The sequence below is a fragment of the Priestia sp. JSM ZJ58 genome, assembly GCF_044383985.1.
In the GTDB taxonomy this organism is placed as follows: Bacteria; Bacillota; Bacilli; order Bacillales; family Bacillaceae_H; genus Priestia; species Priestia zanthoxyli.
This window is the reverse complement of sequence record NZ_JBISEM010000001.1, coordinates 1,662,104-1,717,342: the sequence shown is the minus strand read 5'-3', so window position 1 is coordinate 1,717,342 and position 55,239 is coordinate 1,662,104. Positions and strand designations below refer to the sequence as shown.

Below are 55,239 nucleotides of genomic sequence, written 5' to 3'. Positions count from 1 at the left end.
CTTCCTGTTGATGTTGAAGGTTTTGAGCTGCTTGAGCTGCTTGAGTTTAATTTATTTAGCGTATCCGGACCCGCTTCTCCGTCTACTAATAAACCATTTGCACGTTGAAATGATTTTACTGCACTTGTTGTAATTGAGCCAAAGTATCCTGTTACACCAGCTGAGAAGTAACCTTTATTTTTTAGTTTTTGCTGAAGGCTGCTTACTGCTGAACCTTTCATACCTTGACGTAAAATAGTTGAGCTGCTAGAGCTAGAACCGCCAGTTGAAGCGCTAGAACCCCCATTTTTTAATTTACTTAACGTAGCTGGACCCGCAATTCCATCCACAGACAGTCCATTTGCACGTTGAAATGCCATTACTGCATTCTTTGTAATTGAACCGAAGTATTGAGTTGTAGTTCCTTTAAAATAGCCTTTATTCTTTAGCTGTTGCTGTAAAGATTGTACGTTTGGTCCTGTTGAACCAACGCGCAGCAATGAGCTTGAGCTAACTGATGAACTTGATGAGCTTCCGCTTCCTAGCAGTTTATTAAATGTAGCTTGACCTGCAATACCATCTGCTGATAAACCATTTGCGCGCTGAAACGATTTTACTGCGCTAGTCGTGATTGAACCGTAATAGTTTGTTGTTGTACCATATGTAAAATAACCTTTGTTTTTTAATTTTTGCTGTAATTCTTTCACATCTGAATTACTTGTTCCTGGGTGCAGCGTAGCATCTCCTAAAGCAGCTTCACTAATTGTAGGTACTACTGTTAAAGATCCACATAACGCTAACGAATATATCAACTTTTTCATAAAAAAAGGTTCCTCCAATGCCATAATCTACTAATCTATAAGACGTTTACATTGTAACAACACATTATTACAAAATAACATCACTAATATTACATTTATGTTACAGGAAACGACAGTAGCGCAGCCGTATGGTGTATATTGTCGTAGTTTATTGTCGTTTAACACTTAATAAGTTCGACAAAAAAGCTAATATATTCCAATATTATTCCTTTTCCTACACTAATAATAGGTAAAAAATCACCCGTAACATTATCTTTATATTTCAAAAAAAACAATTTATTTTTTTTTGAAATGTGAAACTTTTTTTAAAATTATTCGTTTAGTGGATTTGTTCCCCTCTTCAGCAAAACAGCTTTTCTTCTAAAAATTTATATTATTTCCATATTAATGAATAAAAAAGCGCGTGCTGAAAAAAATAGTCTTGGTTATGTTTTAAATAAGGAGGATTATTTTATGAGCCATAAAGGCATTCATGGTACAAATGTTAGCGGATCAGGTGACTCGGAAGACAAACGCTATGCAAACGGAGAGAACGAGCAGACGCTTACGACGCGTCAAGGTCACCCCATTCGTGATAACCAAAATTCTCGAACGGTAGGCAACAGAGGACCTGCTACTCTTGAAAATTACCAGCTGATTGAAAAACTTTCGCATTTTGATCGTGAACGTATACCGGAACGTGTTGTTCATGCCCGAGGAACGGGAGCTCATGGATATTTTGAAACGTACGGAAAACTTGGGGACGAGCCCGTTGAAAAATACACCCGCGCAAAAATTTTTTCAGGAGCAGGCAAACAGACGCCCGTTTTTGTCAGATTTTCTACCGTAACTCATGGAAAGGACTCTCCAGAAACGATGCGAGACCCAAGGGGATTTGCTGTAAAGTTCTATACAGAAGACGGGAACTGGGACTTAGTAGGAAATAACCTTAAAATATTTTTTATTCGCGATGCTATTAAATTCCCTGATTTGATTCATGCTTTTAAGCCCGATCCTGTGACAAACCGTCAAGATACCGAGCGTATTTTTGATTTTATTTCTCATACACCTGAGGCTATGCATATGATTACTTTTTTATTTTCACCTTGGGGAATACCTGCTAACTATCGGCAAATGCAAGGTTCCGGTGTTAATACATATAAGTGGGTAAACAAAGATGGCGATGCCTTTCTTGTTAAATACCATTGGGAACCAAAACAAGGAATTAAAAATTTGACCCAAAAACAAGCAGAAGAAATTCAAGCTAAAAATATCAGTCACGCCACTCAAGACTTGTATGAAGCGATTGAGAGCGGTAACTACCCCGAGTGGGAACTTTGTATACAAATCATGGAAGATGGAGAGCATCCTGAACTGGATTTTGATCCGCTTGATGACACGAAAATTTGGCCGGAAGACCAATTTCCATTTCTTCCAGTAGGTAAAATGGTCCTAGATAAAAATCCAAGCAACGTATTTGCTGAAACGGAGCAAGTCGCATTTGGTACGGGTGTGCTTGTGGATGGGCTAGATTTTTCTGATGATAAAATGCTGCAAGGAAGAACGTTTTCTTATTCCGACACGCAGCGTCACCGCGTGGGAACAAACTACTTGCAACTGCCTATTAACGCGCCGAAAAAACATGTAGCAACAAATCAACGAGATGGTCAAATGGCCTATCATGTAGATGCAGCTCCTGGTCAGAACCCGCATGTGAATTATGAGCCATCTTCTCTTGGAGGTCTTCAAGAAGCGCATGATCATCCAAAACCTCATCAGCCTTATGTTGAAGGGAATGTAAAAAAAGAAAAAATTGACCGTACAAATGACTTTAAGCAAGCTGGTGAACGCTATCGTTTATTAGAAGACTGGGAACGTGATGAGCTTATTCAAAACTTAGTAGACGGTTTAAAGTGCTGTCACCATACCGTTCAAACAAAGATGATTGAGCTTTTAACTCAATGTGATTTTGACTACGGCAATCGAGTAGCTAATGGTATCGGTCTTCTCATGCATGATGATGGTTCTTTAGAAATTGAAATGGGAGCAGAAATGACTCCTACATATGGGAAATTGCCAAAAGAAGGCGGTTCACCGTTAGGAAGCAACAAAGCTGCTGATGCGGTAGAAGAAGCTAATGAAAAAGGAAAAGACGCCCATCCTTATTAACAAAAAACATCCTGCAGCGACAGCAGGATGTTTTTTGGGTTAAACGCTTATGACCAAGTAACGGCAAACACGTGGTAGTCATTTTTTAACTGTGGCGCATCAATGGGTGTCCCGTGCTGATATCCTTGTGTAACTCTTTTAGGATGTAAGGGTTGAACCCATTCTTTCACTTGCTGGTTTGTACCATTTGCTAAAATATATACACAATCAGAAAATGCCCCGTCATTGTTTGGACTATCAACTTTTAGTACTTCCACTAACACATCTTGGACACACGTTTTTCTCTGAATACATGTAAGCGTATGGTAGATGATATCAGCGGACACATCGTTATTTAAACGAAAGCCCACCTTTTTTTGTTCAAAAAAAGACGAGAATGAGACGATTGGTAATGTCTTTTTTTGTTCATACGCTTGAGATAAAATCTTGACAAGAACTTCTCCACTCAAGATGATCCCTCTTTCTAAAAAACGCTTCATCACAACATATGTGAGCATTGGTTATGCTCATAGGATAATATATTATCATAGTTTAATTCTGTGGTGTTAGTCTTTTTTGGGGTTTTTACACTGGGAATTATACCCGCCTATTTCTTGCGTTTCCCCGACGTTCTCGCTACTAGCAAAAGAACGAATAATAAAATAAATACCCCTGCTCCTACAAACATATCGTACAAGAAATCCAGCATCATACTCCTCCTTTTCCTCCAAAAAAAACGCTGTTAAAACCAAGCGTTTTAACAGCGTTTTTTCGTTAGATAAAGCCTAGCATATTAATAAATACAATGATAATTAAAACAGGTGCGATGTATCGAATAGCAAGAAGCCATAAAGAGAACCAGCGCTTCACATTCGTCGAACCATGCTTAAACTCTTCAATTAACACATCTTTTTTCATCTTCCAAGGAACAAAGATGGCAATTAAAAGAGCACCGAGAGGCATAAGGATATTACTTACAAGAAAATCAAAAGCGTCAAAGATGCTTTTTCCAAAGATCGATACGTCACTTAATAAACCATACGATAGTGCTGAAGGTATTCCTACCACAAAGATTAGTAAGCCCGAAATCCAAGATAGCTTTATGCGCTTATGCTGCTCTCCTTTGGCTAATGAAGCAACAATAATTTCTAACATCGAAAACGCAGATGTTAAAGTAGCAAATAAAAACAGCGCCAAAAAGAAAGTTTGAAACACAATTCCGAACGGAAGCTGTTCAAAAATAGAAGGCAATACAATAAATAAAAGACCTGGTCCTTCCGTCGGCTTTACGCCCATTGAAAAGACTGCAGGGAAAATTGCCAAACCTGCTAGTAAAGAAATCAAAATATTTAACGCTGAAATTGAAATAGCCGATTTTGGCAAGTTTTGCTGTTTGGACAGATACGAACTGTACGTAACCATAACCGAAACGCCTACGCTAAGCGAAAAGAATGCTTGTCCCATTGCAAACAAAATGGTTTGGGAGGTAAGCTTTGAAAAATCTGGATACAAAAAGAAAGATACGCCTTCCATCGCTCCGTCTAATGTTAAAGAACGAATAATAATAATAATAAATAAAATAAAGAGAGCAGGCATTAAAATTTTGTTTGCTTTTTCAATACCATTTTGAATACCTCTTGCTACTACAACAATTGTTAAAAGAAGAAAAACAAATTGAGAGATAACAGCATTTGTTGGATTAGCAATGGTGGAGTTAAATAAACTCCCGTAGTCACTTACTCCATTGAGCTGACCCGTGACGCTTGCAAAAATATATTGTAAGATCCATCCTCCTACTACACTATAGAAAGATAATAAAATGAAGCATGTAATCACGCCTAAATACCCGATTCCTTTCCAAAGAGAACCGGGAGCAACTGCATCATAAGCACGAATTGCTTCTTTTTGTGTATGTCTACCTAGTACAAATTCAGCAAGCAAAAGCGGCAAACCAATAATTGCTGTAAACAAGATAAACAGTAAAAAAAAGGCCCCTCCTCCGCTTGTTCCGGCTACATAAGGAAGTTTCCAAATGGCTCCGATTCCAATTGCTGAACCGGCGGATGCCAAGATAAAGCCGAGTTTTGATGTCCATTGTTCGTTTTGACTCATGTTTTCTCACCATTTTTCTTTATTTATTCTGATTTGTCATACTATATCACACAACCCTGCTGTCGAAAAGGGTTTTTGTTGTTTTAACCCCCATCATGTGTTATGAATAGTATGTAGGTTTCATGATTTATTTTCGTAACTAAAAAAAGTTTGACAGTTAGAGGTACAAAAAATGACAAATCAACAAGTAATACAGCAGCAATTTTTAGATAAGTTCCTTGACTTTATCTTAGTAAAATGTCCAAACTGCGAACTATGTGCGCGAGTTGTAAAACTGGATAAAAAATTGAGCGGGTCAACGCACTCATGCACGTGTCCTCACTGTGGTTATCTAGACGTCATCAGCGCTGAGGGCCAAGGACCGTTAGAACTTTCTGAAGCAGTAGATCCTTTTTTTCAGCTTCCGCTTTACTTGGAAACAATCTGCCCTGAACGTCGACTTTGGGCTTATAACTTAGATCACCTTCAATATATTGAATCTTATATTGAAGTTAAAACATGCGGGGCTTGTTTCGACGAGCTGTCGGTTGAACACTCATTGCCAGATTGGGTAATTCATAAGCAGGAAGAAGCACTAAACGAAATTCAACGTTTAAAAGACACCGTCTTTTGCACATTCAAATGAAGATAGAAAAGAAACGTTGCCAAAGAGGCAGCGTTTCTTTTTTACGAAGAACTTTCTTCGGTAAGTTTTCTTCGATAGTCCCCGGCCTTGTCGAACTCTTTTGCGGTGCCGACGAAAAAGTAGGTTACCGTATGATTTTTGTTACCTTGAGTCGTGCCATGAATCATCTTCCCTTGCTTCAATTGCTTTCGCTCTCCATTTTTATTTACATAGAAATATTTATTTCTTGCCCAGCCGCCGCCGCTTAAAAGCGTTTTGGTTTTCCCGACTCCCTGCTCGTTTACTTTAAATACAGTGTAGTCTCCTTCTGTCTTGCTAGGATTTCCGTTATCTTTATCATATTCGACCATAACCCATCCTTTGTACCCTTCTGGTATAAGGAAAATGCTCGGTTGAGACGTTTCATCTGGACGTCCACATCCAGATGCGATTACGATCAATAAAAACAAAATGAGCCACCTTTTCACTTTTCCCAACTCCTTTCTTAATAAAAGACGTGTCTCTATACTGCTTTTAGTTTTTGTTGAAGGTAAGATTATATTCTTTTTGCACCCCTCAATTTTTCCCAGTTTATCCAGTCAAATATGCTATATTTACGTATTGTTTGTCACACACTATTAGCAGGCGTTTACAATTTATATGGGAGGATAACAAAAATGAGCTATGTTTTTTTATTTATTTTGCTCTTTGTCATTCCGCTTTACACACAGCAAAAAATTGTTCGTGCCGACCGTGAAAATACACGTATATTATTACTAAGTGAACACGAGCAATCTGGACATAAAAAAAGCGATTCCCCGTAAAACAGGAATCGCCTCCTTTTAATATGTTAAGCTTCCAGCGACAATAAGGCCAACGGCTATCGATGCTGCAAAAAGAGTTACTCCAACCGCTACATTTCCTTCTTCTACTTTTTTGGCTAGGCTCGTTTTAGGCGTCATAATAAATTCAATAATCCAATATGTCACTACTTGAGTAATGATACCTACTACTCCCCAAAGAGTTGCATCTACCAAATTTAAGCTGTTGCTCCACACAGTGAAAATGACAATAGCAAGCCCAATTCCTTTTCCCCATAACTTCAAAGCGACTGCGACATTTCCTTTTTTTATGAGTTCACGATCATTAAATTTTGTTGTTAATTCAAATACGATTACTCCGATAAATAATAGCACTAATCCTACCGCTACGTGAGATAAAAAACTCCCTATACTAGCCCAATCAATCCATTGTGTCATTTTTAGTTCCCCTTTTCATTTTAATCCAATCGGCAAATAATACGATTCGTTATCTGTAATTTGATTTCCAGCTCGAATTCCTACTGCACTTGCTTTTCCATTTAATAAAAAGCACCCGTACATGATATGAGCCTCTACTGTTTTCGTTTGCGTCTTCATTTTTGCAGTTGGCAAAGGAATAAACTGTTGATATACAGCCGTGTATTCTTGATATGTCTTATGCTGATCTTCGTCTATTTTGATTCCGTCTTCATTATAAATTTCAACGGTATCTCCCTCACGACCAAACGATGGTTTCTTCACAAATGCTTGTTTTCTTTCAATAAATGGATCTTCTTCTAAATACGTTGGTAAAAAGTATGTTTCAATAATGTGATGCTCTTCTTTAGTGAAGAAAGGATGATGTTGTTCATACAAAGCCCAAATGAGTGCTTGCACGGCTTTAGACTGCAGTAAAAATGCAGAAGGCGGATTGATTATGGCTACTTGTTTTTGCTGTGCCAATGTTAAAAGCATGTGTCCGACTTTTTCATGCGTACTCGGATCTTCATCTTCAATTAAATGTTCAAACGGATAAGTTTGGCGATAGAGTACGTCTATTTTTTGTCCATGTTGATCATACACGCCCGCTTCTATATGTTCACCTTCTTCAACTGTAGAGGCAGGGACAATTCGAAGCTGCGATAACGGAACGTATGTAGCATCTACACGGGCTAGCTTCATTAAATAAAGAGTGGTTAGCTTATCTTCTTCATGTGTATCATGAGAAGAAAAAACGACGTTTGGATAGTTCGTTCTATCGAGCTCGTTATAAGCTTCAAAAATGGCGTGTTTTAATGCTAAAGCAAGCTTTTTTTCTTCAAGCTTATTAGGGTTTTGAACCTGAAAATGCCGACAGACTAACTCATTTACATGAAATAATTCTTTGATGAATGTAGGCGTATCCGCATTTAGTTCTAAAAGCTTGATTTGATCAGCCGTAACAGCAAAATCAAGGCGTGAAATAACACTTTCTGTTTCCATCGTTTTCAGTCGCAGGTACGGTAAACTGGCTTTTGGAAATCCTAAAGAAAGAAGCGTCTGATCATCTAATGAACGAAGTAAAGGTGCCGTTTTAAAAAATAGTTCCCCGATTTGATTTGCTGCTTCTTTAATAGAATGAATGATGTGAGAAGACTCCATATGTACGTCATAAAGAGCATACTCTGTTCCATATAAGTCGTACCAAAAATCTTGAATTTCTTTATAAAACATTTCTCGCTTTTCTTTATGCATTACCCGCCAAAACCGCCTTTAGAGCCGCTCCCAATTCCAGATTTATACGAGCTGCTTGATTTAAATGACTTATAGGACGACGATGAGGTCAGCTGTTTTTTAGACCCGTAGTAGCGCCCTCCGTGATAATATGAACCGCTGTGCGAAGAAGAAGAATCTGAACAGTAGTACGTTTTCGTATCTTCATCCCATTTCCACTTGTCGCACGATTTATCTTTCGGTTTAGCCGGTCTTGCCTGATCAGTTGAACCACAGGCAACGAGCGATGTCATTAAAGCAGTGGTCAAAACCCCCGCCATCATTTTTTTTGTTTTGGACATTACGCCTTTCCCCTTTCATACGTTACGCCTGTTTTTGTTACATATAAACTGTATACGCTGCGATCTTCATCAATTTCCGCAGAGTCTCTTTCCCATTCCCATCCATTATAGTATGTATAAACTGTTCCGATATAGCTTAATACGTCCAAATGCGTATAAAATGAAGAGACGAATAAAACTGGATGTCCTCGAAGAGAATTTAATTCGCGGACTTCTAACGTAATCTCTCTGTGATCATCTTCTGCTTGCTCTTTCGGTCCATTTTCATGTTCTTTTACATAAACAATATGGATATCATCTTCGACTGCAGATGAAGTTTGTTTATACGTTACTCCTTCTTTAACAAAAAATTCGCATTCTCTTCTTGCTAAAATTTGTTCAAGTTCAATAGACTGATAGTGATAAATAGATACAAACGTATCGTCAGGCTTTAGCAGTCGGTATTCTAACTTTGCCATTGTGCAACTCCTTTTGTGACTTTTTTGTGAACGTTCTTTAATAAATACGCACAGATTTTCAAAAAGTTTCAATTTTTCTCATATTAAAAGGCTTAGCTTTAAATAAGCTAAACCTTTATTTTTTTATCACATCTGTCACAACTTCATAACCGCCTGTGTATGGGTCGAATACATATTCAAGCATGCCGTTTCCACGATTAACTTTGAATAGATACCTGTATTTTTTAGGGCTGTCTTTTGCTGGATATACGTATTTTCCTTTTTGGAACTGACTTAGCAAGAGCTGTTCTCTTTGCGCAAGCATTTTTTTTGCTTCATTATAACCATACAGCGGGAGATTTTTGGCATAGAGAACCGGTACGAATACAAGTACAACGACTGAAATCGTAATAAGCCCTTGTTTAAACCACCGCATAAACCTCTTTGGATTTCGCGAAAGTAACATCGTTATGACAATTACTATTAACAAAGGAACAATATATACTTGCACATACGGAATGTTTGCAAATACAGGTCGATTAATCAACAAGACAATTACTTCGATAGCTGCTACTAATACTAAAATAAAATAGACCACTTACTCTTCACACCTCGACGATTCAATGAATTTTATATGTGTTAGAAAGTATTCCCACTCATGAATGAACTCGTCTATTGTATCATAAGACGCAAAAAAAATATCTACGCTCGTCTATTTTACGGTATTCAGATACTAAAAGAGATTGAGACATAACAAAATCATCCCAATCTAAAGACGAGCATGAGATAAATACGCTAGTATGCTCCCTTGTTACACCGTTGTTGACTTCCGTGCAAGGCTTCGTTTTCCGAGGGCGACCACTTTTGCCGTGTCTCACATGTTCCGCTTTTTACGCGTAAGTCCTCGCCTTGCCCTCCGGCCAACAGCTAGAGGCCACTACATACATGAAACTGCCTTCACTCTAACCATAAAAAAATCTGAACACATTTGATTCTCTATACAGAATCAAACACGTTCAGATCTTTCTTTAACTAAGCTATTTTTATTCCATCCTTTTATTACGAAACTTCTACGTTTCGATTTTGATTATATTTTTTCCCTTGTAAAAATGAGTAAACGATTGCTGCTGCCCATACAATAAGGATAAATGCGTATACAGCTATCTGCGTTGAGCTGCTTGATACCCATGTATTTAAGAGTGTTCGAGCATTTGTTAAAATGATAAACCCACCAACAAGCGAACCAAGCAAGTGAGCCGGGATAATACGAACAAACCATGCAGCAATCGGAGCCGCGATAATTCCGCCAATCATAAGAGCGCCTACCCAGAACCAGTTTACCTGCTCCCAGCCAAGAGAAATTAAAAAGCCAAGTGTAGCCGAGACGGCAATAGCAAATTCACTTGTATCAACGGTTCCAACGACTTTCCGTGCTGTTGTGCCTTTTTTAGCTAGCAATACAGGCGTTGCAATCGGCCCCCAGCCGCCTCCTCCTGTAGCATCAGCAAATCCAGCAATTAATCCTAACGGAATGGACTGCTTCGTCGATAAAGGTTTGGTGCTCTTTTCTTCGTTTGTTTTCAACGTAAATAAAAAGCGAAATAACACATAAACTCCTAGGAGCAATAAGAATGTTGAAACGTAAGGTCTTACTGCATCTCCAGGTAAATTACTTAGAAAGCAGGCTCCTACAAAAGCCCCGATGGAACCAGGAATAATCAGTTTTAAAACCATCGATTTATCTACGTTGCCAAATTTAATATGTGAAACACCAGACGCTGCTGTTGTTACAACTTCTGCCAAGTGAACAGATGCCGAAGCCACAGCTGGTGCAATTCCAAACGTTAAAAGTAGGGTAGTTGATGTCACCCCGTACGCCATTCCAAGTGATCCGTCAATTAACTGAGCTAAAAAGCCAATAAGTGCAAACGTAATTAACTTTTTCATGTTGTCCCTCCACTTTAATCTTCTGTTAGAGAGCACAAAAAGGCCTCCAACAGTTGTTTGCTAGAAGCCTTCGGTATGTCCGATCAGCTGTCCGTTTTATAAATAAGTTGTTTATATTGTAATCCTAACTATTCCTAGAAGTCAACTGTGTTTTTAGTTTTTCTTTTAGTCTATGTATGCTGCTTGGTTATAGTATCAGTAAAATAAAATTCTTCTTGTTAAGTCAACAACATAAAAACGACCGCTCACTTAATAAGGGCGGTCATTTTTATGCATGTCTTGCCAGTGAGCTAGCACTTCAGGTGGTAAACTCACATCTTTATCTAATGACGTCACATCCATAGAAGTAGGCTCATCGCTATTTATCACTTTTTCTACCCAATCTGGCTGTACAACTAACGCTTGTTCAATCGTAATTAAAGCCAGACCTTGCTCAAAAGCTTCTGCGACTTCCGTTGCCGTAAGTCCTCCTGTACCCACAAGAGGGACCCGGTAATTGACGTGCTTAATGATCGAAGAAAGCAGTGAATGATTTTCTTCCCTTTTTGAGGTAGGTTCATGCAAAGCACTGATATGTAAATAATCAATTTCTGTATGAACAAGACGATCAATCCACTCAAATGTATCTTCCACTTTATTTCCTAAATAGCCTTTTTCTTTGGGCGCTAATGTATATCCCACAATAAATGGTTTGCCCGCATGTGCTGCTCGACGCGTCACTTCACGAATAACTTCAAGTGCAAAAGTGAAGCGGTTTTCTGCGCTTCCTCCATAAGAATCACTTCGTTCATTGGCTTGCCTTGACGTAAACTGCTGCAGTAAACATTCATTTCCTCCGTCAATTTCCACTCCATCAAACCCTGCTTCCATAGCTCTTGTGGTAGCTTCGCCAAACGCTTGAACAATATAAGTTATATCGCGCTCGGTCATTTGAACAGGCTTTTTTCCTTTACGTTTGTGAGGCTTTTCACTAGGGCTAATTGCTTGCCACTTACTTTCCATTTCTACGCACTTTCTTCCCCCGTGCGATAGTTGAAGAATCGCTTTAGCTCCTCTTCTATGAATCATTTGGGTTAGTTGATGAAGCTTTCGTATGACCTGATCACGATGAATTCCGATTTGACCATGTGCTACTTGGCCATTTTCTGTGATAAACGCGGGGCCGATAATTACCGTACTGACGCCCCCTACTCGTTTTTCGTAAAAAGTCAGATCGATATCGGATATTTCCCCGTTTTCTCGTGAAGCGTATGTGAGTATAGGTCCCATTGCTAATCGGTTTTTCATCTCAAGAGCATCAACAAATTTAAAATGTTTAAATAACTTTTCATAGGCCGTCTTCAATTGATTCACACCTTTTTTCCCTTAGCTTGCCCATCTATAAGCGGAGTAGACATAGGCATAAAAAAAGAAATACCTTTATCGGCATTTCTTTTTACGTTGTTTTTCTTATTTTTTTGACCGGATAAAATACAAATTCGCTTTTTCCGACAATTCGTTTTTCATCAATAAGACCTAGACCGTTGCGGCTATCCATACTGTACAGACGGTTGTCACCCATTACAAATACTTCGTTTTTAGGTATTTGTACGGGTTCAAAATCTCCCGTAAGCTCCATATCCATGTTGTTGGCAATTTGACGATTCGTTTTTAAATAAGGTTCACTTACTTTTTTATCATCAATATAAAGCTGATCTTTTTTCATTTCGATTTTTTCACCTGGCAGACCGATTACTCTTTTTACATAATGCTTATTCTTAGCCTCATCTTTAATAATCACAATATCTCCGCGGCGAATATCATGGAGCGAATACGACAGTTTATTCACGAACAACCGCTCTCCGTTATGCAGCGTTGGGTTCATTGAAGCGCCTTCTACAATATACGGAGAAAATAAAAATGCGCGAATCATAAATACTAGAGCGATAGCGAAGATAATAGTTTTGAATATGCTGCGTAATTGATCGCTTTTTGTTTTTTCCGTAGTCAATATGCTTTGTCTCCTTTGTACAGCTCACTTTTCTTATGTAAAAAAGCAAGAAACCTCTTACTTTAACACTTATTCTAACTTAACCATAGAAAGAACTGAAATCAAATGTTTTATGTTATGTAAAAAAAGAACCTCTAACAAATGTTAGAGGCTTACATTACGCAAGTTTCGTCTTTACATCTCTTATTATAACATTAATTATATAAAAAAAGACTACCTTTTATGTAAAAATTATGTTTTTTACGCAAACTTAACTAAATCTTCACATTTAAAGGCGTTTCTCCATGTATAAAAATTTGGGAGATACAATACTCTATAATCTCTCTTCGCCGCACGAGTCCAATAAAAATGTTTTGATCATCTACAACTGGCACAAAATTTTGTTCAGACGCGCGTGACAAAATACTTTCCATTTCGTCGTTAATGGTGATAGCTTCGTAATCGCGATGTCTTGGAACCTCCTCAATTCGTAGGTGTTCTAACTCATGGAGTTCTATATGTTCTAAGCTTTTTAGCTTCCATAACAAGTCTCCTTCTGTCAAAGTCCCTACATATTCTCCTTTTTGATTAATAAGCGGCACAGAAGAGTAGCGATGATACTCCATTTTCTCCAATGCTTGACGGATTGTTGACCGTGTCGATAGGGTAACCACTTCTTTTTTAGGAAGTAAAAAGAACGCAATATTCACTCATATTCTCCTTTTGTTATATATGCATTTTATTTTTGTTGTTTTGCTGAATCTGAAACAATATGAATATCGATGTTATGAGTCTGTCGCATAATTGTATTCACAATAGAGCCTTTTCGAATCTCTTCCCATCTTGTCCTCGCTGATTGCCCTAGTAAGATTTGAGTAACGCGATACTGCTTGGCTACGTTCACAATCACTGCAGCTGGTTTTTGCTTTTTAGCTTCTTCAACAATTAGCGATGCGTGGAAACGGTCAGCGAATGCCTGCCACTGTTTGATTTGTGTTTTCTCCCTCTCAGTCTGATCGCCTTTAAAAACATGGAGCAGCAGCAAATCTGCTTTCAATCGGTTCGCCATTCTCCAGCCTCTTCGAATCAATTTTTCAGCTGTTTCACTGTATTGAATGCACACTAAAATGCGTTCGCAAATACCTGTTACACCAATTTCATGGGAATGAATGAGCTTACCGTCCACTTCATCCGCTATTTCTCTGAGCGTTAATTCACGAAGGGCATGGAGATTTGCGAGCTTAAAAAAAGACTGCAGGCTTTGTTCAATTTTATGGACTTCGTATATTTTGCCTTCACGAAGACGCTTTTGCAGCTGTTCCGGTGTAACGTCGACAAGTTGAATTTCATCTGCTTGCTGAATAAATAAATCTGGCACCGTTTCACGAACTTTTACTTGGGTAACAGCATATACGAGGTCATGTACGCTTTCCATATGCTGAATGTTCATTGCTGACATAACTGAAATACCTTGGTTGAGCAGGTAAGAAACATCTTCAAAACGTTTTTTATGGCGGCTTGTCGGTACATTTGTATGAGCGAGTTCATCGATAAGGACAACTTTTGGCCGCCTTCTTACAATCGCCAGTAAATCAAGTTCTTGTAATTCTTTTCCTTTATAAAAAACGGTTTCTCTTTGGATTACTTCTAGATTTCCAATCATCGCCTTAGTCTCATTCCTGCCGTGTGTTTCTACATATCCAACTACGACATCTACGCCTTCTTTGACTAAGTCATGCGCATCTTGAAGCATTTTATAAGTCTTCCCTACTCCCGGTGCGGCACCGATGTAGAGTTTAAGCTTTCCGCGCTTCTGATCATGAAGTTCACGCAATAGTTCTTCCGGAGTTTTTCTTCGAAAGTATGGATGAGCTTCTTTTTCTTTCATTGTTCGTGCTCCTTTATCACACTCGCTTCAGTGCATGAAGCGAGTGCGTGTAATTAGCGTTCTCGTTGAACAGCTAAATTTAGCTCTACTACATTTACTCGTTTTTCACCAAAAGCCCCTTGCTGAGTATGTTCTTTGATTAACTCTTTTAGCGTCTGGGTTTTAATATGGGCTGCTTTTGCCACGCGCTCTACTTGTGCATATGCAGCTTGTGGCGTAATATCCGGATCGAGTCCAGAAGCCGAATTCGTGACGGCATCAATCGGAATCCCTTCTTTTGGTACCTCGTTTTCTTTTTTCCACGCCGCTACGGATTTCTCGATACGATTCGTAAGGTCTTTATTTGAAGGTGCTAAATTCAACGAGCCAGACCCTGCCCCGTTATAATCAATACTAGAAACTCTGCCGTGAAAAAATGCATTGCTTGTAAACTGCTGCCCAATCAGCTTAGAACCGATAACTTGATGATTGTTTGAATAGATTAGGCTGCCGTTTGCTTTACTTGGAACAGCTGTTTGAGCAATACCTGTCATCACAACAGGATAAATAAGACCACAAAGTATCATCATCATAATCGTTAAGCGAACAATAATGCTTCCCGTTCGTTCTGTTTGTATCATCGTTTCTTCTCCTCTACATCACAAATGAAAGTAATAAGTCAATCGCTTTAATCCCAATGAATGGAACTAATACCCCACCTAATCCGTAAATGAACAAATTTTTTCGCAGCAGTGCGTTAGAACTCATCGGCTTATAGGCAATTCCCTTCATGGCTAAGGGAATTAACAGCGGGATAATGACCGCATTAAAAATAAGCGCTGACAATACAGCAGATAGAGGTGAATTCAGCTTCATTACGTTAAGAGCCTCCATTTGCGGAATCGCCAAGGTAAACATCGCTGGAATAATCGCGAAATACTTAGCAATATCGTTTGCGATGCTGAATGTAGTTAAGGCACCCCTTGTCATTAATAGCTGTTTTCCGATTGAAACGACTTCAATGATTTTAGTGGGATCCGAATCCAAGTCCACCATATTTGCTGCTTCTTTAGCAGCTGAGGTTCCGCTGTTCATTGCTAAACCAACGTCAGCTTGAGCAAGTGCAGGGGCATCGTTTGTTCCGTCACCTGTCATCGCAACTAGCTTGCCTTGCTGCTGTTCGTATTTAATCACTTGAATCTTGTCTTCTGGCTTGCATTCCGCAATAAATTCATCTACTCCAGCTTCTTTTGCAATAGTTGCTGCGGTTAGCGGATTATCTCCTGTGCACATGACTGTTTTAATGCCCATTTTACGAAGTTCATCAAAGCGTTCTTTCATTCCTGGTTTTACCGTGTCTTTTAAATAAATCAAGCCATAAATTTTATCATCGGCGGCGACGGCAAGCGGCGTGCCACCAGCTCCTGCAATTTCGTTCGCTTTTTGCTGTAAATCAGAGGGAACCTTCCCGCCATTTGACTCTACCCATGCCGTGACGGCGTCCACTGCTCCTTTTCGTACAGATACATTCTGTAAGTCAATGCCGCTCATTCGCGTTTCAGCTTTGAATTCTACAAACGTTCCCTGCGTTTTTCTAAGGTCTTCTACTCCCATGCGAGTTTGGATAAAATCAACCACCGAGCGTCCTTCTGGTGTTTCGTCGTAAAGAGAAGAAACAAACGCCCATTTGTACAGTTCACGTTCGTCTACGCCTTCTACAGTCGTTAACTGATGAGCCATTCGGTTTCCAAACGTAATGGTGCCGGTTTTATCTAAAATAATTGTATTGATGTCACCAGCTGCTTCTACTGCTTTTCCTGACATAGCAATCACGTTAAACTGCGTGACTCGATCCATTCCAGCAATTCCAATGGCCGATAATAATCCTCCAATCGTCGTAGGAATAAGGCAGACGAGCAGTGAAATTAAAATAGCCGTGTCGAGTTGAAAATGTAAATAGTTTGTAAAGACAGGAAGCGTCACAACAACTAGTAAAAAAATAATCGTCAAACTTGTCAAAACCGTGTTTAGCGCAATTTCATTTGGCGTTTTTTGACGCTCTGCTCCTTCAACAAGCGAAATCATTTTATCTAAAAACGATTCACCTTGCTCACACGTAATTTTAATTGTAATTTCATCGCTGACAACTCTTGTACCTCCAGTTACAGAGTTAAAATCCCCGCCTGCTTCTTTCATAACAGGTGCCGATTCACCCGTAATAGCCGATTCATCAACAGACGCCAGTCCTTTAATAATTTCTCCATCTCCAGGAATCATTTCGCCTTGTGAAACGACGACGATATCTCCTTTTTTTAGTTGCGATGCCGAAACTTGTATCATTTGCCCGTTTTGAAGCTGATTAGCTGTAATATCGCCTTTAGATTTCTTTAATGAGTTTGCCTGTGCTTTTCCTCGACCTTCTGCTAATGCTTCTGCAAAATTAGCAAAAACAATGGTAAAAAATAACACGAGAGATACGGCAACATTAAATCCTGTGCTTACTGTACTTTCTCCGAAAAGGTCCGGAACAACGGCTAAAAAAAGCGTAATTATAAACCCGATTTCTACTACGAACATGATAGGGTTTTTTATCATCGTTCTTGGGCTGAGCTTGATAAAAGCCTGCTTTACTGATTGAATAAAAATCGATGAAGCTTGTGTATCCACAGAACCTTGAATATGACTGTTGCGATCCAATTCAATATTATTTGCAAAATTCCGTTTATTCATTATGATCCTCCGCTTTCTTGATTACAGTGTTAAATACTCAGCAACCGGCCCAAGCACAAGCACTGGGAAAAACGTAAGTGCTCCTACAATAACGGTAGTTCCAATTAAAATGCCGCTAAATAAAGACGTATCTGTTTTAAATGTCCCAGGTGTTTCGGGAACAAGCTGTTTGGATGCTAGTGAGCTCGATACCGCCAGCATCGTAATTAGTCCGAAGTAGCGTCCAATATACATAACGATTCCCGTTGAAATGTTCCAAAACGGCGTTGCATCACCGAGTCCTTCAAAGCCGGATCCATTGTTTGCTGCTGACGACGTAAATTCATACAGTGCCTGACTTAACCCGTGAAAGCCTGGATTTGATATACCTTCTATTCCTAAATGAGTGGTAAGTGCTACAGCTGTTCCTCCTAAAATTAGCAGCGGTTGCAAAATAAGCGTCACGGCGATTAGCTTCATTTCTTTTCCTTCAATTTTTTTACCTACGTATTCTGGTGTTCTTCCAACCATTAAACCTGATAAAAATACGGCGATAATGACGTACATCATGACATTCATAAATCCTGCTCCGACACCGCCGAATACGGTATTTAACATCATATTTCCAAGCGTTAACAACCCGGTAAGAGGCGTAAGAGTATCGTGCATGGTGTTGACTGCACCTGTTTCACTTGCTGTCGTCACGATGGCGTAAAGCGTCGACATGCCGACACCAAAACGGACTTCTTTCCCTTCCATATAACCGTTCGCTTCGTTCAAATGAAAAGCATCAAGTCTTGGATTGCCACCCCACTCTGTTACGAACGCTGTGCTTAAAATAACGATAAACAGCATACTCATCGCTACAAACAAAATGCGGCCTTGCTTACGCTTTCCGATCATTTTTCCGTATGTGAAAGGAAGTGCTGTTGGCAATAAAAGCATAAGGACGATTTGTAATACATTGCTCAACGCGTTAGGATTTTCAAATGGATGAGCTGAATTGACACCAAAAAATCCCCCTCCGTTGTTTCCTAGCTCTTTAATTGAAAGAAAAGAAGCAACTGGTCCCCTTGCTATTTGCTGTGTTGCCCCTTCTATTGTATGGGCAGTAACCGTTCCGCTTAACGTTTGAGGGACACCTAAAAACATAAATAAAATGCCTGTTATAAAAGCGATAGGAAGTAAAATACGCGTAATTGACTTTACAAAATCAACAAAAAAGTTTCCCATTTCTTTCCCTGCCAGCCCACGAATAAAAGCGATTGCTACTGCAAGTGCCGTTGCTGGTGCAGCAAACATCATAAATACAATGGCGGCCATCTGCGAGAAATAGGACAATCCTGATTCGCCGCTGTAGTGCTGCAAGTTCGTATTTGTCATAAAACTAATGGCCGTGTTAAAAGCAAGTGCCGGATCCATTCCTTTGATGTGGCTTGGGTTAAACGGCAGTACCCCTTGAAACCGGAAGATAAGGTACACCACAAAAATCATAAACGTATTCGCCAAAACAAGAGCAAATGCATATTGCTTCCACGTCTGATTAAGCCCTTTAATTCCTGCTGCTTTAAACATCACCGTTTCTATCTTTCCTATCAAGCTAGTGTTTTTATCGTTTGAAAACACATTCGCTATATAAATACCTACGGGCTTTGCAATAAGCGCTACAAAAACAAGCAGCAGCGCAACTGATAGTAGAAAAATCCCCACTTTTTATTCCTCCGCTTATTAAAATTGTTCTGGATTTAACAGTACATATACTAAATAAATTAAAACGAGAACTGAAATACCTGACAAAATGAACGACATGTTCACTTCTCCTCTCTGTCGTCTACTACATGAGACGACCAGCGAATAATTCCGTACATAGCAGTTGCTAATAAGGCAAGCGTTCCAAGCATCATCATATCCAAGTTGCTTCCTCCTAACTGTTTCCTGACAAAAATGATAGCTTCTAAGTTTAGTGACGGTTTCTTTTCATAAAGCATCACGTCCAAAAAAGCTAACCGCGAGACGTGATGCTATTTTTTTCCACTAAAAAACCGCAGAAGAGAGTTCTCTTCCGCGGTTTAATGCACGACAAATAAGCCGTGATTGACACGAATTTTTTACTCCCAAAACGCTTACGGAGTTAGCTGTCGGATTCGGGTTATGGAAGTAACCCTACTCAGTTAAGAGATTCACCCCTAGTACATACGTACAAAATATTGGGTCCCCCGCTCATAATTGATTAAGCGTATATTTGTTATTTAATTTTTAGACTTAATGATGACTTTTACTGCTGCGTTTAAAACTTTGATTAGCTAACGTAGACAAATAGCGGTTTGCTAGATCAAAAGATTGCTGGTCGCACATTGCCCGATATTCAATCATTTGAATCATTTGCTTAGATAAATGCATCCTGACGCTCCTTTCACCTATATTTTGAAAGGAGCGTACTATCCGCTGTTATAGAAAACGACCACGATTACACCATCCTCTCTCTTAACGCTTACGAAGTTAGCTGACGGGTTCGGGTCAAGAAAGTAACCCTACTCAATTAAGAGATTCACCCCTGATAATTGGGTCCTCCGCTCTTTCCTTCTCTTTCAGAAAAGACTCAGCGTTTCACAGTGGAACGTTTCATGAGAGTAATCTTACTCCTGTTAAAATTTACTGTCAACAACATTTTTTGAAATTTTAAAAGCTTTATTTTTCTATATTTATTCATTATTTTAAAATAATAATTCCAGAAGAAAAAAAGCGTTCTTATCGAGGAGATAAGAACGCTTTTTTTAGCTCATTTTCTCAATTTCATTTACAAGAATTGAAATAGCATCCGTTTTTGTTGCTTCACGCATTGTACGCTTCATTGTACTTGCCTGCTGCTGAAGCTCACTTACTTCACGTAAAAACAATTCTTTTGTTAACTGTTCTTCTTCTACAACCATACAGTAGCCTTTTTTCTTAAAAGATTGTGCATTTAAAATTTGATCTCCGCGACTCTGTGCTTTTGATAAAGGAATAATCATCATCGGTTTATGAAGAGCTAAAAACTCAAAAATGGCATTGGATCCACCGCGTGTAATCACATAATCAGTTGCCGCTAGAACATCAGGAAGCTGTTCGTTTACGTATTCTAACTGACGGTATCCTGACTCTTTTTCAAGGCTTGTATCAATATTGCCTTTTCCGCAAAGGTGTACAATTTGGAATTTCTTTTGCAGTTCAGGCAAAGACTCTCGAACGATTTCATTAATACGGCGTGCTCCTAAACTTCCGCCCATAATCGTTAAAATGGGGCGCTTATCATAAAAGCGTAGCCAGCTTTCCCCGTTCGCTGCGCTTCCGCTAAATAGCTCTTTTCGAATAGGTGAACCAACAACCTGCACTTTTTCTTTTGGAAAGTAGTTTGCGGCTTCATCAAAAGAAGTAAAAATTTTAGTGGCAAATTTCTGCGCAATTTTATTTGCCAGTCCCGGTGTTAAATCACTTTCATGAATGAACACGGGAATGTTTAAAGATTTAGCAGCCATTACCACAGGAACTGTGACGAAACCGCCTTTTGAAAAAACAAGAGAAGGCTTTAGTTTTTTCAGCACGCGACGTGCATCGCCAACCCCTTTTGCTACTCGAAATACATCTTTTACATTTTCCATATCTACATATCGACGCAGCTTCCCGCTTGAAATCGCATGATATGGAACGTTTAATTTTGTAATTAATTCTTTCTCAATACCATTGTGAGAACCGACATAATGGATATCCCATTTTTCACTGTCTAATTCTTTCATGATGGCAATGTTTGGCGTTACGTGCCCCGCTGTTCCGCCTCCGGTAAAAACGATAACTTGCTTACTCATTTTTTCTTCCTCTCTTTGCATCACTTAATCGATCTGTTTTGACATCAATTTTTATCTAATCTTTTTAGCATGCAATCTGACATGTAAAACGATGGTTTTATTATAGCATTTTTCTTTTTACATATGTATGATAAGGCGTATAAAAGCATGCTATACTTTTCATAAGGAGTGATGATAATGAACAAATCTGTACCTGCAGTAAAAGGTGACACAGTGGATTCCGAAACGCGCTGTACGCACTATCATACGGATAAAGATATTATCGCAATAAAATTTTATTGCTGTCATACATATTATCCATGCTATCAATGTCATAACGCACATGCGGATCACGACATTAAAAGATGGCCAACATCTATGTTTAATGAAAAAGCTATTCTTTGCGGAGTATGTAAACATGAGCTCTCAATTAATGAATATTTAACCTGTAACTCGACTTGCCCTCACTGTCGTTCTTCTTTTAATCCCGGATGCAGCCTGCATGGACACATTTATTTTGAACAAAAAAGCTGAACAAAACATCGTTCAGCTTTTAAAATAATTGCTCATCTATATTGATAATGGAAGGAAGCAGACCTGGGAACAGTTCCTCAAGTTCTTCTAAACGCAAGGAATAATAGTGCTGCGTACCTTCTATACGTAGTTTGATAATTCCAGCTTCGCGAAGTACTTTAATATGATGTGATAGCGTTGATTTTGATACATTTAATTTTTGATAATACGAACAGGTCTGCTCCTTTCTTGTCGCTAAACACTGTACAATTCGCAGCCGGTTAGGATCACTCAACGCATGTAAAATAGGCGTTAATTTAATTTCAGATTTCGGTGGTTGATAAGGTTTTCTCATGCTTAAAATATAACACAGCTTCTTTTGTGTATCAATGTTCGATAACTTTCGAACTAAATTCCTTGCACTGTTATTTAATCGGTGTTATAGTTTCATTGTTCGATGATATTCGAACTTATCTTCATTTTAATCGTAAATTGAATGAAAGATTAAAAACAAAACAAATAATATAAAGCACCATCATTATTAAAGGAGGAATCATCCATGATTCATTTACAAGCTTCAATGAAAGTTAACCCAGCAAAAAGAGAAGAATTTTTAGAAAACGTACAAGAACTAATTAAGCATTCTTTACAAGAAGAAGGAAACAGCAACTATCAACTATTTGAAGATGCTTTTACACCTAACACATTTATGATGATTGAAGAGTGGAAAAGCGAAGAAGCAATTCAAGCACACAATAAATCAGCTCATTTCCAAAGTTTTGTAGCATTTGCTCAAACTGGCGTACTTGTAGCACCTTTAGATGTAAAAACATTACAAGGCTAAAAATAACTTCTTTGAAAGGATGACGCATCATGAATGAAGCAATTCGTACAATTCAAGATCATCGTTCTATCCGTCAATATACAGACGAAGCAGTAAGCGACGAGCATTTAGATACAATTATTCAATCTGCTCAGTCAGCCGCTTCTTCTATTAACGGACAGCAAGTAACTATTATTAGCGTCCAAGATAAAGAAAAGAAGAAAAAGCTTTCAGAGCTTGCGGGCAACCAAGCGTGGATTGACCAAGCTCCTCTATTTTTAATCTTTTGTGCAGATTTTAATCGTGCTAAGATTGCAGCTGAGCTTAACGATGCGCCTCTTGGCGTAACCGATGGGCTTGAGTCAATTTTAGTGGGGGCAACCGATGCTGGAATTTCTTTAGAAGCAGCAACAGTTGCAGCAGAGTCACTCGGTTTAGGTACAGTACCAATCGGCGGAATTCGCAGAAAGCCACTAGAAGTCATTGAACTCCTAGATTTACCGGCATACGTATTCCCAGTAAGCGGTCTTGTCATTGGACATCCGGCAGATCATTCTGCGAAAAAGCCTCGATTACCACAAGCTGCTGTGCACCATCGTGAAAGCTATAATCATGACTTAAAGTCATTGATTCAAGACTATGATGCTGAAATGGCAGAGTATATGAAAAAGAGAACAAACGGTGCAGATGACCGCAACTGGTCACAAACTGTATCCGCTATTTACAAAACCATTTATTATCCAGAAGTTCGAGCGATGCTTGAAAAACAAGGATTTAAATTCGAATGATCAAAAGCTGCGATGTTCATCGCAGCTTTTTTTATCTACTTTAACAGCGTCTTGAATAGACTAAAAGTAATACTCGATAAATGAGGTGTTTGGATGGAGTTTATTTTAATTTGTAATTTTCTTTTAGGTGCAACGGCAGCGTTTTTATTGGTGCCGGCTTTTACAAAAAAGAACACCCTTCACGTGACTTTGCTGTCTCTCCTTTTCCTCCTTTCAATTGTTCCAACCTTTCTTCTCGCTAATCCACATATCGGCGTTTTACCTTGGGCTATTCGAGACGGTCTTCTATTGTTTTCCGCTTTCCTTTTCTTTTATCTAACCTTCACTTTAAGCAGATGGAAAACACTTTTGTTTTTTCTTCTCCTTTTACTGTCAATTGCTCCTCTTGCCTACGTCGTATATGATGACTTCACGCATACGTATATAGATGCCAATATCGGACTTGGCCTAGGCTTTTTATTGACGTGGCTCTTAACAACCTTGTACAATATTTTGGCTATTCTTCGATTTTTCCGTCAGAAATCTCAGTAAACACGTTAAAAGTTAACAAACAAACGAATAGTTGATTTTATTTAGTATACGCTAACAACTGCACAGTCCTTCTCTTTACATAAAGCTGTGTATACTAAAAAAGGAGTGATACTTGATGAAACGACTATTCGTAATGGTAGCAGTGATTGCCTTCTTGGCACTTAGCCGCATGTTAGTATTTGCCGCTGAAACACCTCCTGCTGCAGATGAGCGACCAGCTCAAAATGCAGAAGTTCGTATCGTTCATGCTTCACCAGATGCTCCAGCTGTAGACATTTTTGTGGATGACAAAGCTTTAGTAGAAGGAGCAAAGTTTAAAGATGTCTCCAACTCCCTGCCTTTGTCAGCTGGTTCTCATAAAGTAGAAGTATACGAAGCGAAGACAAAAGGAACAAAAGATTCCATCATCGAAGCTACCCTTGTTGTAGACGGTGGAAAATCGTATACAGTAGCCGCTGTAAATAAAGCCGAAAATCTTGAACTGCAGGCTTTTACGAATAATAAGCAAGGGATGGATGGAAAAGCAAGCTTACGTGTTGCTCATTTATCTCCTGATGCTCCTGCGGTAAACGTAGGTCCTAAAGGGGCTGCTCCTTTATTTAAAGATCTGTCTTTTAAAAGCATTTCAGGTTATCAAGTAGTAAATCCGGGTTCGTATGATTTATCTGTTTCCACAGCAGACGGAAAAGAAATACTAAGTCTTCCTGGAACAAATCTTCAAAGCGGTAAAAACTATACGGTTCTCGCAGTAAATACTGCTGATAAGCTTGAGACCATTGTTTTACAAGATAATTAATTAAAAAAACGTCATTTCAATTGAAATGACGTTTTTTTATAGACTGCGCTGAATGAATTCTTCTTTTTTGTACTCATAGGTAGAAATATCGTTCCACAATCGTTTTGAAAGCTCGTATTTCATACCTTCATATTTTTTTCTAGCACGTTCGCTCGAGCGTAACTGCTCCCTGAAATTAATTCGTTCATTCCAATAAGGTGATTCACTGACCGTTACGTACACATGACTTCTTCTAGCATCATGTGGAATGAGCTTACGGGCATTTTTAGCTGTCATAATTGGAGGGTAGTGTGCAGCTGGAACGCCTTCTTTTAATAAGACGAACATCTCCTTTTCCGCTACGTATACGTGAGATTTATTTTTTAATATAGCGCGCACTTCATTTATGTCTTCTTCGCGTTTGACGCCGATTAAAATATCAACGATTGGTGAACCTGCCAATCCTGGAACGGACGTGCTTCCAATATGTTCGATGTCTACTGAAAAATCTTTTAGTGTATTAAGTAACGCTTCTTTTTCCATTTGATACAAAAGCGACCACTTTGTTTCATACTGAACAATCTTTCGCATATCAGTTTCCACCCTTTCACTTTTTTATACTGTACCATGTTTTAAAATAAAAAGAAAGAATTTTCTAACTATTTACTTTTTGTTTATGCTATGAGCTTTTCCATCGATATAGACAGGCTTTATATTATTTTATATATTTTTGTTATTTTTATTCTGAATGTTTCATAATTGTGGATGTTTCCTCCTCCAAAAGATAGATACTCTTTTATTTGCTATCTCTCCTCTATCATATTCACATTCAGCTGCTTTATACTATTTTACATTTTTTCTAGTATAAAACATGTCCTCAAAACATCGGTGAACAAAGGGCTAAAGACCTTTATATGCCCTTGACATCCCTACATTTCACCTTTGATATAATTATATTTTACATTAATGTAAAATTTTATCGTTAAGGATGGCAGATAGTTCAAATTCATTATACAATTGAAATTCGACATATAGTATGATGGATAATATCGGCATTATGAGATAATAGTAGATTTAACTCAAAATTTTGGGCTATTTGCCGATATATGCTTTGTATACTAATTAACTTATGTTGAAATTTGTAATTTGCAAGGAGGAAAAAATGAATAAAAAACATGTCATGTACACAGCCGTTTCTTCTGTTCTTTTAAGCTCTTCATTGCTTTTGCATTCGATTGACGCAGATGCAGCTGAATCGGCCAAAGTAACTGCTACATCGTTAAATGTACGTGCAACGCCTAGTACAAGCGGCGCTATCGTTGGAAAAGTAACGAAGGGAAACACCGTTAATATAGTAGATGAAAGCAAGGGATGGGCTAAAATTACGTATAACGGTAAAGAAGCTTGGATTTCATCTCAATACATAAACAAAACACAAACAAACAGTACGTCTACGGCAAATTCGACATCCAAGTCAGCCGTTGTTAACGCCAGTTCATTAAATGTTCGCTCTTCTGCGAGCACAAGCGCGTCTATCGTGACGAACTTATCCCGAGGTTCCAAAGTAACGGTGGTAAAAGAAAGCGGATCCTGGTCACAGATTAAAACAGCATCAGGTCAAACGGGCTGGGTAGCGAGTCAGTACCTACAAGCAGGATCCGGTTCTTCTACACCGCCTAGTAACTCGGGTTCTACAACATCCAAGTCAGCTGTTGTTAACGCTAGCTCATTAAATGTTCGCTCTTCTGCGAGCACAAGCGCGTCTATCGTGACGAACTTATCCCGGGGTTCCAAAGTAACGGTGGTAAAAGAGAGCGGATCCTGGTCACAGATTAAAACAGCAAGTGGTCAAACGGGCTGGGTGGCAAGTCAGTACCTACAAGCAGGCTCTGCTTCTTCTGCGCCAGCTAAAGATTCTGGATCCACGTCATCTAAGTCAGCGGTCGTTAACGCCAGTTCATTAAACGTTCGTTCTTCTGCAAGCACAAGCGCATCGGTCGTAACAAACTTACCGCGCAATTCAAAAGTAATGGTTTTAAAAGAAAGCGGATCTTGGTCTCAGATTAAAACGGCAAGCGGCCAAACGGGCTGGGTAGCAAGTCAGTATTTACAAGCTAATTCTGGACAGTCTTCACAACCAGCCCAGTCGATTCAAATTACAAAAGCTTCAAATTTGCGCAGTCAGCCGAGCTTAAGTGCGGGAATTATTCGTGTAGCAAAAGCAGGCGAACGATTCAAAAAAGTAGGCGAAACGAATGACTGGGTGCAAATTCAGTACTCTGCAAGTCAAACAGCATGGGTGTCAAAAGGGTTAACAGCTGCGGCTGGTTCTACAACTTCAGCTAGTTTGCCTTCCCCATCTGCTGCTTTAAAAGATAAAATTATTGTGGTAGACGCTGGGCACGGCGGATATGACCCTGGCACTTCAGGCAAGTCATCGATTGAGAAAAACCTAGCGTTAACAACCGCAAAACTTGTGGCAAGCCGCTTAGCTAATGCCGGAGCAAATGTATTTATGACGCGTTCAAACGATACTTTTATTTCACTGAGCGGACGTGTGAACGTTAGTGAAGCAAAGCATGCAGATGCATTTATCAGCGTTCACTATAACGCTTCTACTTCATCTTCTGCAAACGGCATCGCATCATTTTATTACAGTGAAGCTAAAGATAAAGAATTAGCAAAATACATTCAAGAAAGCATGGCTGAAAATGCGCCTTCTATGAAGGATATGGGGGTTCGTTTTGGAGATTATTATGTTACTCGAGAAAACAACCAGCGTGCTGTACTTCTTGAATTAGGCTTTTTATCAAATGCTCACGATGAGCAAATTGTTTCTTCTAATGCGTATCAGCAGCAAATATCTACAGGTATTTATCAAGGAATTGCTCGATACTTTGCAGCTAATAAATAATAAAAGCCCTCATAATGAGGGCTTTTATACTACCAGCTTGCTTTTTTAACACCTGGGATTTGTCCTTTGTAGGCCAATTCCCTAAAAGCAATGCGTGACATTTCAAATTTTCTAAGATAGCCTCGAGGGCGACCGGTAACGCGGCAGCGATTATTTAAGCGCGTTGGTGAAGAATCTCTAGGCAATTTTTTTAACGCTTCGTAATCTCCTTTTTCCTTCAACTCTTGGCGCAATTGCGCATATTTCGCTACTATCTCTTGGCGCTTTTGTTCTTTTACAACTTTTGATTTTTTAGCCAAACTCTTTGTCATCCTTTCGCTTTATCAATTTTTATTTGAAATACGTAATCATTACGATTTAATCGTTTTGAGCAAGTTACTTTTTAAATTTAATCATATTTTCTTCATTTTTTCAACTTGTTTGCTTCCACGCTTACATGTATCCTCTCTCCTAAACTGCTGTATAAACATAAATAAAATTGTATGTCAAATGTAATTAATTCCTTCATCTCCTATATCATACAAAGAGCCCTACATATTCCATTTTGTAGGAGGATTTGTATTTACAGATAATATTTCAATAATATTACAGTTCATTTACATATTAATAACTTCGACAAATTTAGCGGTTATCTAGTATATAATCATCTTAGAAATTCCAAAAATAATATTTTGTGTACTCAATAAAATATAAAAGTAAAGGTGATTAAAAAATGAAATCGACTGGTATTGTAAGAAAAGTAGATGATTTAGGTCGTATCGTAATTCCTAAAGAGTTAAGACGTGTTCTTGAAATAGATGTAAAAGATCCTGTTGAAATTTTTGTCGAAACAGATCGAATTATTTTAAAGAAATATGAGCCGAACGGTGCTTGTGCGATTACTGGTGAAGTATCTTCTGACAACGTAACAATCGCAGATGGCAAATTAACTTTAAGCCGCGAAGGTATGGAGTTATTACTTGAAGAGTTAAAACAACGTAATTTCTAATAAAAAGAAAAACAGTTGCATGTAAGCAGCTGTTTTTCTTTTTATTAAAGTTTTTTCTTCGCTTTCTGATTTTCAGATGCTATACTCAGAAGCGAATACATAATAAAGGAGCCTTTTATCATGACAGTTGAACAAATGACTCATCACTTTTTAGCACATCGAAACGTAACTAATGAATTAATCAACAAAATTGAAGCAGGTCACTACGAATACAAGCCTGCCCCGACATCTATGTCAGCTTTTGACTTATCTACGCATATTTTAACATCCTTTTATGCATTTGCATCAGTGGTAAAATCCGGTGATTTATCTCCACTTGGTCAAAAAGCTGATTTTGGCGGTAAGTCATTATCGGACCTTGCAGCTGAATATACGAACAAAACAGTAGACGTATTACGCTCACTTAGCGAAGATGACTTAAACAAGACCATTGACGCAACTGCAGCGTTTGGAAGAAAGCTTCCTGGAAGACAGCTTTTACAAATGGCCATTGACCATGAAATTCATCATAAAGGAAATTTATACGTCTACGTACGTGAGATGGGTCATACAGATCTTCCTCTATTTGTTCAGTTCGGTTAATGGTTATAAAATAGTTCGACTTGTAAGCGCCCAAGCTAGAAGTTTGGTGCGCTTTTTCTTTGGAGTTTTCGGCATAATAAGTAAGATATATGGTATAATTCTATCAATAACTTCATATCTACTATTCAAAGCTTGTTTCTTCTTATAAAACGATCGTCATCATCTTTTACAAAGGAGGAATCACTTCATGAGTCAAACTGTTAATCAACAAAAAATTGCTCAAGTGTATCATCTTCCGTTTGTTTCTTCATTTGGAGGAAGTGCTATGAACCTTCTTTCTCCTCAAGCTGGCGAACATATTTTAGATATTGGCTGTGGCACTGGCGAATTTATTTCGCAGCTCAATAAGCTTCATGTCCGTGCAACGGGTATCGATTGCTCTGAAAATATGATTGAACAGGCTCGTCATCAGTACCCGACTCTATCCTTTGAACAGTTAAACGCCCTTAACCTTCCTTATTACGAACAATTTGACGCAGTTTTTTCCAATGCAACTTTACACGATATCCGTCCCCCTCACCTTGTCATTAAAAACATTTACAATGCTTTAAAACCAAATGGCCGATTTGTAGCAGAATTTTGGGGAAAAGGAAACATGGACGAAATTTTCACAGAAATCATTCGTCAATTTAAAACGTTTGATATCCCTTATAACGATGTAGATTTCCCATGGTACTTCCCTTCTGTAGCTGAATATTCTTCTCTTTTGGAATCACAGAATTTTCAAGTCACCACGGCCATACACTACAGCCGGCCCCTCTTGTTAAAAGGGGAAAACGGCTTGCGTAATTGGCTCGAAACAAATGCAGCCCCTCTTTTTGCTCACGTGACGACAGAAACTAAAAATGTCCTCATTACGCGCTTAGAAAATCGAATGCAAGACAAACTATTTCAAAACGGATCTTGGCTAGCAGAAGCTAAACATATACGTGTACATGCTGTAAAACGAGATTAAAAAATGGACGTGATTCTATTCACGTCCATTTTCGTTAAAGTGCAGCCAATATCCTTTTCCTCGAATCACTTCGATTTCTAAATATGTTCCTATTTTTTTGCGAACCCGGTAAATCAGCGCATTCAGCTCTTCCGCTGCTACCAGAATTTCTCCATTTGACTCTACTCGTTCAGGCCAAACGCTTTTTTTTAATGCTTCTTTTGAAACAAATTGATTGTTATATTCTAGAAGGTAAGCTAAGCACGCGTATTCTTTATCTGACAGAATATACGTTTCCTCTTTTACTTTTACTTTCTGCAAAATTGGATCTAATGTGTAAAATGGCTTATTTATTTGTTTTAGCAAAGGTCCTAAATCGAGGGTTGCATCCATATCATCATTTCTAAATACTAAAGCTGCCTCCTCATTTGCTAAGGTAATGACATCCTGCTCTTTCAAGAAACGAGGGGTTCCAGGCTGTAACTCTTCTCCGTTTACTTTTGTCCCGTGTTTACTAAACAAGTCTGTAATGAAGAATGCGTTGCTTTCGTACGTTACTTCAAAATGCTTGCGTGAAATGTAAGCACTTTGAAAGGCCAGATAAGGCTCCCATTCTTCACTGCTTCGTCCGATAATACAAGCTTTATCTTTTGGAATAGGCACGGAAGCTCCTTCATCAAAAGGAGCACCGTTCCGAATAATCAACATACCGTTCATTGTTTGCTCACACTCTTTTTTAAAATTTTCTGACTCTTATCATGTAATTATAACACTCACATTTATTGAGATTTCTTCCAACTTTGGATAACATCATAGTATAGTCAGTTATATGATAAAGGTTGTTGCCATGTAAGTAAACCTTTAGAGCAGTCCTTTTCTAACTGAAAAAATACGTATTCTTTGCCCTGCTGTAACGTGGATACAATTTTTTTGTAAAATAATTTGTTTTTTAGTAACTTTGACATATGTTCTCTCTTTTTAAAGCGGAGTAAAATAGGAAAATACGTGAAATATTTACATAATGGAGGAAGACCAATGGGACGTTTGCCAAAAGATAGAGAAATTCAAGCGATTAAACGACGCGTTGCACTGGTATTGTTAATTATTGGATCATTTATTTTAACAGGTGCTAGCTTTAGCGTTTATTGGTTTATGATGTTAAAAATATAAGATTTTTTTATAAAATAAAGAAAAAAGACATGGTTTTGTTCCCATGTCTTTTTTAGGTTTATTCTTTCTCAGACACTCCCGCAGATTGAAACGTAGCCATATTAGCAATCATCAGCGAAGCCGAGTGCAGCAGCGGAAATGTAACAGCAGCTCCACTTCCTTCACCTAACCGAAGATTGAGGTTGAGAAGCGGTTTCTTGCCAAGAAGCTTCATTGCACACGCATGACCTTGTTCAACAGATTCGTGACTAGCAAACATATAGTCTCTTGCTTGTGTATTGATTTCTGTCGCCAGAAGAGCTGCAACTGTACAAATAAAACCATCTACTAAAATAGGAATACGGTGAGCAGCTGCCGCCAGCATAGCACCTGTCATCCCTGCAATTTCAAGCCCCCCTATTTTACTAATAATATCAATCGGATCCTGAGGGTTGATGTGCCTGCTTTGCAGCGCTTCTTCAATTACCTTCACTTTGTGGCGCAGTTGTTCGTCAGAAATCCCTGTGCCCATTCCTGCAAGCTTAGAGACTTTTTCTCCTGTCAATACAGCTAAAATAGCCGTGCTTGACGTAGTGTTTCCGATGCCCATTTCTCCCACAATCAAACATTTAATTCCTTGGGCAATAAGCTCTTCAGCTTCTTCATATCCGACTTGAACAGCCAATTCTGCCTCACTGCGCGTCATCGCGTCTTCTTTATAAAAACTTGCTGTGCCCAGCTTCACTTTGCGTTGTACAAGGTCCTTGTGGGAAAGGTCAGAAGCAATGCCGATGTCAATCAGTTTGAACTGGGCATCTATTTGCCCGCTAAACACGTTAATAGCTGCTCCTCCCTGCAAAAAATTCAGCGCCATTTGTGCCGTTACGTCTTGAGGATAAGCTGAAACTCCTTCTTTTACAATTCCATGATCGCCTGCAAAAACGAGGACTCCTGGCGGCGTGACTGTCGGAAAGGTTTCCCCAGTCATGGCCGCTAATTCAACTGCTATTTCTTCGAGCCTTCCAAGGCTTCCTATCGGTTTGGTTAATGTATCAATATAGCGTGCCGCTTTTTCGCCAGCGCTTGTTTGAAGCGGTGGAATATAAACGTTTATCATATGTACAGCTCCTTTATTTCAGCAAATGTCTACCGTTTAATTTAACAGGATTTTGTTTATTCTGGCTAGTCTTTTTTAAAGTAGATAATTGGATAGAGTTCCCAAGACTTAGTTATACTAGTAAGAGTTGCGTATAGGCAGTATGTTGAAAGGAAAGATTTTATGACAACGAAACAGCACAAAAAGGAAAAGGCAGGTCGGCTCATTTATCGCTACATTATGATGTTAATTGGAGCTTCCTTGGCTGCCGTTTCTATCGAATTATTTTTAGTCCCAAATTCCGTCATTGACGGCGGTATTATCGGTATTTCTCTAATTTTAGTTTACTTAACAAAATTGCCGTTCAGTCTTCTTATCATCATCTTTAATCTCCCTTTTTTATATAGTGGATACAAACAAATTGGTCGTAGCTTCTGCTTTTCATCTATGTTTGCAGTTGTTGCTTTATCCATTGTAGAATCTCAATTGCACCATGTTCCAGCTGTAACATCTGAACCGCTTCTTGCTACTGTATTTGGCGGGCTGCTGTTAGGAGCAGGTGTAGGAACGGTCATTCGTCACGGTGGAGCATTAGACGGAACTGAGATTTTAGGTATTTTATTAACAAAAAAAATCCCGTTTTCTGTAGGCGAATTTGTGATGTTTTTAAATATCTTTATTTTCGCTTGGGCAGGGTTCGTGCTAGGTTGGGAACAAGCCATGTACTCGATCCTTACGTACTATATTGCTTCTAAAACAATCGATGCGATTATTCAAGGGCTTGATGAAACAAAAGCAGCTTTTATTGTTTCAAATCACTATGAAGAGCTATCAGACGCTATTACGCATCGTCTAGGCCGCGGCGTGACGAAACTGTATGGTAAAGGCGGATTTGAAGGTACAGAAAAAGAAGTCATATACGTAGTTGTGACGCGTTTAGAAATTACCAAGCTTAAAACTATTATTTCTGAAATTGATCCACATGCATTTACAACCATTATGGATACCCAGGAAGCGCAGGGCGGCAAATTCAAATCAGCCATTCACTAACTATACATAAGCGTGGATTTCTCTGAGCATGCTAATAGCTGACTACCCATAAAGGAGATCACCACAATGAAAGAACAAATGTCCAACTTATTTAACCAATTAAAACAGTCGGTTTCCGATGTATCTGATAAGTTATATGACAAAGTACATACGCTGCAATCATCACCAGGAGTCAGTGTTTTTGAACTGTATGAATGGATTAAAGAAAATCCAAGCACAAGCGTACAAAAGCAAACGCTGCTCGGGATTTCGTACTCTTTCTATACACTCCACGCAGACGGCGTTTTTTTCTATATGGAAACGAAATATGATTATTTACTTTACATGACTATTTATAGTCCAACACGTCATTATTTCACCTATCATTCTTACAGAGATTCTTTATCAACAGTGACTCCCTTGACGTTTCCTATTACTAAATAATAAAAAGCTCCTCAATCGAGGAGCTTTTTTTATATGGTTATCTTCCTTTTCGGACTTTAAAGATAAACAGCGCAAGTAAAAAACCGCTCGTCGCAGTTACTATTTTCCACGCGTTTAAGATTGGATTTTTTTTCAAGGTCCTGCTCCTTCCTTGCGGCTATACTAAAAATAGGATGGCCGCCTTTCAAACAGCTAGTCCAACTTCTCCCTACTATTGATACGATCATCTAACATATAGCCCACCGACATTTTCATCAATTTCACTTTTCATACTATAACATATTTTTGCCATTTAGTAGAAGTCTTAAAAGTAAAAGCTGTACTTCTCTTAAAAAAAACGGTATTGAACCCCTTCATTTTCTTTACCGTTCATTTTTTGATAAAGGTTTTGAGCAACTTTATTTTCACTGCTGCACTCAGCGGTCATTCCTGCAAACTCATACTTTTGAGAATAGGCAAGGCAAATCTTAAACAAACGTTCACCAATTTTATTTCCTCTGTTTAAAGGAGATACGTACAAATCTTTTAAGACGCCTGTTTCTTTAAAATAATGGGTGCTCCACGATACGTACACCGTCGCAAAACCTACTAGTTTCCCTTCCAATTCAGCAACAAACTGGATACCGTAGGAAGGATTATTCAATAGACGCTTAATATGTAAAGTTAAAGCTTTCCGGGAAGGGTCAGGCTGCTCGCAGAATTTCACTATATATTCTTGCATTAACGTAGCCAGTCGCTCTCGATCAGTTTCAACCGCCTGTCGAATGACAACCATTTAATCACTCCTTTTAGCTCAACGCTCTTAACATAATTCGATAGCTATACTTTTTTTCCTTTCGTTTTCGTGAAAAGCTCCCTACTTTTACACAAGGGGATATTTAAAGCAAACAACCTTATACGGCTTATGGTTGAGGAGAGAAAATACGCTGTTTTAAAAAAAGGTTGCAAACAGCAACCTTTTTTAGTTAGCAAGCGCATAATTTCGTAAGAATAAACCTACGCAGCCGCTGATTACAATCAGTCCTCCTGCCGTTAGAAACGCCGCCGTCACATTTAGCGAAGCAACAGCGCCAAGCAGCAGCACCGAAAGCCCAAACGTCACATATGAAACGCTCAGCGTAGCGGAAAGCACCTTAGGAAGCTTTTCTAAAGGAACGGCCGTTTGTGTAAGCGTGTAAGAACACGTAGCGCTTATTTGAAGGGCAATGCCAATAGTAAAACTAAGTAAAAGGGAAAGAAACGGCACAGATATCACTCCGAACAATAATGTAAAGAAACCTGAAAAAAGACTGCCTAGTATTACGATATGATAAAGACTTCTCTCTTGCTCAACTGAAATCTTCAGCAAAACGAAACCACCAAGAACCGTTCCAACAAAAAAACTGCTGTTAATATATCCCCACCAAGCTTCATTTTTATTTAATATTTCTTTCACAAACACGTAGACAATAGCTGATGCCCAAACGCCGGCAGCCATCCCTTCTAAAACCTCCATGACTAATAAAACCCGCAGGCGCGGATAATGCCAAATTAGCTTCCATCCCTCTTTTAACCCTTGTTTTTGCTTTGTTTTAGAAGAATGAACGTTCATGCGAATGGCCTGCATGAATATGAGTGACAAACTAAATAACGAAAATGACAGCCATAAAAGGCCGGTAGCATCCCAGCTAATAATCAGAAAGCTTCCAAGCGGATAGGCTGCAATTTGAATCGTTTGATCCGTGACATTAAACATACTGTTCCATTTTAACAGCTTCTCTTTATCTACTAAATGAGGAAGCATAGAGCTTTGAACCGGAGCTGCCCACCCATCGAAAAAAGCAATAAGCGCCACGCAGCACAGCATGCTGATAAGCGACATATGCCACAAGAAAAACATAGACAAAACACTGGTTTTTAACAGCTGAGACACCACAAGAATACGCTTAGCTCTGTAGCGATCTATAAGAAAAGGCACCGTAAAACTGCTCAAAAACTTAGCAGCCGTAATGGTAAACGGAATGCATGAAAGCAGCACAGGAGAACTATTTTGAGCGTAAAGAATGCTTATTAACGCAACAATATATAATACATCTGCTAAATTAGCTTGGCTTTGACCAAACCATAAAAAAAGTACGGAACGATTTTTCACGACAATCCCTCTTTCTTTTTAGTATGACTGAAAAGAAAGAGAATCCTACACGTAATCAACCCCTTTATATAACGGCTTGCTTTTATCGACTTATTACAATCGTATGCTTTTTACAGAACACAACTTTTTTATATATTAAAAAATACAAACAGTTAAACAGTATGGTAAAAAATCAAGAAATTGTCGTGAAAACGAAGTTAGATTAACTATAGAATATCAGAGTTATAGAATCAATACTTTTTACATAATTTTCTTTTTTCTTCTTCTTTACTTCTAAATAACCTAAGCTTGTCATATACATAGATGGACGAGTACTCCCATTAAAATTTAACGTATAGGGTGAGGAATATTTTTTCGAGAGTGGTTTCGATTTGCTGTGGCAGCTTATTAATTGGACTAGGGCTAAACGGGTTTATTGCTCCGTATCACTTACTAGACGGTGGACTTATAGGATTTGGGCTTATCGTATATTATGTGTTTGGAACTCCTATCGGAATGTCCATTTTCTTTTTGAACGTACCTGTCTATTTATATGCTTTTTTTCGTCATCGCCAAAACTTTTTTTATGGAAGTATAGGTTTGTTTGTTTCTTTTTTTATGACAGAATGGCTGTCTATTCTCGAAGGCACGCTGGAGCTTCCTTTGATCTTTAGCTCATTGCTTGGAGGCACACTCGTAGGAATGGGAATAGGACTGATGCTTCGCTACGGCATCAGTTCGGACGGTCTGGATTTAATCGCTATTATTGTATCAAAAAAATGGAAAATCAATATAGGAATAACCATTTTTATCTTAGACAGTACGATTATGATAGTGGGCTTACATATTATCGGATTTACAGCTTTTTGCTACTCCATGCTTGTTATTACGATGAGCAGCATAATGATTATGCTCTTCACTTCTCCGCGATGGCTGTCTTCATAAAAAAAACGCTTGAAGTTTCAGCGTTTTTTTTATTTGTTTCCTACTATCATATTTATGTGATTGTGGAGAACCGTAATCGTTGAAGGTGTTGTCGTTTCTTTTTCTCCATCACAATCTACCGTTTTTTCAGGAGTGGTTTCAATATGGACTTCTTTTGTCCGAAAATGCATAAGGTTGCTTTCAGGGTCAAGCTGTTCCTCATCAGGAGTTGTTTGTAACCATGCCATAACCGGCTCGATTCCCATTTCTTTAATAACGAATACATCTAATAATCCGTCTTGAAATGAGCTGTTTCCTAGCATAGCGCGAGTTCCTCCTAAAAAAGGACCGTTCCCAATTAACACCATAACTGCTTCTCCTTCATAGGAAGCTTTTTCGCTCGTCATTTTTAATTGAAAAGGCTCTGCTTGATTTAACGTTCTACCTACGCTCATGTAGTAAGAGAGCTTACCAAATTTCTCTTTATTTTCTTCTAAAATATTTTCAGATACATCAGCTACGAGACCGATTCCCCAAAAGTTTAAAAAATAATCTTCGCCATGTTTTCCAACATCCACTGCTTCCGTCTGCTTTTCAATAATTTGCTCCACTGCTTTTAAAGGATTTTGATTCATTCCGATTGCACGCGAAAAGTCGTTGCACGTTCCTCCGGGTAAAATAGCAAATACAGGGCGTTGCTTCAGCGGAGCAAGAGCGTTGATCAACTCATAAATCGTCCCGTCTCCTCCTGCTCCAATAATGACATCCGCTTCGCCTTCCAATTTTCTTACCAGCTCGGCACCATCTCCAGGCTGCTCTGTTTTATATAAAGTAACCGCCTCAAATGCTGTGTTTAACCGATCACATATAAAGTCAATTTCATTTACTAATTTTTTGTTTCCTGCGTTTGGATTCAAAATCACTGCTGCCTTCATCTTTCTCTCTCCTCTATTCATATCTTCCGTTTCACCTTTTTTCCCTTTCTTTTGAAAAAACAAACCTTTTGAAATATGAACGTTTTATGAAACCATTCCAATAGTGCTTTTTTTACTTTCAAAACCTGCTATAATAATTTTCGGACTTGTATTAACAAAAGATGGTTATTGAGAGGAGCTTTCTATACGTGTCAATAAAATGTATGACGCAGCTATTTGCAAGTTGTTTTGTTTTTTTACTTTCCTCAGTCGCTACTTGGTACAACGGCTCTTCGATGCTTGAAGGACCTTTATCAGCTAGTTTGACCGGAGGGCTAACAAAGTCCTCGGCGGTTCATCACTATTCTCACATCGATTATTTGTTATATACAATTAAATTCCACCCTCAGTTTCCAATTATGATGATGGTGAGCGGGATTTATTTGATTGTATTACTATCTATTATTGGGTTCAAAAAGCGGTATGGATTGATTAGCTCCTGCTGTTTATGTATCACAGCTCTCTTATGCTACAGCAGCTATAAACTTTCACATACCCCGACCGAAGGTGAACACGCCATGATTACCTCTAGCTTAGCTGCAGCAAGTTTATGCTTAGCAGTCGGATTATTCTATTTATTAAAGCGATTTTATTCTCAAAAAGAATATATTTAACCATATGAAAAAAACGTCGGATCTACCGACGTTTTTTAGGTGAAACCGAGTTTATTTATTGATTTTGTTCAACTGGCGTATAACCTATATACGCAGACTGCGGTCGGTAAATACGATTATTTTCTGACTGCTCTACGACATGAGCTGTCCAGCCAACTACACGGCTTGCTGTGAAGGTCGGAGTGAATAGTTCAGACGGAAGCTCAACCGCTTTCATAACCGCTGCAGCGAAATATTCTACATTGGTATAAATGCCTCTCCCCGGCTTGTATTCATTGAGTAACTCAATGGTTTTATCTTCAATTTTAACAATTAAATCAAATAGCCCGTTGTCTCCTGAAATTTGTTTCGATACTTCTTTTAATGCTTCTGCTCTCGGGTCATGTGTACGATAAACGCGATGACCAAATCCCATGATTTTCTCTTTATTATCTAATTTTTTACGAACCCAAGGCTCAATATTCTCTTCACTTCCAATTTCATCAAACATGGTAATAACACCAGAAGGAGCTCCTCCGTGAAGCGGACCTTTCATCGCGCCAATTGCTCCGCATATAGCTGAAACCATGTCAGATTCGGTAGATGAAATAACGCGTGATGAGAAGGTTGAGGCATTCATTCCATGCTCAATTGTCAAAACAAAATAGGCGTTTAGCGCCGTAACCAAACTTTGATCTGGAATTTCTCCGTTAATCATGTATAAATAGTTTGCTACATGATCCAAATGCTCGTTAGGCTCTACTACTTCTAAATCATTCATTTTACGATACCAATAGGCAATAATGGTAGGTGTTACCGCTGTAATCGCAAGCGCCTGCTCTTTTGTCGGAGGCCAGCTGTATGAAGGGTCTCCTAACGCCGAGATACATGTGCGAAGCGCGCTCATCACTTCTGTGTCTTTTGGCAAACAGTCCATTAACGCAACAATATTAGCTGGAAGCGTACGATGAGTCACCATCTCTTGTTTAAATGCTTTTAACTCATCATGATTTGGCAGCGTACCGTTCCAAATTAAATAAGAAACTTCTTCAAAAGAATAATTGATGGCCAAATCTTTTGCCCAATATCCGCGATAAATCAGCTGACCTTTCTCTCCATCAACATGCCCTACTTTTGTTTCAGCTGCAACGATTCCTTCTAGTCCTTTAACATATGTCATCTCAACCACTCCCCCAATTATTTTTAACAAACCGGCCCTTTTTTTTATGTACGGCTCGTTTGCAGAATGAATAGACTCACCTTAGTGGTGCACTATACCATTTTATTCCTCTTTCTTAATTGTCAGAACAGTATACAAAATGAACATTTCAACACGTGTTATTTCTGCGCTCGCGGCTGTGTTTTACGGGAGAAAAAAATATTTTTTTAGGATTTTCTTCGAGGGTACTTTTTTGTTAACGCTTACAAATATGCGGGTTTCTAACGTATTTAGAGGAATTTGATGTGCTATTTTTAGATGAATCACTATTCACTTCCTTATGTAAGAGTTTACATTTATTTGAATCATAAGTAAAATAGATAAATAGAATAAATAGTATGAAAACTAAGAATACTAGTGAGGAGAATTTATGGATATTCGAGAACTGCAACATTTCATGGAAGTAGTCAATCAAAAAAGTTTCACGAAAGCAGCAGCTGCGATTCACTTGTCTCAGCCAGCATTAAGTAAAATTGTAAAGAAACTAGAAGAAGAACTCGGCGTAGACCTTTTTGATCGCTCTACTCGAAAGCTGACATTAACCGATGCAGGACAGATTGTGTACGGGCAAAGCCAAAAGCTGGTATCCACTCTTCACGAGCTGCATGCTCTGTTAGATGATTTACGAAATCTGCCTACAGGAGATATTAAAGTAGGAATTCCTCCTTTAGTAGGGACTGTCGTTTTCCCGATGATTGCAAAAAACTTTACATCAAAACATCCTCAGGTGAAATTAGAGCTTGTGGAGCTTGGCGCAAAGCGAATTGTCGAACTTGTAGAAAACGAACAAGTAGACCTTGGCATTATCGTATTGCCTATTCAAAACCCTCTTTTTCACGTCTATCCGTTTATTGAAGAAGAGTTTAATTTATACATTCATCATGAGCATCCGCTGGCAGCCAAATCAATCGTTGCTTTGAGCGAGCTTAGAGAAGAGCCGTTTGTCCTGTTCAGCAAAGATTTCTCTCTTCATGATCGCATTATTCATGAGTGCATTCAAGCGGGTTTTCATCCAAAAATAGCGTACGAAAGTTCTCAATGGGATTTGATTATTGAACTAGTCGCTTCTGAATTAGGTATTGCCATTTTACCAAAGTCCGTGTTTCCGAAGATCAATAACCCTTTTATTAAAAGTATTCCAATTGCTGCACCTACTCCAATGTGGGAGCTCGGCATCATTTTGAAAAAAGATCGCTATATGTCATATGCTACACGAGAACTTTTATCCTTCCTAGTAGACCAAGACATCATTTTGCCGTCTCATACGATGTCAGCAAACTCTTAACAAAAAAGCCTCTTCTTTCATTAGGAAGAGGCTTTTAGTCATCTTTGCTATTTTCTTCAATTTTTTTGTCATGTGATGTGGAAATAAATCAATTATTAAATGCAAGATGACGGACTCAATTCTTCAAAACTCACTAAACCCTTCAAGTATGTGATTTAATAAATGTTTAATTGTAACAAAAGAAGTGTATACAGAAAGAGGAGAAGAATAACTTTCTTCTCCTCCACCCTTTTAACTCACATTTTTATTCACAGCAATAATTTCACTTAGGTTATTCATATAAATAATTTGATCACCAAAGGTTCTATTTTTCAAAGCAGCCGTATGGTGCGGTTTCATGCCAATAATATAGCATGTGATCCCCATAAGATAGAAGGACTGCATAAAGCCTGCAAAAGCTTGAATTCCTTCGGTTGTTAATATATCTAGGCCCCCAAAGTCAAATAGAAGCGTGGTGTAATTTCCTTCATGTGCAAAGTTTTGCAAAATGGACGTATTTTCAGCTACAAGAGCTGTGTCTAAGTCTCCAAAAAGAGGTATAAGCCCTACTTTAGAGGATAATTTAATAAAAGAAGCGGACAATTGCTTAATTTTTTGTAATGATTTTTCGAGACGTTCTTTTTGTTCAAGCAGTTCAAAATCTGTATCTGCTAATCGTTTCCGATGGTCTTGAACAAGATTCGTTAGCTCTTGTATACGTTCATCTTGGCGAATACAAACTAAATGACCTATATCACTATCCCATTGAATTAAGCATTCAAACAGTGAATACGGCGAATCATTGGTTTGCATCACAAGCTCTACTTTCTGAATAGCCTGGCCTCGGCTTTGGACAAGCGTTTGCTCATCATGGGGTTCGTCTACAGACAATTCTCGAGAATCTTTTTGGCGCAAGCTTAAAAACTTTCTCGCCTTTTCTTGACTAAATACGTCTACAAGATCTAAAAAATTAGCTGAAGGCTTAAATAAATGACCTGATTGTTGCGACCATTCCAAAATATTAAATTCAGTATCCACTAGAAAGTAAGGAATTGGAACATATTCAAGCATCGACATTAACTTCCACTCCTTTGTGATAACTGATTAACCAGTTATTTAGTTGGTAAAGATCCGGAATTAGGCGTGTATGCTCAGAACAGTAAGAACGGAAATCAATTTGAGAAACTAAACGCCCTCCTACCATTACTGTTGGTCTTGATTCTAATTTGTCCAAAGTTTTGGTATATTCAGCAAGCCTCTCAATATGATAAGGAATGCTGACAGATAATCCTACCATGTGCGGCTTCCATTCTATAGCCATTTTCTCAGCGTATTCCAGAGGTAGATTGGCCCCTAAAAAGCGAGTATTCCAACCATGTTCCTCAAACAATAAAGCCACCATCTTTAAACCAATGAAGTGCTGTTCTTGTTCCAAGCATAGAAGCAGTGCCCTTGGAGCAGTGTCTGAAGCGTGTCCCTGAATTTTTTTATAAAAGCGATAGCGAGTTAGCACATAATCACACGTCGTAGTTGCAACATGCTCATCAGCTACAGAAATGATATTTTCTTCCCACATATCTCCAGTTACTCGCATTGCGGTTGTAATTAAATTTTCATAAATATCTAGGCTGTTCTTTCCCTGTTGGATTTCTTCCAGCACAACTTCCCAAGCGCTGTCTTGATCACCAGCTAATAAATAGCCTACAAATTTTTGTACTTGAGATTTCATTGTTTCACCTCAGTAAACGTAAAGCTTTTAAGAAACTTGAATAAAAGCTTCTCGTCTCTCTTTTTCAAGATCGCCTAAAATGTATACCACTTTTAGACTAACACATGTTGCCAATAGCAACAATATAAAAATAGAATAATAACTTTTTATTTTACTACACTCAGTAAAACATGACTAGTATTTCTTTAAATATTCTCCTTTCCCTTTTATTTGCGAAAAACACCTCGGCATTTTTTACCGAGGTGTTTTTCCAGTTGTCATCATTTCGGCTCAAAGAATGTAAGTTCGTCTCGTTCTCTTTTAAGCATTTCTACTTATCTTCCACTTTCAATAGACTTTCAAACATATGTATTTATGACTCTTCTGTTCCCACCATAATACTGATAAGATAGAGCGCTGTCATAACTGAGCCGATTGTATTGCATATCAAATGAATATATTGGCTGGTCGCCATAAACAAGTATAAACTTAGCAACAGCAGCACCGTTCCGAACAAAAAAGACCATTTAAAGAATGACAGTGGCCGCTTAAACTTTATACGCAAACAAAAAATGAGAATAAAGCCTACTAGCGCCATCACAAAGAAACTAACGTTAAATAAATTGATAGTTATCACATTTGTTCACACTCCCTTTGCCCCCCAAAACTATTATAACATATTTTTCCTTATCTTCATTCTTTCTCTAGAAGCAAACGCGTCGAAAATTGTTTTTTAAACGTGTTTATGTCACAATATTTTTATAAAAATTCCAAGGAATGAGGGAATGCATTGACTACACCTGAAGCTCAAGATTCAAAATGGTCCATTTTAAATAAAGCCCTTCATAGTTCGCAATCTGGTATTATCGTGACGGATCCTTCTTTACCTGATAATCCAATTATTTACCTCAACCAAGGGTTTTCCCTTATGACCGGCTATAAGGAAGAAGAAGTATTAGGGGAAAATTGCCGTTTTCTACAAGGGCCTCTTACAAGCCCGCACCACGTTGATGAAATTCGCAGCGCTATCAGCCGCAATCAGTCAGTTTCTGTTACGCTTGTGAATTATCGAAAAGACGGCTCTTTCTTTCATAATCAGCTAACGATTGACCCGACATATGTAGAGGAAGAAGATAAATACTACTTTATTGGTGTTCAAAAAGACGTAACAATAGAGATTACAGCCCAGGAACAGCTTCAGCAAGCTTTAGAAGAAGTGGAAAGGCTATCCACTCCTATCGTGCCAATAGAAGAAGGAATCTCTGTTCTTCCATTAATCGGAACTTTAAACGAGCGGCGTATAGAAATGCTATTTAATAGCTTCACCTCGCGTAACACAAGCAGCAAAGATCGTTACTTAATCGTAGACGTCTCAGGGTTAGCTGGATTTAACGATTCATTCGGCCGTGATATTCTTAATATTTACAATTGGCTGAAGCTAATGGGAACTCAGCTCGTTTTAACCGGAATTTCCCCTAACATGGCCATACATATGAGCACTATAGAAGATGATATGTCCTTTATTTTAGTCTATCAAAGCATTAAAGATGCCTTACCGAAGCTAAAGCTATAAGCGCAAGAAGTGATGCCTTATGAAAAAGAGTTAAAATGCATGAAGATGTTAGTTAAAAAATGTTTATTTTTTAATAAATTGGGTTTGAGAGTTTACAGTTGGGGAAAACAAGGCGTATAGGAAAATAAATGCGCTTCATAATGGATTTATTTATAAGCATCCGCACTCTATGTCAGTGGATGCTTTTATGCCTTTATTTATAAAACAATTAGACTATACATATGTAAGGAGAGTCTTCATGCATAGAAATCAGGACCTATATCATTTTTTTAAAGAACATTCTCTTCAATTAACTGAAGACTGGTACAATCAGCTCGACGATGAAAACGAGTTCTCCGTGTATTCGAGTAAAAATCCAGTAATTGTGAAAGAACTGAAGCAGCAAAATCAAGATTATTTTCAGCATTTATTTGACGTATTTATAAAAGATGAGGAATACTTTTTTTCCGATTTCCAGCAGTGGTCGGTCGAACTTGCACGTGATCCAAAGCATTTAAGTACGCCTCTTCACTTTATCGTTCGAGAATATTTTAATTCACAAAAAATTGTCGTTAATTACTTAAAGAAGTTTATCTCTTTGCACCCAGAAGAGGTAAGCGTGGATAAGATATTTATGTGGTATGACATTATTGTTAAAGCCTTTGATCTATCTATTTATATCTTTATTCAAGAATATCATAAGAATACGCAAGAACAGCTGAACGCTCAGAAAGAGTTAATTAATGAATTAAGTTCTCCTGTTATCATGCTTCAAAACAAAGTTGCCCTTCTGCCTCTTGTGGGGGATATTGGAACGGTCAAAAGTCAGTTTATTTTAGAAAACACGCTTCAGCAATGCTCGGAAAAAGGCGTTGAACATTTATGTATTGACCTGCTCGGTGTAGCTACGATTGACACGATGATGGCACAAGAGATTTTTAATTTGGTAAAAGCTCTTCGTTTGATCGGGGTGCAAACCATTTTATCTGGAATTCGACCGGAAATTTCTCAAACTGCAATTCGCTTAGGGCTTTCATTTGAACAGGTCAAGACTACTTCTTCTCTTGCACAGGCGCTTAATTCTATTAGTTAAACATATGGCTCTCTATTACAGCATAGAGAGCCATATCTATGGCGTTTCAAATTTTACTGGAGTATAGTAGACGCGCCCGATTAACTTTTCACCGTTGTTATCTTTCCAGTCCGCTACGAGTATATACCGATCACTGCGAGAGGTAGAATCTACTGTAATAGCAGCTGTTTTTTTTATGTCCTTTTTTTCTATTATGTTTTCATAGATAGACTGATTGCGAATTTGTTTGTAATAAAGCGCATTAGGTTTTTTACCATCTATTTCAATGGACACTTGACCATCTTGAGAGACGGGAATACTATCTTTCATAACAATTTGTCTAAAATTTTTTCGTTCGCCAAAATCAGCTTCACATTCGGTCCAGCAAAAAAATAAAGGCTTGATGATGGCTTCTTTGCCTTCGGCTATTATTTTTATAGCGGGTGGATAAGGATCTTCAAGCGTTTCAGCTGTAGGAACCTGACATGCGGCTAATGAAAATAAACTAAATAGGATAATCACCACTTTTTTCATACTATGTCCTCCCTTTTTTGTGAACGTGGTGCACGTAAGTGAGTGGGTGCATAGTATAATCTTTCGCCTGCAAGCAAAAGATTCCTTTTATAATCAACAAAAAAACAGCTGCCTATTTGTTTAGACAGCTGTTTTTTTCTATTTACTTAGCATGCTTATTTCTTTTTTCATATCTTTTTCTACATATTCCATTAAATCAGATACGTAGGTTTGAAGCGGTTTTGTTGCGTCTTTATGATCATTCATCGTTAATTCATAAATGCTATCAATATTATCAATCATCAGTTCCATATCATCGATGACGCCCGTATGCTTATACATCGTTTTCATCGTAGGATCAAGGGAAGCTAATTCATTATATTCATAGTTTATCGTATTTGAAATATCATCGAGTTCATTGATAAATTGCTTTTTAGTTTTTTTTTCGGCCATAAGCTGATTATACTCTTTAAAAGCAGTTTGAAGGTTTTTCTGAGAGGCAGTCAATACTTTCAGCTGTTCTCGTCCTAAATAATAATCATAAATACTAGTAACAGTAAAATATCCCCCAAATGTGAGCGCGATTCCGACAACTAAACCTATCCAAAACGTGCTCGTTTTAAAAAAATGTTTCATAATGACTCCTTTTATCTGTGTTCTATGTACAACACTAGCTCATACTGCTGCTTTTTCCTAGGATACACCAAAAACGAAGTGGAAGCTACACTTTTTTAAAATTTTGTCGAATTTTGTCTCTTGTTTCACAAGCTTCAGCACATTATTTTCCATCTCTATTTCTCCATCTGTATACATCAAATTCGTTAACCGCTGTAAAACCAAGTTTTTCATAGGCTGGCTTTCCTGCACTTGTAGCATGCAAAATACACGTATCTGCCTGTTTTTTTGCTTCAGTAAGAACTTCCTTCAAATAGGCGGTAGCCAGGCCTTTTCTCCTCATATGTCTAGCTGTAGTGATACAGTACAAACCCGCTGTACCGTCATAAAAAAAGAGAGACCCAGCTACAGCTGGCCGGTTATGATAAAGACCCAAATATAAGTGATATTGGTCAGTGTGCTGCATAAGCTCCCTAAACCTTTCAAGAAAGTCAGCTTGATATTCTTTTGGTTTTTGATAGCCATCTATGTATACCGTAATCCATTCTTTCAATTCAGCTTCTGTGTGCACTCGCTTACATTGAAACTCTTCTACTCCTGTGTGTACGTATTCTTTTTCTTGAATGTGCTGAATCATTCCGATCCATTTTTCATAAGGAACAAATCCATTTTTATGAAGAACTGGCCCAAGGTTATCATATGAAGATGGACCAACAATCCATAGAGGTTCTTCCCCTTCCGAAGAACATATCTCTAACGCAGGCTCAATATGACGGGTTCCTGCATATATACCGCGATTATAAGGAGATGCAGAAATCCATTTCATTTCTGGTGTATCCACCTTCACAGATTTCTTCGTATGCTGAAAATACATCCAGTGCTGAATCAAGTGTTGTTCTACTATATCGCTTTGATTTTTTATTTTCACTTCATGTCTCCTTTCTCTTCTAAATTATGTTCCTTTTTCTATTATATACTAGTTAGTCTATTTTCTATGACTCTATCCCAGTTCTTAAGTCCTTTTCCAAGTTTTTTTAATTTTTTTGTTATTGTATGAATAGTTTTCTTTTAAGTGGGGTACTAACCTATATAAGCAATACATCATTAAAAAGGAGGATGATATTTATGTCATTTTTATGGGCACTTATTGTAGGTGGTATTATTGGGTGGCTTGCCGGATTAATTACGGGAAGAGACGTTCCAGGAGGTATTATTGGTAACATTATTGCTGGTTTTATAGGTTCTTGGTTAGGTTCAGCTATCTTTGGAAGCTTCGGACCAGTTGTAGGTGGATTTGCTATTATTCCTGCCATTATCGGATCAATCATTTTAGTATTAATCGTAAGTTTCATTATGAGAAAAATGCGTGGTAGTCATAAACATGCATAATAAATTATTATATTAGAAAAAGAACCTCTGCTGAAAAAGAGGTTCTTTTTTCATATGAAAAATTCTTGAAATTTACTATTTTTAATTTCATAATATTGAAAAATAAACCTATTAATGTTAATTTAACCATAATCACTATAAAAAAGAGGAATTAACATGCTGCTTTCAACCCATCAAAAAGACAAATCTATGCACCAAATACTAATAGAAGAGATCGAACAGACACGAACGTTGATGATTCAAACGGCTGTCCGTGAAGGAATGACAAGTCCTAACACACTTCAAGTTAGTCAATCATTAGATGCTTTATTAAATAAACTTCAAATTTTCTTCTATCAATAGAAGCCCATGATATGGTTACATACTCATGGGCTTTTGTTTTATATTAGTCCGCTTGATTAACATATTCCACTGCTTGGTGAAGGCTACTGAAAGTTGTAATATCAGCCAAATCTAACCCTAAGTTCACCATCGTCTGAGCAATTTCAGCACGGATACCGCTTAAAACTACTTGAATTCCTAATAATTTTAAAGCACCGATTACTTTGAAAATTTGGTCCGCTACCATCGTATCAATAATTGGAACTGCGTATAAATCAATAATCAGCCAATTTAGCTTGTACTCGCTGCCGTGCTGAAGGGCATTTTCCATTAAAATTTGAGCACGATTTGTATCTAAATCGCCAACAAGAGGAATCACGCCAATTTCTTTCGTAATGCGTACCACAGGAATTGAAAGTTCATCAATTGCATAGCGAGCCGATTGAATTTTGTTTGCAAAGTCGGTCATATACGATTTACTAACCCAGTGCACAGCCTTGTCCACTACTAAGTTGAAACGAGAAATAACTTGATAGAAGGCATCAAACGTAAACGTTTCAGCTTTTGCTTCTTCTTTAATAATTTCCCCGATAATATTTCGGTAATAACTGATTTCTTCTAATGCTACATCTAACGGAAGCTGAAGAGTAACGAGTAAATTCGCTACTTCTCTTCCCCATTCCTCAAGCACTTCAAAGTTTTTCGTATCATTTGTTGATACAGAATCAGCGTATATTTTAATTAAATGAACGCGCCACGGTTCTAACTGTTGTTGAATATCTTTGTCTTCATCTTGTTTTTGTTTTGAGAACTCTTCTTTTTTTTCTAGAATTAAATTCGTAATGTGTTTAAGCTTTTTATCTAATAATAATGACTCCATATTGTTCTCCCGTTAAGAATTTGTTTACTTAAAATGATATCACAAATACTGTTGAAAAAAGTAAAACTAAGGGAAAAAGCTTTTAAAAATAAACCGGATGTCCTTTTTTGCGAATAGAATGAGCTAAATTTAGTCTAAAACGTACATAAGCTGAACTTCTCTCTTTCATTTTATCGTTACTTTCACAGTGAATTCTCATACATAACATTTCAATTTGAAGTTAGACTATTTTAGCATATATGATAAATAGATGAAAAAATGCAAAAGGGTTTGCAGCAAGCATGTCGCATGACAAAATGTGTTTTAGGAAAGACTGAAAAGGAATTCCCTATAAAAAGGAGGTTAGGTATATGTCATTTATTTGGACGCTTATTGTTGGAGGACTTATCGGCTGGCTTGCTGGTGTGTTAACAGGACGAGATGTTCCAGGTGGAATTATCGGAAACATCATCGCTGGGTTCATTGGAGCATGGTTAGGCTCTCTAATTTTTGGAGATTTCGGTCCAGAGATCGGCGGATTCGCAATTGTTCCTGCAATTATTGGTGCTGTTATTTTAGTTTTAATTGTGAGTTTTGTTTTACGCAAAATGCGCGGAAATAATAATCATCGACACGCCTAAATAAAAAAGAGAAATCAGCGTCTTGATTTCTCTTTTTCCCTTACTTCTTATAGCAAAATGTTTTAATAATGGACCTACCTGTAAGTGTAATTCTTTATGGCTACATTTAATAATTGCTGCTTGTCACCTCTGACATTTAATATTTCTACATCCTCATATCAAGCGCGTTAGTAATGAGTAGCTCTGTCCCTTCGAGATCCTCAAGCATATCGGTGAAGATAGCTTCAATATGAACAAATTTCAGCTTTCATTGGACATTGTTTTATAGCTGCTTTCTATTTCGGTTCTACTAGTTCAATAAATGACCTTGCTTGTTTGCCCTTTAACTGTGCGTAGTGTGTATCTGTAGCTAATTCAACGGTTTCGTTGTCTAAGTTGACCCACATCCGATAAGATTGTACCTTTATATCCTTTTTGGTTTCTACCGGTTCAAAGTGAAGAATGTAGTTAGGTTTTCGAATCATTTCAGCTTTTTCTTCTCTCCAGGATACATCTTTTAACCACTGCTGCACTTTCTGCACTTGATTTTGGTCTTTCATTTTAACCGCATGGCCATATTGATTATCGGCTATGTATTTTTCGATTACGAGCTTTTGTTCAACAGTACCGCTTGAAGCACTGCTTTGCTGACATCCTGTTATCACCCAACAAATAGCAATGAGAACTACTAATCCAGACCATACTTTTTTCATTTACATCTACCTTTCTTTTTGTAATTGAAATGAGATGTTCTTGCTGAATGATGCTACCAGCTGCTCGTTTTTAAATCTCTTTTTGCATTCTCTTTTCTTCCTATAAATCCCTGCTTCATTTGCTCAAAAAAACTGAATCCCCGAAAGGATCCAGTTTTTCGTTACGATTCGACATCTTCTATGACATGAACAGCGCGAATAGCGGCGTTTACTTTTGTATGTTGAACGTATTCTTTTGCTTCGTGTATCGTCATTGCTTCTACTTCTTGGTAATAAATCACGTTTCCCCATTCATATTCTACTGAGTAACGATTTGACTTTTCCACATGGTATCCTCCTTATTGATGAACTAAAATTTGATCAATCAAGCCATATTCTTTTGCTTCATCCGCTGTAAAGAATGTATCTCGATCAGTGTCTTTATTAATCGTTGACAGCGATTGTCCTGTTCGTTCAGACAGAAGTTCATTTAGGTGGTCTTTTAAGCGCAAAATACGCTTCGCTCGAATTTCAATTTCAGCTGCTTGTCCTTTTGCTCCTCCTAGCGGCTGATGAATCATCACTTCGCTGTTAGGAAGAGCAAAACGTTTCCCTTTTTGACCGCCCGCTAGTAAAACTGAGCCCATAGATGCTGCTAGCCCTATACACAATGTACTTACATCTGCACGTATAAGCTGCATCGTATCAAAAATAGCCATGCCCGCTGTAATGGACCCTCCCGGTGAATTAATATAAATGCTAATATCTTTTTCTGGGTTTTCTGCATCTAAAAATAAAAGCTGAGCGATAATGCTAGTAGCCACCTCATCCGTAACTTCACCTGTGAGCATAATCACTCGGTCGAGCAACAGCCTTGAATAAATGTCATAGGCACGCTCTCCTTTACTTGTTTGTTCTACTACATAGGGAGTTAAGTTCATGTGACCGCCTCTTTCCACTGAATTAATACGAGCAAATTTTTTTACTTTTGCACTGACTTCTTGATTTAAAAATGAATCCCCTATCAAATCTTCATCGGTAAATTTAATCATTAGAGAATGTCTTTCTTGCTGTATATGCAAGTGTTCATCGCGGTAAGTCACCGCAACTGCAATCTCTGCCTGTGGATATAAAACGGTCTCTTCCGTGTAGAGCTCTATTAATAAAGGTTCATCGTCAATATGTTTTACTTCGATTTGTCCTTGTGGGTTTTCACAGTACCCATTTAAGTTTCTTGTTTTGAACAAACCTTCGGGCAGCTGAATATCAATCGTGATGTTTTTAACTTTTATTTGCGATCGTTCAAATGTAATACATAGGTGGTTCATTCCTTCTTCTTTTTCCATTACTGATTTTGCCACCGCTAATTTAATCATGCGATGAATGCTCCTTTAAAATCTGAGTAACAGACTCAATTACTTTTTGCCGTACGTCTGCTGATAACTTCCGATTCATAGCGACAAACACATCTTCATTGACTTGATGCATTTCTTGATTTTGAATTTGTTTGCTTTGGTAAAGAGGGAGCTGCGCACCTATACTTTTCACTTCTTCCACACTCATTGAACGCAGCGTTTCTTGAATGGAAGCTAGTGACTCCCCTGCTTTTGATAATGTTAAAGCGGCTCGAAAGTAATGAACATGCTGATCTGTATAGACGCGCTTATTTCCCACTAGCTCCAGCGGAGGAACAATTTCTATTTGCGTGTAATACCGCACCGTACGCAGGTTCAAGTCCGCACCTTCATTGTTTAATAATTCCGTAATTTGCTTGCCTGTATATGTTTTCAAACAATCCCCCCTTTTCAGTTACAGTTAACTGTTACACTGTCATTATACTGTAAAGATATTTATTTTACAATTAAAACCATGGTAAATTTTAGATAAAGCAGCAAAGCCTATAAATAAAAAGAACGAACCAAAGAGCCCAGGTCATATACCAGTGCTCTCTTTACTAAGCGAAAAAACAACTGTGTATATTTCAATCTATTCCTCCTGACACCTCTCATGCTACACTTTAGTTATCTTAAAAAAGGAGAGAACATATGATGGGGAATCCAAGTATAGGTTGCTTAGGGTGTCGATTAGCAAATAACCAAGAAAAATCGCATATGATATTTGAAGATTCGTTTGTGACATGCCTGCTAGACCACAAGCCGTTTAACGAAGGACACCTCTTAATTCTTCCTAAAGCACATATAGTGGAAATCGACGAATTCGATACTGAACACATATTGGCCGTGATGAATGCAGCGAAGCTAATGACAAAAGCAGTTAAGACGCTTTTTATTCCAGACGGAGTTACTCTCTCGCAAAACGGGGGTATGTTTAACGAGTTAACTCATTTTCACATGCACATCGTTCCGAGATATAAAGAGGAGTGTTTCGGAGATTTTTATACGCAAATTCCCGAATATGCTGAAAATGATGACGTCTTGGCTGCAACAGCTCAGAAAATGCGCCGCGTCATTCAGCAAATGTCTTTATAAAAAAAAACGGCCTCCTTATGGAAGCCGTTCTCTTTATTGACGATCAAATAATGAACTTCCTGCAATACCAGGGTTCGTCATTTCAAATGGATTTAAAATGAGATCTAATTCCTCTTCTGTTAACACATCGTATTGAAGGCAAAGCTCACGAATTGGTTTTCCTGTTAAAATCGCTTCACGCGCAATACGCGATACGACTTCATAGCCTAAGTGAGGGTTAACAGCTGTAATAATCCCTACGCTTTTTTCTACATATTCTTTCATCCGCGTTTCGTTTGCTTCAATTCCTGCTAGACAGTGATCCGTAAAGCTTCTGAAACCGTTGTTCATGATGCTGATTGATTGAAGTAAATTAAATACAAGCACAGGTTCCATGACGTTAAGCTCCATCTGACCTGCTTCTGAAGCAAGAGAGATCGTTTGGTCATTTCCCATTACTTGAAACGCAATTTGATTTATTAATTCAGCCATAACCGGATTTACTTTTCCTGGCATGATTGAAGAACCAGGCTGACGAGCAGGAAGGCTAATTTCACCTAGGCCTGCACGGGGGCCAGATGCCATTAAACGCAGGTCATTGGCAATTTTAGACATATTCGTCATACAGATTTTAAGCGCCGCAGATACTTCTGTATAAGCATCTGTATTTTGAGTAGCGTCCACTAAATGCTCTGCATGTACAAGCGGCAGACCGCTGATATCGGCTAAGTGTTTGACTACATTTTCAATATAGCGAGGATCTGCATTTAAGCCTGTTCCAACAGCTGTCGCTCCCATATTTACTTCATGCAAGTGGTCACGCGTCGCGCTAATACGCTTAATGTCGCGAGCTAACACGCGGCTGTATGCTTCAAACTCTTGACCAAGACGAACGGGTACAGCATCTTGAAGATGCGTACGGCCCATTTTAATTACATGATCAAATTCTTGCGCTTTTCGTTTAAATACATCATGCATATCATTCATTGTAACAAGAAGTTTATTTAATAAGTTCAGCGTTGAAATATGGATAGCCGTTGGAAATACATCATTTGTTGATTGAGACATATTCACATGGCTGTTAGGACTTAATTTACCGTATTCGCCTTTATTGTCTCCCATAATTTCAAGGGCACGGTTTGCAATCACTTCATTAGCATTCATATTCATTGACGTTCCTGCTCCGCCTTGAATAGGATCCACAATAAAGTATTCATGCCACTGACCTGCTAAGATTTCATCAGCTGCTTGCACAATCGCATTTCCAATACCTTCATATAAGCGCTTTGTATCCATATTTGCAAGCGCTGCCGCTTTTTTTACGATAGCAAGCGCTTTAATCATTTCTTCATGTACTTTATAACCCGTAATCGGGAAATTTTCTACGGCACGTGCGGTTTGTACACCGTAGTATACGTCTGCTGGAATTTGTTTTTCTCCTAGAAAATCAGCTTCTGTACGATATCCTGCTGTTTCTTGTTTCATAGCTGTACCTGCTTTCTTTTTTAATTAATATCTTCTGCAATCGACGTTTCCATCATCTTTTTCACTTGGTGAGGGTCTTTGGTTTGTCCGAGCACCCACATTAATTTAGGAACAATGGCTTCTGTGTTCATGTTTTTTGAGCGAACGACGCTGTCATGATTAATCATTCGGCCTACTTCATAAATGCCCATGTCTTCTCCTTCTTCAAGGCACTGAGTAGTAATGACAACGGATACACCGTGATTTGTCAATTCAACAAGCTTGGCTAAAATATTGCGAACTTGAAATGGAATTCCTCCACTTCCATAGCTTTCAACAACAACGCCTTGATATACATCTTTTAATCCATCGAAAAATTCAGGCTTAATTCCGGGAAACAGTTTGACAACTGCCACATCCGTACAAAGAGATGTATTAACCGTCAACTCTTCTTTACTAGAGCCAACCGATTTTGTATATTCCACCGTATTATCATGGATAGACGCCACGTATGGATAGTTAATGCTTTCAAATGCATCATAACTTTTTGTACGAAGCTTAATTGCTCTTGTGCCTTGAATCACACGACCGTCAAAGACTACATAGACTCCGCCTGTTTCCTCACATGCAAAGCGAATCGCATCTGCAATATTGCGCTTCGCGTCCGTTTTACTAAATGAAATAGGAATTTGAGATCCTGTAATCGCAATTGGTTTTTTAGAATGCTGAAGCATGTAAGAAAGAGCTGCCGATGTGTAGGCCATTGTATCTGTTCCATGGGTAATAACAAAACCATCGTATTCATTATAATGCTCTTCAATCGCTTTTGCCATCTCTATCCAACATTCAGGCTGCATATTTGTACTATCAAGATTCATAAGAGATTTGCTGTCAATTTGACAATGTTCATTTAAATCAGGTATGTAGCTTAGTAATTGATCTGGCTCCATTCCAGGAACAAGTCCATTTTCACCTTCAAGTGAAGCGACCGTTCCGCCAGTTGATAACAATAATAGTTTTTTCAAAACCGACATCCCCTTTGCTTAATTTCTGTAAAAAAACCTGACAA

Annotated in this window: 65 protein-coding genes, 1 pseudogene and 2 riboswitches (1 of these 68 running past the window's edge); of the genes and pseudogenes, 24 read left to right on the top strand and 42 right to left on the bottom strand. The window is 38.3% G+C overall.

The genetic code is table 11. The features are described 5' to 3' along the window. On the bottom strand, positions 1 to 800 hold the 5' portion of the coding sequence (locus ACH6EI_RS09225; protein ID WP_028412780.1) for a C40 family peptidase. It extends 376 nt beyond the left edge of the window; 800 of the gene's 1,176 nt are visible here — the first part of the coding sequence; its start codon is at positions 798 to 800; the stop codon falls past the left edge of the window. 453 nt (positions 801 to 1,253) lie between these two features. Between ACH6EI_RS09225 and ACH6EI_RS09220 the strand changes: the two are divergent. After that, positions 1,254 to 2,778 (top strand): annotated as a pseudogene (locus tag ACH6EI_RS09220) (catalase); the annotation flags it as partial. A 217-nt stretch (positions 2,779 to 2,995) separates the two neighbouring features. Here the strand turns inward: ACH6EI_RS09220 and ACH6EI_RS09215 are convergent. Both ACH6EI_RS09215 and ACH6EI_RS09210 read right to left on the bottom strand, forming a co-directional pair. Next, on the bottom strand, positions 2,996 to 3,397 hold the full coding sequence (locus ACH6EI_RS09215; protein WP_224980258.1) for a hypothetical protein: 402 nt from the start codon (positions 3,395 to 3,397) through the stop codon (positions 2,996 to 2,998). Between the two features lie 304 nt (positions 3,398 to 3,701). Next, positions 3,702 to 5,039, bottom strand: coding sequence for a sodium-dependent transporter (locus ACH6EI_RS09210; RefSeq protein WP_028412777.1), 1,338 nt, complete (start codon positions 5,037 to 5,039; stop codon positions 3,702 to 3,704). 172 nt (positions 5,040 to 5,211) lie between these two features. Between ACH6EI_RS09210 and ACH6EI_RS09205 the strand changes: the two genes are divergently transcribed. Beyond that, positions 5,212 to 5,664, top strand: a complete 453-nt coding sequence (locus ACH6EI_RS09205; protein ID WP_028412776.1) for a hypothetical protein — start codon at positions 5,212 to 5,214, stop codon at positions 5,662 to 5,664. A 41-nt stretch (positions 5,665 to 5,705) separates the two neighbouring features. Here the strand turns inward: ACH6EI_RS09205 and ACH6EI_RS09200 are convergent, their stop codons facing one another. Further along, entirely contained in the window at positions 5,706 to 6,131 is a 426-nt protein-coding gene (locus ACH6EI_RS09200; RefSeq protein ID WP_033580617.1) for a DUF6843 domain-containing protein, read from the bottom strand. A gap of 189 nt (positions 6,132 to 6,320) precedes the next feature. Between ACH6EI_RS09200 and ACH6EI_RS09195 the strand changes: the two genes are divergently transcribed. Further along, a complete protein-coding gene (locus tag ACH6EI_RS09195; protein WP_165351762.1) occupies positions 6,321 to 6,467 on the top strand; it encodes a hypothetical protein in 147 nt (48 codons plus the stop codon). Positions 6,468 to 6,485: 18 nt separating this feature from the next. Here the strand turns inward: ACH6EI_RS09195 and ACH6EI_RS09190 are convergent, their stop codons facing one another. The 16 genes from ACH6EI_RS09190 to ACH6EI_RS09115 all read right to left on the bottom strand — a co-directional run bounded on the left by ACH6EI_RS09190 (position 6,486) and on the right by ACH6EI_RS09115 (position 21,268). Next, entirely contained in the window at positions 6,486 to 6,902 is a 417-nt protein-coding gene (locus ACH6EI_RS09190) for a DUF350 domain-containing protein (protein ID WP_034327662.1), read from the bottom strand. A 15-nt stretch (positions 6,903 to 6,917) separates the two neighbouring features. Then, positions 6,918 to 8,177 (bottom strand): glutathionylspermidine synthase family protein, encoded by a 1,260-nt coding sequence (locus tag ACH6EI_RS09185; protein WP_098113294.1) that lies wholly within the window; start codon positions 8,175 to 8,177, stop codon positions 6,918 to 6,920. Further along, positions 8,177 to 8,497, bottom strand: a complete 321-nt coding sequence (locus tag ACH6EI_RS09180) for a hypothetical protein (RefSeq protein WP_028412772.1) — start codon at positions 8,495 to 8,497, stop codon at positions 8,177 to 8,179. Before ACH6EI_RS09180 ends, ACH6EI_RS09185 begins: the two co-directional genes overlap by 1 nt. Next, positions 8,497 to 8,955 (bottom strand): hypothetical protein, encoded by a 459-nt coding sequence (locus tag ACH6EI_RS09175; RefSeq protein ID WP_028412771.1) that lies wholly within the window; start codon positions 8,953 to 8,955, stop codon positions 8,497 to 8,499. Before ACH6EI_RS09175 ends, ACH6EI_RS09180 begins: the two co-directional genes overlap by 1 nt. 115 nt (positions 8,956 to 9,070) lie before the next feature. Then, positions 9,071 to 9,532 (bottom strand): hypothetical protein, encoded by a 462-nt coding sequence (locus ACH6EI_RS09170; protein WP_013083806.1) that lies wholly within the window; start codon positions 9,530 to 9,532, stop codon positions 9,071 to 9,073. 461 nt (positions 9,533 to 9,993) lie between these two features. Next, positions 9,994 to 10,881 carry a sulfite exporter TauE/SafE family protein gene (locus ACH6EI_RS09165; protein WP_028412770.1) on the bottom strand — a complete coding sequence of 296 codons (888 nt, stop codon included), beginning with the start codon at positions 10,879 to 10,881 and terminating at the stop codon, positions 9,994 to 9,996. Between the two features lie 249 nt (positions 10,882 to 11,130). Beyond that, complete coding sequence (locus ACH6EI_RS09160; RefSeq protein WP_223546159.1) at positions 11,131 to 12,234, bottom strand: oxidoreductase; 1,104 nt, start codon at positions 12,232 to 12,234, stop codon at positions 11,131 to 11,133. Between the two features lie 82 nt (positions 12,235 to 12,316). Continuing rightward, on the bottom strand, positions 12,317 to 12,871 hold the full coding sequence (lepB, locus tag ACH6EI_RS09155; RefSeq protein ID WP_028412768.1) for a signal peptidase I: 555 nt from the start codon (positions 12,869 to 12,871) through the stop codon (positions 12,317 to 12,319). Between the two features lie 254 nt (positions 12,872 to 13,125). Then, positions 13,126 to 13,560, bottom strand: a complete 435-nt coding sequence (locus tag ACH6EI_RS09150) for a CBS domain-containing protein (RefSeq protein ID WP_099000320.1) — start codon at positions 13,558 to 13,560, stop codon at positions 13,126 to 13,128. A gap of 29 nt (positions 13,561 to 13,589) precedes the next feature. Then, the gene (gene kdpDN / locus ACH6EI_RS09145) at positions 13,590 to 14,738 is read right to left on the bottom strand and encodes a KdpD-like non-kinase potassium sensor (protein ID WP_099000321.1); all 1,149 of its coding nucleotides are present in this window, start codon (positions 14,736 to 14,738) and stop codon (positions 13,590 to 13,592) included. 53 nt (positions 14,739 to 14,791) lie between these two features. Then, positions 14,792 to 15,358 carry a potassium-transporting ATPase subunit KdpC gene (gene kdpC, locus ACH6EI_RS09140; RefSeq protein ID WP_028412765.1) on the bottom strand — a complete coding sequence of 189 codons (567 nt, stop codon included), beginning with the start codon at positions 15,356 to 15,358 and terminating at the stop codon, positions 14,792 to 14,794. A 13-nt stretch (positions 15,359 to 15,371) separates the two neighbouring features. Then, positions 15,372 to 17,447 (bottom strand): potassium-transporting ATPase subunit KdpB, encoded by a 2,076-nt coding sequence (gene kdpB, locus ACH6EI_RS09135; RefSeq protein ID WP_099000322.1) that lies wholly within the window; start codon positions 17,445 to 17,447, stop codon positions 15,372 to 15,374. Positions 17,448 to 17,468: 21 nt separating this feature from the next. Further along, positions 17,469 to 19,130 carry a potassium-transporting ATPase subunit KdpA gene (gene kdpA, locus ACH6EI_RS09130; RefSeq protein ID WP_167387334.1) on the bottom strand — a complete coding sequence of 554 codons (1,662 nt, stop codon included), beginning with the start codon at positions 19,128 to 19,130 and terminating at the stop codon, positions 17,469 to 17,471. 24 nt (positions 19,131 to 19,154) lie between these two features. Then, entirely contained in the window at positions 19,155 to 19,235 is an 81-nt protein-coding gene (kdpF, locus tag ACH6EI_RS09125; RefSeq protein WP_099000324.1) for a K(+)-transporting ATPase subunit F, read from the bottom strand. A 297-nt stretch (positions 19,236 to 19,532) separates the two neighbouring features. Then, positions 19,533 to 19,673: riboswitch (cyclic di-AMP (ydaO/yuaA leader) on the bottom strand. Between the two features lie 15 nt (positions 19,674 to 19,688). Beyond that, positions 19,689 to 19,826 (bottom strand): hypothetical protein, encoded by a 138-nt coding sequence (locus tag ACH6EI_RS09120; protein WP_014459426.1) that lies wholly within the window; start codon positions 19,824 to 19,826, stop codon positions 19,689 to 19,691. Between the two features lie 72 nt (positions 19,827 to 19,898). Beyond that, positions 19,899 to 20,041: riboswitch (cyclic di-AMP (ydaO/yuaA leader) on the bottom strand. A 159-nt stretch (positions 20,042 to 20,200) separates the two neighbouring features. Continuing rightward, positions 20,201 to 21,268 (bottom strand): undecaprenyldiphospho-muramoylpentapeptide beta-N-acetylglucosaminyltransferase, encoded by a 1,068-nt coding sequence (locus tag ACH6EI_RS09115; protein ID WP_028412762.1) that lies wholly within the window; start codon positions 21,266 to 21,268, stop codon positions 20,201 to 20,203. A gap of 177 nt (positions 21,269 to 21,445) precedes the next feature. Between ACH6EI_RS09115 and ACH6EI_RS09110 the strand changes: the two genes are divergently transcribed. Then, the gene (locus ACH6EI_RS09110) at positions 21,446 to 21,781 is read left to right on the top strand and encodes a CHY zinc finger protein (RefSeq protein WP_028412761.1); all 336 of its coding nucleotides are present in this window, start codon (positions 21,446 to 21,448) and stop codon (positions 21,779 to 21,781) included. Between the two features lie 19 nt (positions 21,782 to 21,800). On the opposite strand, the gene ACH6EI_RS09105 is transcribed toward ACH6EI_RS09110, so the two are convergent. Beyond that, a complete protein-coding gene (locus ACH6EI_RS09105; RefSeq protein ID WP_013083811.1) occupies positions 21,801 to 22,115 on the bottom strand; it encodes an ArsR/SmtB family transcription factor in 315 nt (104 codons plus the stop codon). 204 nt (positions 22,116 to 22,319) lie between these two features. On the opposite strand from ACH6EI_RS09105, the gene ACH6EI_RS09100 reads away from it, so the two are divergent. From ACH6EI_RS09100 to ACH6EI_RS09085, 4 genes are all read left to right on the top strand, one after another. Further along, a complete protein-coding gene (locus tag ACH6EI_RS09100) occupies positions 22,320 to 22,604 on the top strand; it encodes a putative quinol monooxygenase (protein WP_013057729.1) in 285 nt (94 codons plus the stop codon). A 29-nt stretch (positions 22,605 to 22,633) separates the two neighbouring features. Then, positions 22,634 to 23,371 (top strand): oxygen-insensitive NADPH nitroreductase, encoded by a 738-nt coding sequence (gene nfsA, locus ACH6EI_RS09095; protein ID WP_099000325.1) that lies wholly within the window; start codon positions 22,634 to 22,636, stop codon positions 23,369 to 23,371. A 93-nt stretch (positions 23,372 to 23,464) separates the two neighbouring features. Next, positions 23,465 to 23,902, top strand: coding sequence for a hypothetical protein (locus ACH6EI_RS09090; RefSeq protein WP_033580605.1), 438 nt, complete (start codon positions 23,465 to 23,467; stop codon positions 23,900 to 23,902). A gap of 115 nt (positions 23,903 to 24,017) precedes the next feature. Next, positions 24,018 to 24,698, top strand: coding sequence for a DUF4397 domain-containing protein (locus tag ACH6EI_RS09085; RefSeq protein WP_033580604.1), 681 nt, complete (start codon positions 24,018 to 24,020; stop codon positions 24,696 to 24,698). 36 nt (positions 24,699 to 24,734) lie between these two features. On the opposite strand, the gene ACH6EI_RS09080 is transcribed toward ACH6EI_RS09085, so the two are convergent. Beyond that, entirely contained in the window at positions 24,735 to 25,268 is a 534-nt protein-coding gene (locus tag ACH6EI_RS09080; RefSeq protein WP_028412757.1) for a GrpB family protein, read from the bottom strand. Positions 25,269 to 25,839: 571 nt separating this feature from the next. Between ACH6EI_RS09080 and ACH6EI_RS09075 the strand changes: the two genes are divergently transcribed. Beyond that, positions 25,840 to 27,591 carry an N-acetylmuramoyl-L-alanine amidase family protein gene (locus ACH6EI_RS09075; RefSeq protein WP_099000326.1) on the top strand — a complete coding sequence of 584 codons (1,752 nt, stop codon included), beginning with the start codon at positions 25,840 to 25,842 and terminating at the stop codon, positions 27,589 to 27,591. Between the two features lie 29 nt (positions 27,592 to 27,620). Here ACH6EI_RS09075 and rpsN read toward each other — a convergent pair whose 3' ends face one another. Further along, positions 27,621 to 27,890, bottom strand: a complete 270-nt coding sequence (gene rpsN, locus ACH6EI_RS09070) for a 30S ribosomal protein S14 (RefSeq protein WP_028414364.1) — start codon at positions 27,888 to 27,890, stop codon at positions 27,621 to 27,623. A gap of 413 nt (positions 27,891 to 28,303) precedes the next feature. Between rpsN and ACH6EI_RS09065 the strand changes: the two genes are divergently transcribed. From ACH6EI_RS09065 to ACH6EI_RS09055, 3 genes are all read left to right on the top strand, one after another. Further along, positions 28,304 to 28,579 carry an AbrB/MazE/SpoVT family DNA-binding domain-containing protein gene (locus ACH6EI_RS09065; RefSeq protein WP_013057736.1) on the top strand — a complete coding sequence of 92 codons (276 nt, stop codon included), beginning with the start codon at positions 28,304 to 28,306 and terminating at the stop codon, positions 28,577 to 28,579. Positions 28,580 to 28,699: 120 nt separating this feature from the next. Next, positions 28,700 to 29,161: a DinB family protein gene (locus ACH6EI_RS09060; RefSeq protein ID WP_028414365.1), complete on the top strand. Its 462-nt coding sequence runs from the start codon at positions 28,700 to 28,702 to the stop codon at positions 29,159 to 29,161. 187 nt (positions 29,162 to 29,348) lie between these two features. Continuing rightward, positions 29,349 to 30,116 (top strand): class I SAM-dependent methyltransferase, encoded by a 768-nt coding sequence (locus ACH6EI_RS09055; RefSeq protein WP_028414366.1) that lies wholly within the window; start codon positions 29,349 to 29,351, stop codon positions 30,114 to 30,116. 15 nt (positions 30,117 to 30,131) lie between these two features. Here ACH6EI_RS09055 and ACH6EI_RS09050 read toward each other — a convergent pair whose 3' ends face one another. Next, on the bottom strand, positions 30,132 to 30,812 hold the full coding sequence (locus ACH6EI_RS09050; protein ID WP_028414367.1) for an FHA domain-containing protein: 681 nt from the start codon (positions 30,810 to 30,812) through the stop codon (positions 30,132 to 30,134). A 318-nt stretch (positions 30,813 to 31,130) separates the two neighbouring features. Here ACH6EI_RS09050 and ACH6EI_RS09045 point away from each other — a divergent pair, with 318 nt between their 5' ends. Next, on the top strand, positions 31,131 to 31,265 hold the full coding sequence (locus tag ACH6EI_RS09045; RefSeq protein WP_255219782.1) for a hypothetical protein: 135 nt from the start codon (positions 31,131 to 31,133) through the stop codon (positions 31,263 to 31,265). A gap of 58 nt (positions 31,266 to 31,323) precedes the next feature. On the opposite strand, the gene cobT is transcribed toward ACH6EI_RS09045, so the two are convergent. Beyond that, complete coding sequence (gene cobT, locus ACH6EI_RS09040) at positions 31,324 to 32,361, bottom strand: nicotinate-nucleotide--dimethylbenzimidazole phosphoribosyltransferase (RefSeq protein ID WP_099000327.1); 1,038 nt, start codon at positions 32,359 to 32,361, stop codon at positions 31,324 to 31,326. 162 nt (positions 32,362 to 32,523) lie between these two features. Here cobT and ACH6EI_RS09035 point away from each other — a divergent pair, with 162 nt between their 5' ends. Together ACH6EI_RS09035 and ACH6EI_RS09030 are read left to right on the top strand one after the other, a co-directional pair. Next, a complete protein-coding gene (locus tag ACH6EI_RS09035; RefSeq protein WP_014459409.1) occupies positions 32,524 to 33,390 on the top strand; it encodes a YitT family protein in 867 nt (288 codons plus the stop codon). Between the two features lie 66 nt (positions 33,391 to 33,456). Beyond that, positions 33,457 to 33,813: a hypothetical protein gene (locus ACH6EI_RS09030; protein WP_099000328.1), complete on the top strand. Its 357-nt coding sequence runs from the start codon at positions 33,457 to 33,459 to the stop codon at positions 33,811 to 33,813. A 328-nt stretch (positions 33,814 to 34,141) separates the two neighbouring features. Here ACH6EI_RS09030 and ACH6EI_RS09025 read toward each other — a convergent pair whose 3' ends face one another. Both ACH6EI_RS09025 and ACH6EI_RS09020 read right to left on the bottom strand, forming a co-directional pair. Then, entirely contained in the window at positions 34,142 to 34,588 is a 447-nt protein-coding gene (locus tag ACH6EI_RS09025) for a GNAT family N-acetyltransferase (RefSeq protein ID WP_028414370.1), read from the bottom strand. Positions 34,589 to 34,774: 186 nt separating this feature from the next. Continuing rightward, positions 34,775 to 35,944, bottom strand: a complete 1,170-nt coding sequence (locus ACH6EI_RS09020) for an MFS transporter (protein ID WP_028414371.1) — start codon at positions 35,942 to 35,944, stop codon at positions 34,775 to 34,777. Between the two features lie 360 nt (positions 35,945 to 36,304). On the opposite strand from ACH6EI_RS09020, the gene ACH6EI_RS09015 reads away from it, so the two are divergent. Further along, a complete protein-coding gene (locus ACH6EI_RS09015; RefSeq protein WP_028414372.1) occupies positions 36,305 to 36,868 on the top strand; it encodes a YitT family protein in 564 nt (187 codons plus the stop codon). Between the two features lie 29 nt (positions 36,869 to 36,897). On the opposite strand, the gene ACH6EI_RS09010 is transcribed toward ACH6EI_RS09015, so the two are convergent. Then, positions 36,898 to 37,782, bottom strand: a complete 885-nt coding sequence (locus ACH6EI_RS09010) for a diacylglycerol/lipid kinase family protein (protein WP_028414373.1) — start codon at positions 37,780 to 37,782, stop codon at positions 36,898 to 36,900. 188 nt (positions 37,783 to 37,970) lie between these two features. On the opposite strand from ACH6EI_RS09010, the gene ACH6EI_RS09005 reads away from it, so the two are divergent. After that, the gene (locus tag ACH6EI_RS09005) at positions 37,971 to 38,435 is read left to right on the top strand and encodes a DUF4306 domain-containing protein (protein WP_223260182.1); all 465 of its coding nucleotides are present in this window, start codon (positions 37,971 to 37,973) and stop codon (positions 38,433 to 38,435) included. Between the two features lie 55 nt (positions 38,436 to 38,490). Here ACH6EI_RS09005 and ACH6EI_RS09000 read toward each other — a convergent pair whose 3' ends face one another. Beyond that, the gene (locus tag ACH6EI_RS09000; protein WP_028414374.1) at positions 38,491 to 39,594 is read right to left on the bottom strand and encodes a citrate synthase/methylcitrate synthase; all 1,104 of its coding nucleotides are present in this window, start codon (positions 39,592 to 39,594) and stop codon (positions 38,491 to 38,493) included. Positions 39,595 to 40,003: 409 nt separating this feature from the next. Here ACH6EI_RS09000 and ACH6EI_RS08995 point away from each other — a divergent pair, with 409 nt between their 5' ends. Next, a complete protein-coding gene (locus ACH6EI_RS08995) occupies positions 40,004 to 40,918 on the top strand; it encodes a LysR family transcriptional regulator (RefSeq protein ID WP_013083830.1) in 915 nt (304 codons plus the stop codon). 231 nt (positions 40,919 to 41,149) lie between these two features. On the opposite strand, the gene ACH6EI_RS08990 is transcribed toward ACH6EI_RS08995, so the two are convergent. The 3 genes from ACH6EI_RS08990 to ACH6EI_RS08980 all read right to left on the bottom strand — a co-directional run bounded on the left by ACH6EI_RS08990 (position 41,150) and on the right by ACH6EI_RS08980 (position 43,242). Then, positions 41,150 to 41,974 (bottom strand): STAS domain-containing protein, encoded by an 825-nt coding sequence (locus tag ACH6EI_RS08990; RefSeq protein WP_014459398.1) that lies wholly within the window; start codon positions 41,972 to 41,974, stop codon positions 41,150 to 41,152. Beyond that, positions 41,961 to 42,626, bottom strand: a complete 666-nt coding sequence (locus ACH6EI_RS08985) for a cobalamin B12-binding domain-containing protein (RefSeq protein WP_028414375.1) — start codon at positions 42,624 to 42,626, stop codon at positions 41,961 to 41,963. The genes ACH6EI_RS08990 and ACH6EI_RS08985 overlap by 14 nt, the downstream gene beginning before the upstream one ends. A gap of 352 nt (positions 42,627 to 42,978) precedes the next feature. Then, complete coding sequence (locus ACH6EI_RS08980) at positions 42,979 to 43,242, bottom strand: hypothetical protein (protein ID WP_081732902.1); 264 nt, start codon at positions 43,240 to 43,242, stop codon at positions 42,979 to 42,981. A 153-nt stretch (positions 43,243 to 43,395) separates the two neighbouring features. On the opposite strand from ACH6EI_RS08980, the gene ytvA reads away from it, so the two are divergent. Both ytvA and ACH6EI_RS08970 read left to right on the top strand, forming a co-directional pair. Further along, positions 43,396 to 44,178, top strand: coding sequence for a YtvA family blue-light photoreceptor (gene ytvA, locus ACH6EI_RS08975; protein WP_028414376.1), 783 nt, complete (start codon positions 43,396 to 43,398; stop codon positions 44,176 to 44,178). 238 nt (positions 44,179 to 44,416) lie between these two features. Then, the gene (locus tag ACH6EI_RS08970; RefSeq protein ID WP_028414377.1) at positions 44,417 to 45,250 is read left to right on the top strand and encodes an STAS domain-containing protein; all 834 of its coding nucleotides are present in this window, start codon (positions 44,417 to 44,419) and stop codon (positions 45,248 to 45,250) included. A gap of 36 nt (positions 45,251 to 45,286) precedes the next feature. On the opposite strand, the gene ACH6EI_RS08965 is transcribed toward ACH6EI_RS08970, so the two are convergent. The 3 genes from ACH6EI_RS08965 to ACH6EI_RS08955 all read right to left on the bottom strand — a co-directional run bounded on the left by ACH6EI_RS08965 (position 45,287) and on the right by ACH6EI_RS08955 (position 47,285). Continuing rightward, positions 45,287 to 45,763 (bottom strand): hypothetical protein, encoded by a 477-nt coding sequence (locus tag ACH6EI_RS08965; RefSeq protein ID WP_099331120.1) that lies wholly within the window; start codon positions 45,761 to 45,763, stop codon positions 45,287 to 45,289. 138 nt (positions 45,764 to 45,901) lie between these two features. Further along, a complete protein-coding gene (locus tag ACH6EI_RS08960; RefSeq protein ID WP_014459392.1) occupies positions 45,902 to 46,378 on the bottom strand; it encodes a hypothetical protein in 477 nt (158 codons plus the stop codon). 142 nt (positions 46,379 to 46,520) lie between these two features. Then, positions 46,521 to 47,285 (bottom strand): GNAT family N-acetyltransferase, encoded by a 765-nt coding sequence (locus ACH6EI_RS08955; RefSeq protein ID WP_099331121.1) that lies wholly within the window; start codon positions 47,283 to 47,285, stop codon positions 46,521 to 46,523. A 197-nt stretch (positions 47,286 to 47,482) separates the two neighbouring features. Between ACH6EI_RS08955 and ACH6EI_RS08950 the strand changes: the two genes are divergently transcribed. Next, a complete protein-coding gene (locus ACH6EI_RS08950; RefSeq protein WP_013083841.1) occupies positions 47,483 to 47,746 on the top strand; it encodes a GlsB/YeaQ/YmgE family stress response membrane protein in 264 nt (87 codons plus the stop codon). A 156-nt stretch (positions 47,747 to 47,902) separates the two neighbouring features. Next, a complete protein-coding gene (locus tag ACH6EI_RS08945; RefSeq protein WP_099331122.1) occupies positions 47,903 to 48,088 on the top strand; it encodes an aspartyl-phosphate phosphatase Spo0E family protein in 186 nt (61 codons plus the stop codon). Between the two features lie 43 nt (positions 48,089 to 48,131). On the opposite strand, the gene ACH6EI_RS08940 is transcribed toward ACH6EI_RS08945, so the two are convergent. Further along, a complete protein-coding gene (locus ACH6EI_RS08940) occupies positions 48,132 to 48,947 on the bottom strand; it encodes an STAS domain-containing protein (RefSeq protein ID WP_028414381.1) in 816 nt (271 codons plus the stop codon). 350 nt (positions 48,948 to 49,297) lie between these two features. Between ACH6EI_RS08940 and ACH6EI_RS08935 the strand changes: the two genes are divergently transcribed. Then, positions 49,298 to 49,567 (top strand): GlsB/YeaQ/YmgE family stress response membrane protein, encoded by a 270-nt coding sequence (locus tag ACH6EI_RS08935; protein ID WP_013083843.1) that lies wholly within the window; start codon positions 49,298 to 49,300, stop codon positions 49,565 to 49,567. Positions 49,568 to 49,842: 275 nt separating this feature from the next. Here ACH6EI_RS08935 and ACH6EI_RS08930 read toward each other — a convergent pair whose 3' ends face one another. The 4 genes from ACH6EI_RS08930 to ACH6EI_RS08915 all read right to left on the bottom strand — a co-directional run bounded on the left by ACH6EI_RS08930 (position 49,843) and on the right by ACH6EI_RS08915 (position 52,029). Beyond that, positions 49,843 to 50,259, bottom strand: coding sequence for a YhfM domain-containing protein (locus tag ACH6EI_RS08930; RefSeq protein ID WP_028414382.1), 417 nt, complete (start codon positions 50,257 to 50,259; stop codon positions 49,843 to 49,845). 161 nt (positions 50,260 to 50,420) lie between these two features. Then, positions 50,421 to 50,585 (bottom strand): hypothetical protein, encoded by a 165-nt coding sequence (locus ACH6EI_RS08925; protein ID WP_165573521.1) that lies wholly within the window; start codon positions 50,583 to 50,585, stop codon positions 50,421 to 50,423. Between the two features lie 12 nt (positions 50,586 to 50,597). Next, the gene (gene clpP / locus ACH6EI_RS08920) at positions 50,598 to 51,179 is read right to left on the bottom strand and encodes an ATP-dependent Clp endopeptidase proteolytic subunit ClpP (protein WP_028414383.1); all 582 of its coding nucleotides are present in this window, start codon (positions 51,177 to 51,179) and stop codon (positions 50,598 to 50,600) included. 427 nt (positions 51,180 to 51,606) lie between these two features. Next, complete coding sequence (locus ACH6EI_RS08915; RefSeq protein WP_028414384.1) at positions 51,607 to 52,029, bottom strand: MerR family transcriptional regulator; 423 nt, start codon at positions 52,027 to 52,029, stop codon at positions 51,607 to 51,609. Positions 52,030 to 52,283: 254 nt separating this feature from the next. Between ACH6EI_RS08915 and ACH6EI_RS08910 the strand changes: the two genes are divergently transcribed. Next, positions 52,284 to 52,727, top strand: a complete 444-nt coding sequence (locus ACH6EI_RS08910; RefSeq protein ID WP_081732903.1) for an HIT family protein — start codon at positions 52,284 to 52,286, stop codon at positions 52,725 to 52,727. Between the two features lie 33 nt (positions 52,728 to 52,760). Here the strand turns inward: ACH6EI_RS08910 and aspA are convergent, their stop codons facing one another. Both aspA and ACH6EI_RS08900 read right to left on the bottom strand, forming a co-directional pair. Continuing rightward, a complete protein-coding gene (gene aspA / locus ACH6EI_RS08905) occupies positions 52,761 to 54,191 on the bottom strand; it encodes an aspartate ammonia-lyase (protein WP_014459383.1) in 1,431 nt (476 codons plus the stop codon). 20 nt (positions 54,192 to 54,211) lie between these two features. Further along, complete coding sequence (locus ACH6EI_RS08900) at positions 54,212 to 55,195, bottom strand: asparaginase (protein ID WP_028414386.1); 984 nt, start codon at positions 55,193 to 55,195, stop codon at positions 54,212 to 54,214. Positions 55,196 to 55,239 lie beyond the last annotated feature (44 nt).

What these genes read in the sequence shown, in the direction of transcription:
- kdpB (WP_099000322.1), bottom strand. Translation starts at nt 17,447, where the DNA reads ATGAATAAACGGAATTTTGCAAATAATATTGAATTGGATCGCAACAGT.
- ACH6EI_RS09110 (WP_028412761.1), top strand. Translation starts at nt 21,446, where the DNA reads ATGAACAAATCTGTACCTGCAGTAAAAGGTGACACAGTGGATTCCGAA.
- ACH6EI_RS09190 (WP_034327662.1), bottom strand. Translation starts at nt 6,902, where the DNA reads ATGACACAATGGATTGATTGGGCTAGTATAGGGAGTTTTTTATCTCAC.
- ACH6EI_RS09050 (WP_028414367.1), bottom strand. Translation starts at nt 30,812, where the DNA reads ATGAACGGTATGTTGATTATTCGGAACGGTGCTCCTTTTGATGAAGGA.
- ACH6EI_RS08970 (WP_028414377.1), top strand. Translation starts at nt 44,417, where the DNA reads ATGCATAGAAATCAGGACCTATATCATTTTTTTAAAGAACATTCTCTT.
- ACH6EI_RS09180 (WP_028412772.1), bottom strand. Translation starts at nt 8,497, where the DNA reads ATGTCCAAAACAAAAAAAATGATGGCGGGGGTTTTGACCACTGCTTTA.
- ACH6EI_RS09085 (WP_033580604.1), top strand. Translation starts at nt 24,018, where the DNA reads ATGAAACGACTATTCGTAATGGTAGCAGTGATTGCCTTCTTGGCACTT.
- ACH6EI_RS09105 (WP_013083811.1), bottom strand. Translation starts at nt 22,115, where the DNA reads ATGAGAAAACCTTATCAACCACCGAAATCTGAAATTAAATTAACGCCT.
- ACH6EI_RS09175 (WP_028412771.1), bottom strand. Translation starts at nt 8,955, where the DNA reads ATGGCAAAGTTAGAATACCGACTGCTAAAGCCTGACGATACGTTTGTA.
- ACH6EI_RS09055 (WP_028414366.1), top strand. Translation starts at nt 29,349, where the DNA reads ATGAGTCAAACTGTTAATCAACAAAAAATTGCTCAAGTGTATCATCTT.
- kdpC (WP_028412765.1), bottom strand. Translation starts at nt 15,358, where the DNA reads ATGATACAAACAGAACGAACGGGAAGCATTATTGTTCGCTTAACGATT.
- aspA (WP_014459383.1), bottom strand. Translation starts at nt 54,191, where the DNA reads ATGAAACAAGAAACAGCAGGATATCGTACAGAAGCTGATTTTCTAGGA.
- ACH6EI_RS09060 (WP_028414365.1), top strand. Translation starts at nt 28,700, where the DNA reads ATGACAGTTGAACAAATGACTCATCACTTTTTAGCACATCGAAACGTA.
- ACH6EI_RS09210 (WP_028412777.1), bottom strand. Translation starts at nt 5,039, where the DNA reads ATGAGTCAAAACGAACAATGGACATCAAAACTCGGCTTTATCTTGGCA.
- ACH6EI_RS09100 (WP_013057729.1), top strand. Translation starts at nt 22,320, where the DNA reads ATGATTCATTTACAAGCTTCAATGAAAGTTAACCCAGCAAAAAGAGAA.
- ACH6EI_RS08940 (WP_028414381.1), bottom strand. Translation starts at nt 48,947, where the DNA reads ATGGAGTCATTATTATTAGATAAAAAGCTTAAACACATTACGAATTTA.
- ACH6EI_RS08985 (WP_028414375.1), bottom strand. Translation starts at nt 42,626, where the DNA reads ATGAAATCTCAAGTACAAAAATTTGTAGGCTATTTATTAGCTGGTGAT.
- ACH6EI_RS09090 (WP_033580605.1), top strand. Translation starts at nt 23,465, where the DNA reads ATGGAGTTTATTTTAATTTGTAATTTTCTTTTAGGTGCAACGGCAGCG.
- ACH6EI_RS09045 (WP_255219782.1), top strand. Translation starts at nt 31,131, where the DNA reads ATGGGACGTTTGCCAAAAGATAGAGAAATTCAAGCGATTAAACGACGC.
- ACH6EI_RS09120 (WP_014459426.1), bottom strand. Translation starts at nt 19,826, where the DNA reads ATGCATTTATCTAAGCAAATGATTCAAATGATTGAATATCGGGCAATG.
- kdpDN (WP_099000321.1), bottom strand. Translation starts at nt 14,738, where the DNA reads ATGAAAGAAAAAGAAGCTCATCCATACTTTCGAAGAAAAACTCCGGAA.
- ACH6EI_RS09065 (WP_013057736.1), top strand. Translation starts at nt 28,304, where the DNA reads ATGAAATCGACTGGTATTGTAAGAAAAGTAGATGATTTAGGTCGTATC.
- ACH6EI_RS08945 (WP_099331122.1), top strand. Translation starts at nt 47,903, where the DNA reads ATGCTGCTTTCAACCCATCAAAAAGACAAATCTATGCACCAAATACTA.
- ACH6EI_RS09195 (WP_165351762.1), top strand. Translation starts at nt 6,321, where the DNA reads ATGAGCTATGTTTTTTTATTTATTTTGCTCTTTGTCATTCCGCTTTAC.
- ACH6EI_RS09185 (WP_098113294.1), bottom strand. Translation starts at nt 8,177, where the DNA reads ATGCATAAAGAAAAGCGAGAAATGTTTTATAAAGAAATTCAAGATTTT.
- ACH6EI_RS08995 (WP_013083830.1), top strand. Translation starts at nt 40,004, where the DNA reads ATGGATATTCGAGAACTGCAACATTTCATGGAAGTAGTCAATCAAAAA.
- ACH6EI_RS09165 (WP_028412770.1), bottom strand. Translation starts at nt 10,881, where the DNA reads ATGAAAAAGTTAATTACGTTTGCACTTATTGGCTTTTTAGCTCAGTTA.
- ACH6EI_RS09035 (WP_014459409.1), top strand. Translation starts at nt 32,524, where the DNA reads ATGACAACGAAACAGCACAAAAAGGAAAAGGCAGGTCGGCTCATTTAT.
- ACH6EI_RS08935 (WP_013083843.1), top strand. Translation starts at nt 49,298, where the DNA reads ATGTCATTTATTTGGACGCTTATTGTTGGAGGACTTATCGGCTGGCTT.
- ACH6EI_RS08960 (WP_014459392.1), bottom strand. Translation starts at nt 46,378, where the DNA reads ATGAAACATTTTTTTAAAACGAGCACGTTTTGGATAGGTTTAGTTGTC.
- ACH6EI_RS08990 (WP_014459398.1), bottom strand. Translation starts at nt 41,974, where the DNA reads ATGTCGATGCTTGAATATGTTCCAATTCCTTACTTTCTAGTGGATACT.
- ACH6EI_RS09010 (WP_028414373.1), bottom strand. Translation starts at nt 37,782, where the DNA reads ATGAAGGCAGCAGTGATTTTGAATCCAAACGCAGGAAACAAAAAATTA.
- ACH6EI_RS09205 (WP_028412776.1), top strand. Translation starts at nt 5,212, where the DNA reads ATGACAAATCAACAAGTAATACAGCAGCAATTTTTAGATAAGTTCCTT.
- ACH6EI_RS08965 (WP_099331120.1), bottom strand. Translation starts at nt 45,763, where the DNA reads ATGAAAAAAGTGGTGATTATCCTATTTAGTTTATTTTCATTAGCCGCA.
- ACH6EI_RS09080 (WP_028412757.1), bottom strand. Translation starts at nt 25,268, where the DNA reads ATGCGAAAGATTGTTCAGTATGAAACAAAGTGGTCGCTTTTGTATCAA.
- ACH6EI_RS09075 (WP_099000326.1), top strand. Translation starts at nt 25,840, where the DNA reads ATGAATAAAAAACATGTCATGTACACAGCCGTTTCTTCTGTTCTTTTA.
- clpP (WP_028414383.1), bottom strand. Translation starts at nt 51,179, where the DNA reads ATGAACTTAACTCCCTATGTAGTAGAACAAACAAGTAAAGGAGAGCGT.
- cobT (WP_099000327.1), bottom strand. Translation starts at nt 32,361, where the DNA reads ATGATAAACGTTTATATTCCACCGCTTCAAACAAGCGCTGGCGAAAAA.
- nfsA (WP_099000325.1), top strand. Translation starts at nt 22,634, where the DNA reads ATGAATGAAGCAATTCGTACAATTCAAGATCATCGTTCTATCCGTCAA.
- ACH6EI_RS08910 (WP_081732903.1), top strand. Translation starts at nt 52,284, where the DNA reads ATGATGGGGAATCCAAGTATAGGTTGCTTAGGGTGTCGATTAGCAAAT.
- ACH6EI_RS09000 (WP_028414374.1), bottom strand. Translation starts at nt 39,594, where the DNA reads ATGACATATGTTAAAGGACTAGAAGGAATCGTTGCAGCTGAAACAAAA.
- ACH6EI_RS09115 (WP_028412762.1), bottom strand. Translation starts at nt 21,268, where the DNA reads ATGAGTAAGCAAGTTATCGTTTTTACCGGAGGCGGAACAGCGGGGCAC.
- ACH6EI_RS08950 (WP_013083841.1), top strand. Translation starts at nt 47,483, where the DNA reads ATGTCATTTTTATGGGCACTTATTGTAGGTGGTATTATTGGGTGGCTT.
- ACH6EI_RS08930 (WP_028414382.1), bottom strand. Translation starts at nt 50,259, where the DNA reads ATGAAAAAAGTATGGTCTGGATTAGTAGTTCTCATTGCTATTTGTTGG.
- ACH6EI_RS09030 (WP_099000328.1), top strand. Translation starts at nt 33,457, where the DNA reads ATGAAAGAACAAATGTCCAACTTATTTAACCAATTAAAACAGTCGGTT.
- kdpF (WP_099000324.1), bottom strand. Translation starts at nt 19,235, where the DNA reads ATGTCGTTCATTTTGTCAGGTATTTCAGTTCTCGTTTTAATTTATTTA.
- ACH6EI_RS09025 (WP_028414370.1), bottom strand. Translation starts at nt 34,588, where the DNA reads ATGGTTGTCATTCGACAGGCGGTTGAAACTGATCGAGAGCGACTGGCT.